The organism is Nonomuraea sp. NPDC050540 (assembly GCF_044457485.1).
Classification (GTDB): Bacteria; Actinomycetota; Actinomycetes; order Streptosporangiales; family Streptosporangiaceae; genus Nonomuraea.
The window spans coordinates 1-43,805 of the sequence record NZ_JBITHA010000036.1 but is presented as its reverse complement, the minus strand read 5'-3'; the positions used below and the strand labels follow the sequence as shown (position 1 = coordinate 43,805).

Genomic DNA, 43,805 nt, shown 5'->3' with positions numbered 1-43,805 from the left:
CTACCCGCTACGACAAACTCGCCGTCCGCTTCGAGGCCACCGTCACCATCGCCGCCATCAACCAATGGCTCCGCGACTTATGAAACACGCCTTAGCCCACCCCCGCGGTGGGTGCCCGCCCAAGCATGGTGGCGAGTTCGCCCTGGCCGATCCGGCCACCTGGCCCAAACCCGCGGTGAGCACGCTCACCGACACCACCCACTACGGCAAGGCCGAAACCCGCGCCTGGGACCGGATCCACCCCCGGCTCCACCGCGCCTGGCTCGACCACGAGGGTGCGCTGCCGCTCATCGAGGGCACCCTGACCCGCCTGAAAGTCGAGCACCTGCCCGGCGACCGTGACGCTCCGCCAGTCTGGCTCTGGTCCTCCAAGACCGGAGTCACCAGCACGGGCGTGGATCGATGCTGGCAGGCGTTTCCTGCGCAGATTCGACCTGGAACACACCTATCGCTTTTGGAAGCAAACCCTCGGCTGGATTCGGCCCAAGCTTCGCGCCACCCAGGCAGCCGACCGCTGGACCTGGCTGCTCGTCATTGCCCACACTCAGCTACGCCTCGGCCGCCACCTGATCGAGGACCTGCGCCACCCCTGGGAGAGACCCGTCCCGCGCGGCCAGCTCACACCCGCCCGCGTCCGGCGCGGGTTTCGGAACCTCCGCCCGCTCCTCGCCCAACCGGCCAGCGCACCCAAACCCTCCAGACCCGGCCCGGGGCGCCCACCCGGCGTCCCCAACCGCCGCCCCGCGCCCCGCTACGGCGTCGGCAAGACCGTCAAACGCGGCCGTACTCTCGCAGCACTACAACAATCCGGACAATGAAGAAGAAGTTAGGCGTGTGAACATCCCGGCGCAGCCGAGTCGATTTCGTGCTCGGCCGCGCCGACGTGCCTGTGAGGTAGCGATCAGTCGGCCCGGTTGTCGGGGTCGGACCTCGTTCCCGTGTCGAACCTCGCCGTCACGGGCATGGTGCTCCAGTCGCTCACCTCATCGCCCCTGTCGACGCGCAGCAGCTGTGCCTGCATGGCTTCCATCAGCTGGTCGGCGCCGGGCAGGAACTCCGGGCCGTTGACGAAGTGCATGACGGCTCCGACGACGTCCTGTCTGTCGTCCTCGTCGAGGTCCTCGGCGTCGAACGGCCTCCAGCCCGTCGCGGTGGCCGCCGCGAGAAGGCGAGCGGGGTCGTGGACGTGCACCTCCAGCAGGCTGATCGTGCGTACGACCGGCCCTGGGAAGGCGTCGAGGCGGGCGTCGTGCGGCGTGCGGCTCTCAAGGTCGCCACCGAGGCCGGCCGAGTCGCGGCGGCCGCGCCGCAGGGACTCCCACGTGGCGGCGAGTTCGGGGGTGTCGGCCCAGGTCCCGTTCACGACATCGGCCAGCGTGCGTCGGAAGGAGGCGGCGGGCGCGTCGGGCAGAGCCGCTGCGATCCGCTCCGACTCAGCGCGGGCGGCGGGGCCCAGGCCGTTCTCCAGCACCGAGGAGAGAAGGTAGGCGGCGTGCTGAGCGAGGGCGGGGTCGGTGCAGGTCAGTACGGCATGCAGGGTCGCGGGCTGGCGAGAGCGCTCGACGAGGGCGTACACCCTGCTCTTGGCGCGGGTGTGCTCGCAGTGGAAGGCGCGAGGGACGGCAGAGGTCATGACGGGTTCTCCATCAACGTGAGGTACGTGGAAAACCGCTGGTGGGCGCGGTACGGCCACGCCCCCTGACGGAGAAGTCCTGCCCGCTGGTGCTGCTGGTACGGCCGGCTGCCCGGTTCGGTGTTCGCATCGTACCGCTTGGGTGTTGTTTCGGGTGACTACGCGTCGACTGGACCACCCGGGGCTGAATCGGTCGCAGGGGTGGGCTCGTGCGGGTGAGCGCGTCGCTCAAACGAATCGAACCACAAGACCTCGCAACAGCGAGCTGAGCAGGTCGACCACCCAAAGGCGTTGTTCGTTGTCCAAACGAGCGCAACGGTTTGGTGGATAAAGAACAAGCTAAGCTTGTTCTTTATCGTCCGGATTGTTGTAGGGCTGCGAGGGTGCGGCCGCGTTTGACGGTCCTGCCCACGTCGTAGCGGGGTGCGGGTCGGCGGCTGGGGATCCCGGGTGGACGTCCGGGGCCGGGCCGAGAGCGTTTGGGTGCGCCGGCCGGCTGGGCGAGTGCGGGACGCAGGTTCCGAAACCCGCGCCGGACTCGGGCGGGGTGAGCTGGCCTCGCGCGGCCGGTTTCTCCCACGGATGGCGCAGGTCCTCGGTCAGCCGGCGAGCCAGGCGCAGCTGGGTGTGAACGATGAGCAGTAGCCAGGTCCAGCGGTCGGCGGCTTGGGTGGCGCGCAGCTTGGGCTGGGTCCAGCCGAGGGTCTGCTTCCAGAAGCGACAGGTGCGCTCCAGATCGAATCTGCGCAGGAATGCCTGCCGGCAGCGATCCACGTCCGCGCTGGTGGCGCCGGTCTTGGAGGACCAGAGCCAGACCGGTGGGGCGTCACGGTCGCCGGGCAGGTGCTCAACTTTCAACCGGATCAGGGTGCCCTCGATGAGCGGCAGCGCACCCTGGTGATCGAGCCAGGCAGCGCGGTGCGTCAACCGGGGGTGGAGTCGGTCCCAGACGCTGGTCTCGGCCTTGCCGTAGTGGGTAGTGTCGGTGACCGTGCTCACCGCGGGTTCGGGCCAGGTGGCCGGATCGGCCAGGGCGAACTCGCCGCCGTGCTTGGGCGGGCGGCCACCACCTGGATGGGCTCGCAGGAACTCCTCGCGCGAGGGTGCCGGACGACGCAGCACCCGGTCGGAGCGGATGCGGCCCAGCAGTTCGACGGGCAGATCTTGCAGGACGTAGGCCGGACGGGTGATGTCCTAGTACTACAGTCTTATTTCGTGATGTTTAAGCCAGCGGCGCCAGTAGTGGCTGCTGCGGGCGCGGGCCTGGTGCTGGCGGCGGTGAGTGGACCAGGCGAGGGCAGAGTCGAGGGTGGTGGCGCGGGTCACGTGTGCCAGGAGACGACGGATCTCTGCTGGTGTGAGGCGGACCAGGCCGTGCGGGCTTTTGGGGCCTGGGCTGCGGTGATGGCGAGGTAGGCGTGGGCGAGCATGGCCAGGGTGATGTGCCGGTGCCAGGCGTCGAATCGCCGGACCTGATACTGGTCGAGACCGACCTCGTTCTTCGCGGACTGGAAACATTCCTCGATCGCCCAGCGGGCGTCGGCCACTCGAATGAGTTCGGCGATCGTGGTGCCGGCGGGGCCATGACACAGGTAGTAGGCGATCTCCAGTTCTCCCTTGGCGTTGGGCGTCAGGGAGCGGCGCGCCAGCAGCCATCGCCGGTAGCCGGGCTCGGTCTCGAAGTGCACCGTGGCCAGAGCCCAGTCATACAGCCGTGGGCCTTTGGCGCCGTTCCCGCACGACAGGCGTTTCCACGCCTCGGCCGGAGCGGCGGCGACCTGGGTGTCGGCGCGAAGGTCTCCCGGCAGACCGCACGCGACGAACTGGTTCTTGGGGACGGCCACGACGTAGCCGATGCGGCGCTGTTCCAGGAACCTGCGGAACTTGCTGTCCAGGCCGTACGCCTCGTCCGCCGTCGCCCATGACACCGGTATTCCCGCCTGCAGGGCGCGGGCCATCATCTGCCGGGCCAGGACCGGTTTGGTGGCGAACTCGACCTCGTCGGGAACACCCGCCTCACGGCAACGCGGCCGGTCCTCGGTCCAGGACTTGGGCAGGTACAACTCGGCATCGATCAACGCCCGGCCCAGCGGGCAGGCATAAGCGAGGAACACCCCGAGCTGGCAGTTCTCCGTGCGGCCTGCGGTCCCGGAGTACTGCCTCTGCACTCCAGCCGACTTGGCACCCTTCTTGATGAACCCGGTCTCGTCCACGATCAGCACCGCATCTCGGTGACCGAGATTCTCCACCACATACTTCCGCAGGTCATCCCGCATCCCACGAACGTCCCAGCGGGCACTGCCCAGCAACCTTTGCATCCGATCCGGCTGTCGATCCCCGGCCGCCTCAGCCAACTGCCAGCCGTTCTTCCGCTCCACCGGAGCCAGCAGCCCCGTCACATAGGCCCGCGCCTGACGGCGCGGCTCGACCCGACCGAACCGCCCCGCCACTCGCCCGAACAGCGCGTCCAACCCCGAAACCCACACCTGCAGATCATCAGCAGTCGTCACAGGAGCACACACTACATCCAAACAATCACAAAGTCTGGTTGTAGTACTAGCCGGCGTCGGCCACGATGAGTCGACCTGGAGCCGGATAACGGGGCCCTCGATGAGGGGCAGGTCGCCGGGGAAGTCCTGCCAGGCGGCCCGGTGGGTCAGGATGGGGTGCAGCCGGTCCCAGGCCATCGCGGTCGCGCTGCCGTATCGGGTGGTGTCGGTGACGGTTTGTGCGTGAGGGTCGCCCCAGGTGGCGGGGTGGCCGAAGACGAACTCGGCGCCGTGCTTGGGGTAGCGTCCGCCATCGGGGTGGGCCCGGTCGAACTCTTCGCGGGAGGGAGCCGGGCGGCGCATCACCCGATCGGCGCGCATCCGACCGAGGATCTCCACGGGCAGGTCGGCCAGCAGGAACGCCAGGCGGGAACGTCGTAGCCGGCGTCCAGGACGATGAGGATGGCGGGGTCGCCGTCGGTGTACTGGTCCGCTTCGATCAGGCGCTCGACGACCTGGCGCAGTTGGTCGGCGCTGACCTGCGCCAGGTCGGCGCCGGGCTCCAGACGGATCGCATCCAGCAGCGCGGTCCAGGAGGTGCGACCGGTCTCCAAAGCGGCGACGATGGAATACGGCCAGCCGGGGATCATCTGGTGCTTGGTCTTCTCGCTGCGGCCGTAGGTGTGGCAGAACGACCGGTCCGGGCTGGTCGCGGCGTCTGGTCGCAGCCAGGGGCTGACGTCGGCGGCCAGCACGATCCGCCCGTCGGCAGCGCGTGGTAACGGCCGCGCGGCCAGCGACCGGCGCAAGCGGCCGATCTCGATGCGGCCGTGGTTGACCCCGTCATGCAGGGCACCGTGGCCACGCCGGTGCTCCGGCGCCAATGCCGGGTCCACCAGCGTCTTGACTGGCCCGTCGGTGCACAGCACAGCCTCGGCCAGCTCGAACAGCTCATCGGCGCGCGCGGTCAGGCATTGGTAGAACTCCTGGCGGAAGCCCGACAGCGTGGTCAGGCCGCCCTGGTCGGAGCCGGAAGCGGGGTTATCCGCTCGTCTTGCCGTCACGCGTGCCAGAGTGGACATCGCGGTCACCGCCTCGCCTCGGAGACTTTGCACGAGCCCGAAGATGAGACGGTGACCCTCCCACGTCACGGCGACACACCGTATCGCGATAGCCACAATCCGCTATGCGCGATACGTTACCTGAGCTGCCGGATGCGGCAAACGCGAAGATCGGGCGAGACGCTCAGGGAGTGGTGAACCCCTCTGGATCGCCCGTCCTGGTCACGTGTCATCGCTATCGGGCTGACAAGCCTCAGCGATGGCCTGGGGATCCCAGTAGAACGGACGACACTCCAGCATGCGTCCATCCCGCACGGTGATCAGTTGCACGATCAAGGTGTCGACTTGTTTGCCGGTGGATCGGGCCCGAAACCGCACCCGATTCCGCACGACGACGGTGTTCGCATCCCCCCAATGCTCCTGCTCCAGGAACTCCATCGACTCCCAGACCTCACTGAAGACGGCCAGAAATCGCTCCATCTCCTCATGTCCACGCCAGATCCCGGTCCCGGTGAACGGCAGTCCTGGAGCCTGGTGAAGCACCACCTCCGGGTCCAGCAGAGCAGCTACGGGTTCATAGCCGGCCTTACCGAAACCACCCGCAGCCACGTACGCGGCCTCGGCCGCGTAAAACCTCTCCATCACCGTCCACGCGTCCGCAGCTCGCGGCGACCTTGACTGATCCTCGCCGACCTGGACCTCTGACGTCCTTATCGTGCTCATGATCCGAGTGTTTCGGGCATCCCGGATCCCTGCTGGCGTGAATCGGACCTCTCGCTCCCCCTGGGTCTTAGGACTCCGCGCACCACGAAGGATGATGACGATCACAGCTGGCCGACGAGAGGTTAACCGACAAGCTAAGCGACACGGCGAGACGCCAGGCCGTGTCCGTCTCAGTCCTTGCGCCCTCGTCGACCAGGCGCTGCACTCGGGCCAGCGCTTCGCGCACGGCTTCGAGGGTGGGCCGGCCGGGCAAGTCGCCCATGGCCTGCCGGCTCACGTCATTCACGCCTTCGGCCGCCACGCGCACGGGGTGAAGCGCGGCGATGACGTCGAGGCGGGTGGGTGCCCTCCATGCAGGTCACCGTACACACATATCGAATGTGCGTTCGATAGGTTTCGATGATGTGGGCGGGCACTCGCTAGCCAGGCCCAGTTACGGTACGCCTCATCCCGCCGGGACCACCAGAACCACAGTGATGGGCATTACCAGTTGATCCACATCCACAGCTGCCATTGGGGGACACTCCCAGCGACGAACCTGCACTCGTAGGGGTGGACGGATCGGCGACCGTCCCTGTGGCATGCGCGCTCACCGAAGATGTCGGGGTAATACCACCCGTTGTAGCTCCAGTGCCCTGCGGCGCTGCTCGACGGGGCGGTGGCCGGCGCCGCGGCGGCCGGTGCCGAGCCCAGCAGGGCGGGGCCGGCGGCGATGGTGAAGGCCGTCCCCGCGAGGGCGAGACCGCGTTTCCAGATGGACATGAGTTCTCCGATCGTCTTTCCCGGTCACACCGTCTTGTGTCACCAGGTCCATGGCCGTGAGGCTCGCAGGCCGCGCTCACCGCGGCCTCACTGGCTCAGGGGGTGCCCTATGGACCCCTCCAGGGCCCCGGAGGGCGTGATCGAAGTCGGACTGGACCGACGTCAAAAGAGCCCGTCCCCACTGGGGGCGGGCTCTTCCTCACGGCTGCGTGAACGGCCGGCGTACCCCTCACTCGGAGCGCTCATCCTCACGGCCTGAGGTCCGCCCAGAAGGCATCGTGATCGCTCCATGGGCCCATCGAGACCGTCCCGGTGGCACCGGTGGCGAGGAAGCCCCAGCCGCCGTTGCGGGTGAACACGTGCTGCCGGTTGCCGTCGCTCTTGCGAGTGAAGCCGGGTACGTTACGCATGCAGTTTTTGAGTTTCCGCTGCTCATCGTCGTTGTCCCACCTGAGGTTCATGTCGCCTGAGATGATCAGCGGCCCCCGGGAGGCCCAGGTGTTGGCCGTCTGCAGCAGTTGCGTGCACTGCTTCTCGCTCGTGACGAACCCGAGGTGGGTACCGCACACCGTGAAACTCCGCATCTTGCGGCAGCCCATGATGCGCAGGCGAGGGCCATGTCCGGTCGCCGGGCGCAGAGCCGTCGGCCGGACACCCACAACACACCCTGCCGAGACGAACGGCAGAACTGCAATGACGCGGGTCTTTCAAGCACGCTTGAAAGACGTCGAGCCGGCCAGGTGACGTTTCCTAGCGTGGACCGTGAACGCTTCATTGATCAGCGCTTGATCGATCAGCTCCACAACACCGACCCCCGTGTTCGTGGCCGAGCGGCGCACCATCTACGTGATTCATCGAGCCCGAGGAGAAGATCATGCAACCGCACCTGGTGAAGTACTTGGCCGCGCTCCTGACCGGCCTCAGCCTGACCCTGGCCCCCGCGCTTCCCGCCTCGGCGCAGGGCAACGACACGAGCTCCGCACAAGCCGTGATCTCCGAGGAGTACGTGGGATGGTTCTCCACCCGGCAGAACTGCTCGGCGGTGGGCCAGGACTACGTCCGCCATAACGGGGCGAGCGGGTATTCCTGCAGGCCGCGCGCCAACGGATACGACCTGTGGGTGTCCTACAACTGACCCTGCATCCGCAAGCTGCACGCGCACACTGACCGACCGCCTATCAAAGGCGGTGCGAGTTGGAGCCAGAATTCGCTGACCATCCACCATGCCATGGTCGGGGCGAACGGCCAGTAGACGTACTTCCCGGCGCGCGAGCTGTTCGCCAACTCGACCGTCGTATATCCCGTGCACCGATCCTTCCCTGGATCAATGATCCGTGGTCAATGACCGCATCCAGGTCAAGGATTTCGGCACCACGTACTGCGGCGGCACGAACGGGAATCTGCACGCGTTCGCCAGACCCTGATTTCCCAAGAGCTCCTGCGAGGAATTCAGCGGCCCCCAGGTGTCGGGCGGAGGCGTTCCTGGGGGGAGTCTAAGGGCGTCATGTTGGGTCTGGCCGGTCATGCTAATGGTCCGGATAACCGTGGTACTGGAAGCGTAGCCGTACAACGCGAAGACGCCCCGCCTTTCCCCGCCGAAGCGGGAGAAGGACAGGGCACCGTGTTTCGACACAACGGCAGCAATTGCTGGACGGCCGGCGACCCGGCCACCCAGGGCAGCGCTTCTGGGGTGCCATCCAGGTCGACAAGCTCAGACGAGATAGACGTTCTTCATCTTGGTGAACCCGGCGAAGGGGCCTTCGCCGGGTTCGAAGAGTTTTACGCGGAGGTCGGCCGCGGTCGGGTCCTCCTTGAGGGATTCGGCGAAGTCGCGGGAGACGTGGCTCAGGTGGGCGACGACGCCCTTGCGGCAGAGGTCGGTCAGCGCCTCGTGGTCGGTGGTGGCGTCCTCGCGGAGTTCGATGTTGATGACGGGGCGGTATTCCAGGCCGGGTAGTTCTTCCAGTGACAGGCAGAAGCGGGCGATCGAGGCCGCGTAGGGGTTGCCTTGGTAGAGGCCGTATTCGACGTCCTGCGGGTACAGGTTGGCGCCCATGTAGGAGATGGTCGAATCCTTGCGGCCGAACAGGAACAGCAGCGGCAGGTTCATGCGCTCGTCGGTCCACATGCCCGCGTAGTCGGCGCCGAGGGCGCGCTTGACCTCGGGGAGCGTTCTCAGCAGGGCCTCGTCGCCCACGTTGTAGCGGAGTTTGGGCTGCAGGCAGCTCTTGGTGTTGATCGTGCACAGGAGTTCGCCGGAGTCGTTGACCTCCAGGAACGTCTCCAGCGGGTTGTAATGGAAGATCATGGGGAGGCGTTGCTCGTCCGGGCCCAGCAGGGTCTCGCGCAGGTGGCGGTCGGTGGCCAGACGTTTGCGGAGCCGTACCGTGAAGCCGGTCTCCGCGCCCATCCCGATCGTGAGGTCGCTGGCGCCGTAACCCGAGCGGACCTCTTCGAAGCGCTCCTCCAGGTAGTCGCGCAGCGCCTCGGTCATGCCCTCGCCGCCGACCATGCCGCGGATGCGGTAGTCCGTCCAGGGGAAGCCGTCCGCGTCCAGGCGGTCGCGCAGGTGCTTCAGGAACGGCGGGTACGCCGCCACCACGTAGTCGTAGCCGGGGCCGAAGTGTTCGAGGGTGTCGGCGATCTTCTCCAGGTCGGGGCCGGTGTTCTTCACCATGGCGATGCGGGCCATCGCGGTGCCCGTGGTGGTGCCGGTGGCCCAGGCGCCCATCGAGTACGCGTTGATCACGAACAGGCGGCGGCCGGGGAAGACCAGCTCGATGTAGCCGGCGGCGTTGCGGTAGATGCCCTTCAGCTCGCGCGGGCCGCGCACCCAGTTGTACGGCTTGCCGCTCGAACCCGATGACTCGTCCACGATCACGCCCGGCCGGTGCAGGCGGCCCTCCTGGCAGCGGCTGCGCTCGTCGTAGGCGCCGGCGTAGTTCTGCTTGGTGGTCTCGGGGAAGTCGGCCAGGCGCCTGGCCTGCCCGGCCCCGCGTTCGCGCAGGAAGTCGCGGTAGGCGGGCACGTCCACGGCGGCGAACTGGCAGGCCACGCGGGCGTGCCGGGCGGCCAGCCGGTCGAGCGCGGGATGGTAGGAGCGGGCCACGAACTTCCACACCGCCGGGTGCATGGCGCCGAGCCGGTAGGCGCCGGTCAGCAGCCACGAGTAGGCCTGGAGCCGGGCTCTGCGCCAGTGCTGGCGGGGGGTGAGCGGTCCCAGACGCGGACTCAGTCGGGTCATGGCCGGTTAACCTAGCGAATCGCGATTGATGATCGCTTGATACGCACTGTCACGAAACAGCGGAGAACGCCCGGCGGCCGCGGCAGCCGGGCGTTCTTGTCGCCGTCGAGAACGGGGTCGGGGTCAGAGATCAGGGGTCAGAGATCAGGGGTCAGAGGCCGGGATCGGGGTCGGGGTCAGAGGTCGAGATCAGGTCAGGGGTCAGGCGGCGGCTCTGGCGGCCAGGGCGACCGTGGCCTCGCGCTTGACGCCGTTGACCGTCACGGCCACCACGATCGAGCCTTCCCGCAGCGCGGTCAGGGTGCCGGTCGCGGGGTCGAGCACGGCCTTGTGCCACGGCCGGACGCCGGAGCGGGCGCCGACGTGCAGCGCGGGCGAGCCGCTCCACGACGCCGAGACCGGGTAGGCCACGGGCACCTGGCGCGCGCCCTGCTTGACGGCCGCGGTGACCGCCGCCGGTCGGCCCACGGCCACGGTGGCGGGCGCGGTCAGCGTGAGCTCGTCGACGTGCGGGCGTACCTGGGTCCCGATCCACGCGGGCGCGTCCACGAACCAGTTGCGCCGCACGTGCTCGGCCTCGCGCGGGGTGACGGGGTCGACGCCCCACAGCGACCAGCCGGTGAAGCCGCCGTCGTCGGGCGCGGTGGCCGGGTTCTTGCCGGAGTTTCCGTTGATGAAGTACGGCACCGCGTCCACCCGGGAGGCGTGGAAGGTCCCGACGTGGGCCCCGATGTAGGCGGCGCCCTTGCCGGTCTCGCGCTGGAAGTCGGCCAGCCACTGTTCCACGAGCGCCGCTTCCTTGCGGTCGCCGAGCTGGCTGCCCTTGCCCGGCGTGGGGTCGCGCGGCGGCACGTGGAACAGCACCGCCACCGACCCGATCGCCGGGTCCTTCGCGGCGGCGTCGAGCCGCTCGCGCAGCAGGGCGACCTGGTCGAACCCGCCGCCGCGCACGTTCAGCCGCGAGGTGTCGAGGGTGACGAACCGGGTGCCCTTGTGGTCGAAGCTGCGGTAGGTGTCGCCGAAGACCGCCCGGAAGTTGTCGATCTTGCCGCCCATCACCTCATGGTTGCCCGGGATGTACTGATATTTCAGCTCCCCGCCCAACTCCTCATCGAGGATCTTCTTGGCCAGCGCGAAGTCCGCCGGCGACGCCTCGTCCACGAGGTCGCCGTTGATCAGCAGGAAGTCCGGCTTCGCCGCCTTGATCTCCCGCAGCGTACGGCGGGCGTTGCGCACGATGTCGCTGTCCGGGTCGCGCGCCACGAACTGGGCATCCGACATGACCGCGAACCGCCAAGGCATCGCCTCGACCGACGCCTTCACCACCGGATCGGCGATCTTCTCCGCCGGCGGCGCCTGCACCGGCGGCGGCACCTTGGCCACGAGCCCGTCGATGAGGATCTCGTTGGTGTACGAGGCGTCCGCCTTCGTCTCGGCCACGTAGAACCGGCGCAGCTTGAGCGGGTAGGACACCCCGGGCGGCACCTGGAACTCCACGTACTTCCACCCGGTCCAGGTCAGGTACGGCCCGCGCAGGATCTGCGACTGCCCCTGGGCGTCGTAGAACTCCAGTGAGGGCCACTCCCCCTTGCCGGTGGAGTTGATCCAGAGCCCGAACGCCTGCGGCTGGCCGGGCACCACGATCTGCTGCGGCGGGCTGGCGTACGCCGCCCGGGTGGCCGTCGACTGGGTGAAGTCGTAGGCCAGCTTGAGCCCGCCGCCGCTCTGGCCGGGCGCGGCCGACAGCGAGCCGGTGGCCCGTGCGGCGGCGAAGGCCCAGGAGCCGGCGTCGTCGAAGGTCGCGACGCTCTGCTCCTCGGTGCCCACAGTCACGGGCACGGCGGTGGTGATGCGGCCGACCTTGGCGGTGATGAGCCCGGCGCCCTTGTCCTGCTTGGCCGTCACGGTGAAGAAGCCGTTGGGGCTGGGCGTGACCTCGAACAGCGCGCGATCGTAGCCGAGCGACAGGTCGCCCGGCTCGATGGGCGCGGAGTTGCCGTTGCGGTCGTAGCCGACGAGGCCGAACGTGCCGGTGGCCTGCGCGGCTGCCAGGCCGACCCGGTCGGTGGTGGCGCCGAGGCGGGCCAGCGGCTGGAGCACGGTCAGCTCCAGCGTGCCCTTGGCGTCGCCGCGGGCCGCGGTGACGGTGGTCTGGCCGGGGACGAGGGCGCGGAAGACGCCCTTGTGGTCGACGACTCCGTGCACGGCCGGCTTGGAGCGCCAGCTCGGGGTGCCGGTGGCGGGGCCGTACGTCTCATCGAAACCGGCGGCGCTCAGCCGCCGCGAGAGCCCGGGGAAGACGCGGTCGGGGCGGCCACCGGCGACGGGGCCGACTCCGGGCGCCTTGGCGGGGTCGCTCACGGTCTCCAGCCAGAAACCCTTGAGCCTGCCGCTGCCCTCGGGGGCGTAGAGGGCCAGGCCGTTGGGGACGGGGCGCTCGCCGCCGTCGGAGGGGCTGTTCTCGACCTGGGGCTCGGCGGCGCCGGGCTCGCGGGCGAGCATCGTGGAGGAGCCGCCGCCGTCGAGGTTGAGCGCGTTGTGGGCGCCGAGCTCGATCATCATGGCGGCCAGCTCGTTCAGCGTGACGCCGCGGCTGTCGGCCTGGCGGCCGTCGACGGTGAGCAGGTACATCTTCCTGCCGTCGGCGGAGAAGCCGACCGCGGTGCGGGGGTGCGCCGCCTGGTCGGTGGAGTTCTGGACGGCCCCGTCCTTGACCAGGACGTAGTTGCCGCCGATGGCGGTCTCGACCTGGCCGCCGTCGGAGGGCTTGGGCTGGTACCGAACGTCGATCTTGTCGCCGGGCTTGAGCACGGCGAGGGCGTCGGCCCCGGCGTCCCTGCCGAGCAGGATCGTGGTGCCGGCCGGGATCGGGCCGCCGCCTGCGGTGGTGCGGACCTCGGTGACGGCGCCGCCGGTGAGGACGACCTCGGTGACCTTGGCCGCGCCCTCGACCGCGCGGGCCCGCGGGTGGCTGCCCCACAGCGGGGTGAACAGGCCCACGCCGTCGTTCTGGATGAGCTGGTTGAACTGGGTGAGGGCGATCGGGCTGCCGGAGCTCGCGCCCTGCGGGGTGGCGCTGCCCTCGAAGTACATCTTGAGCACGCGGCCGACGCCCTCGCCGGTCAGGGCGACCGCGTTGTTCCAGCCGCTGGTGGGCGACTGGACGAGCGTGCCCTTCTGGACGCCGATGCCGAGCGCGGCGCCCGAGCGGTTGATGTCGAAGAAGTCGCCGTTGACCGCCGCGACCGCGCGGGCGCGCTTGGCGGGGCCGGACAGCGGCTCGGTCTTGGAGACCTCGCCCGAGTTCAGGTAGCCGGCCTTGACGCCGCCGGACAGGTCCGCCGACAGCGCGTCGGCGCGCAGCCAGCCGGCCGCGTCGTAGCGGTCGAAGGCGGTGAAGGTGATGCCGGGCGCCACCGGCCGGGTCTTCTTGGCCGTCTCCAGGTGCTTCGGGGCGGGGGCCGCGAGGAGGGTGGAGGCGGGCGGGTAGGACGACGCGGGGGGCGCGTCCTCGATGGGGGCTTGGGGATCGAGCGCCGCTGTTAACACCAAGGCCGCGGCGGCCACGACATTGAGGGTGATCACGCCCCGAACTCAATCGCTCGCGGATATAACTTTCAAGACCCAGGGGTGAACTAAAAGAAAATTTCATCGTCCGAGATGGGGAGGTCTGGGCGAAGATGGGGCCTGTGGATCTCCAGGCCTTGTACCGCGACCCGTTCCCCACCTACGAAGCCGCCCGGCGCGAACCGGGTCTCACCTTCGTCCCCGAGCTGCAGGCATGGCTGGTCTCCCGGTACGAGGACGTGCGCGAGGTACTCGGCCGCCCCGAGGACTTCTCCTCCGAGGGCGCGCTCCGGCCCGACCACCTGCCGCGCCGCGCCGCGCTGAGCGAGCTGGTCAAGGGCTTCGGCGGGCGGCCCGCGGTGCTGAGCAGGGACGGCGAGGAGCACCGCCGCCTGCGCAAGCCGCTGGTGCGCGGCCTGTCGCCCGCGCGCGTCGCCACCGCCGCGCCGTTCATCGCCCGCCGCGCCGCCGAGCTCGTCGGCGCCTTCGCCGCCGACGGCCGCGTGGAGTGGATGTCGGCGTACGCGCGGCCGCTCGCCGCCGACGTCATCGGCCACCTCATGGGCCTCGACCCCGCCGACGTACGCCCGGCCGTCGAAGCCGGGAACCGGGCCGAGGACCTGCTGTTCCAGCCCATGACCGACGACGAGCAGGCCGCGGCGGCCCGCGACATCGTCCGGCTCCAGCACCTGCTCGACGACTACGCCCGCGCCCGCAGGAAGGAGCCGCGCGACGATCTGACGACCGAGATGGTGCGGGCGCTGGCCCCCGGCACCGCCCTGCTGACCACCGAGGAACGCAACGAGATCGTCTCCAACCTGCAGAACCTCCTGCTGGCCGGGCACCTGACCACGACCGCGCTGATCGGCTCCGCCGTACACCATCTGCTGCGGGACCGCGCGCAGTGGGAGACGTTGTGCGCGCGCCCGGAGCTCATCCCGGCCGCGATCGAGGAGACCGCCCGCTTCGAGGCGCCCGTGCAGGGCTTCCGTCGTACGGTCACCCGCCCGCTCACCTTCGCCGGCACCGAGCTGACGGCCGGAGACGCGGTCTTCGTCTCCTACGGCTCCGCGGGCCGCGACGGCGCCGGAGAGTTCGACATCACCCGGCCGCCCGCCCGCCACCTCGGCTTCGGCCACGGCGTGCACGGCTGCCCAGGCTCGCAGCTGGCCCGCGAGCAGCTGCGGATCACGCTGGAGGAGCTGATCCGCAGGCTGCCGGGGATCCGGCTGGAGAGCCCCGAGGTCACGATGGCGCCGACGTTGATCCACCGCGCCCCGGAGGCGCTCCATCTGGTCTGGTGATCAGCGGGTGCCGGTCACCTTCCAGATCTTGCCGTTGGCCTTGGACAGCACGAACAGGTCTCCCGCGCGGTCCATGCCGAAGCGCAGGTCCACGCGGGAGGTGCCGGCCAGGGTCTGCATGGTGACCTGGTTGCCGGCGGCGTTGTAGATCTTGAGCTGGTGCAGCGGCGCGAGGTCGGTGCCGCCGCGGGTCATCTCGGTCTCGCTGGTCGCGAAGATCCAGCCCTGCACGAGGTCGCCGAACAGGTACCTGCCCTGAAGGGCGGGCAGCGCGGCGCCGCGGTAGACGAAGCCGCCGGCGATGGCCCGGCCGAGGTCGCCGGTGCAGCCGGGCGGGCCGTTGTGGTCGTAGGCGGCGACCGGGTAGGTGTAGCCGAACCGGCTGTCGTCGGCGGGCAGCGGGTAGAGGTAGCACGGCTCGTTCCGGTCGAAGCGGAAGGCGCCCTCACGCTCGCTCCAGCCGAAGTTGTCGCCGGCCCGCACGTCGTAGACGGCCTCGATGTCGTGCTCGCCGATGTGCCCGAGGAACATCCGGCCGCTGCCGCCGCGGTCCCAGCTGAAGCGGTGCGGGTCGCGCATGCCCAGGGCGTAGATCTCGCCGAGTGTGCCCGGCCGGCCGGCGAACGGGTTGCCGGGCGGGATGCCGTACCGGCCGTTGGCGCTGTCGTTCCCGCGCGGGTCGATGCGAAGGATCTTGCCGAACGGCTGGTTGCGGGCCTGCGGCACGGTGCCGCTCGTGCCCCTGCCGCCGTCGCCGGCGGCCACGTAGAGCAGGCCGTGGTCGGGGCTGCCCGGCGCGGCGTTGGGGTTGAAGTCGATCTGCTGGATCCCGTGGATGTAGGTGCCGAAGCCGAGGCGGAGCAGTTGCCTGCGGGTGCCGCTGAAGACGGGCGCCGCGGGGTCGCTCGCGGTCCACTCCGTGACCACGCTCTGCACGACCGCGCCGGACTGCGTCCAGTCGGCGCGCTGGGTGCTCAGCGCCTGGAACGCCTCGCTGTGCGCGGTGTAGAAGCGGCCGTTGGCCGCGAAGTCCGGATGGAAGGCGACGAAGCCGAACCCGCTGCCCAGTCCGCGGCCGGAGAAGAAGTCACCGCCCACCGCGGCCCTGAGGTCGAGGTACACGCCGGGTGCGCCGCCGCCCGCGGGCAGGGTGTAGAGCCTGCCGTTGAGGTCGGGGACGTACCTGCGGCCGTCGGCGAGCTGGCCCAGGTGGTTGATCCGGGCATGGCGGCGCAGTCGGGAGTCGGTGGGCGAGGGCACGGGGTCGGTCTTGGGGAACTGGGCGTACTCGGTGAGGACCAGGCCGAGGCCGGACTGGATGGGGTTCTGCGGGATCGGGTCGGCGATGGGGCCGGTGCCGCCCCCGTCCTGCGCGCCCTCGGTCAGGGCGTCGACATTGGGCAGGCCCGCCGCGGTGGTGGCGGTGAGGCGGACGCTGTTGGCGCCCTGGGCGAGGCCGGCGGCGACGGTCTCGTTGTTCCACGTCGTCCACGCGCCGGTGCCCTCGAACCGCATGGTCTCGATGGCGGATCCGTTGATCGTGAGCGTGGCCGGACGGGCGGCAGTCGTTCCGTTGGCGTACCTGAAGGCCAGGTTGGTGTCACCGGTGCCGTTCACCGTGAACTCCACGTACGCGCCCGCCGCGTTGGCGCTGTTGACGAAACCGGTGCCGGAGAAACCCGCGTGGTTGCTCTCCACCACGCCGTTGCCGATGGCCGCGCTCTCGGCCTCGTAGACGACCGAGGCCGCGGATGCTGTCTGGCCAGGCCAGACGAGCATGCCGGCCACTAAGATCATGACCAGCGTCGTTCTGTGCATGGGGACCCTTTCCCGCGAAAGATGGGATCTCTTATGTGAGATCGCTTCCCACTCCTCCGATGTTTCGAGGGGCCGGAGGCGAGTGCCTCCGGCCCCTCCTTGTCGCTCAGGTCAGCGGGTGGACGCGTTCGAGTTGCCCGCCAGCTTGGTCGAAGCCAGGTCACGGGCCAGGATCGCGGTCTCCACCGCCGCCACCGACGAGCCGGAGGTCACGCCCGGCAGCGTCGCGGTGTCCAGCGCGTAGAGCGTGAACTCGTACGTGTGGGTCGAGCCGCCGGGACAGGGCCCGAAGTACTGCAGCGACTTGTTGCCGCTGCTCATCGCCTTCTGCTTGGCCGGAGCCTGGTTCGGCACCTCGAACCCGAGCCCGAGTCCCTCCGGCAGCGACGACTTGGCGGCGGGGATGTCCCAGATCGCCCAGTGCTTGCCGCCGTTGGCCGTGTCGATGAAGGTGATCGCGTAGCTCTGCGTGCCGGCCGGCGAACCGGACCAGGCCAGCTGCGGCGAGATGTCGTTGCCCGACACCCCGTCCTGCGCGCAGGTGAACCGCGCCGGGATGGTGCCGTTGTTCGCGAAGGCCGTACTGGTCAGCGCGAACGGCGGGCCGGCGAACTTCAGCCTGACGATGTCGTTGTCGATGGTGCTGGGGGTGCCCCCGTTCTTGTCGTTGTTGGTCGAGGTCAGCCAGAGGCCGCCGTCGGGGGTCTTGACCACGGTGCGCAGCCGGCCCCAGTTGCCGTTGAAGAAGGCGCGCGGGGTGTCGGTCGTGTTGCCGGTGATCTTCATGACCCACAGGCGCGAGCCGCGCACGGCCGCCATGTAGATCCAGTCGTTGACGATCTCCAATCCGCTCGGGGAGGCGCTGGAGACGCTCCACGTCCTGACCGGGTTGACGTACCGGCTGTCGCCGCAGGTGCCCTCACAGGTCGGCCAGCCGTAGTTCTTGCCCGCCTGGATGATGTTGAGCTCGTCCCAGGTGCCGTCGCCGAACTCCGACTCCCACAGCCTGCCCTGGGAGTCCCAGGCGATGCCCTGCGGGTTGCGGTGGCCGAGGCTGTAGACGCGCGGGGCGTTCGGGAACGGGTTGCCGGGAGCGCCGGCGCCGGTCGGCGTGACCCTGAGGATCTTGCCGTTGAGCGAGTTGAGGTCCTGCGCCCTGCTGCTCGTCTGGGCGTCGCCGGTGGTGATGTAGAGCATCCCGTCCGGGCCGAACTTGATCCGGCCGCCGTTGTGGAACTTGGCTTTGCTGATGCCGGTCACGACCGGCTCGCGGGCGCCGATGGCGTTGTTCTCGTACGTGAAGCGCACGACCCGGTTGTCTCCGGACGCGGTGTGGTAGGCGTAGACGTAGTGGTCGGTGGCGAAGTTCGGCGACAGCGCGAGCCCGAGCAGGCCGCCCTCGCCGACGGTGCCGACCGCCTCGGTGATCTTGCCGACCACGGTCTTCTGGCCGGTGGCCGTGACCCGCACGATCTCGAACCGGTCGCGCTCGGCGACCAGCGCGCTGCCGTCGGGCAGGAAGGCGATGCCCCACGGCAGGTCGAGCCGGGTGACGTCACGGTCGAAGACCGGGTCGCCGCCGGTCGCCTGCGTCGAGGTCCTGACGTTCAGCGCGGGGCTCTTGGCCGAGATGTTGCCGTTGGCGTCGAAGGCCTCGACCTGGAAGGAGTACTGCGTGTTCTGCGTGAGCCCGTCCGCGGTGGCGGTCAGGTCGGGCACGGTCGCGAACTTCGTGCCGTCGCGGTAGACGTGGTAGCCGGTGACCTCGACGTTGTCGGTCGAGGCGGCCCAGGCCAGCGTGATGCTGGTGGCGGCCACGTTGGTGGCGCGCAGGTTGCCCGGCACCGTCGGCGCCTGGTGGTCGTCGCTCGGCGGGGTGGTGAAGGGGACGTTGTTGCTGGCGGGCGAGCCGTTCCCGGCCGCGTCGTAGGCCAGCACGCTCAGCACGTAGCCGGTGTTCGGCGTCAGGCCGGTGACCGTGGCCGTGGTCTGGTTGCCGCCCACGGTCTTGATCACGTTGCCGCCGTTGTAGATGACGTAGCTGGAGACGCCCACGTTGTCGGTGGAGGCGTCCCAGGCCAGGTCCACGGCGCTCGGGCGGACCTCGCCGACGACGCGCAGGTTGCCCGGCGCGGTCGGCGGTTCCGGGTCGGGCGGCACGGTGGTGCTGATCCGGTCGAGGTTCGGCCCGCCGTTCACGGTGGTGGCGGTGGCCCTGATCTTGTTGGCGCCCGCGATGAGCGAGGCGGTCACGGACTTCTCCACCCACGTGGTCCAGGCCCCGGTGCCGGGGAAGCTCACGTTCTGGGCGGCGCCGCCGTTGGCGGTGATGGCCATGGCCCGGTCGGCGGTGGTGCCGTTGGCGAAGCGGAACTTCACCTCGTAGTTGCCCGCGGTGGGCGCGTTGACCGTGAACTCCACGTGGGAGCCGACGACGTTGTCGTAGTTGACGAAGCCCGTGCCGGTGAACCCGGCGTGGTTCGACTCCACCACGCCCTGGACGATCGTGGCGTCCTCGGCCTGCAGGTCGGAGCTGGGCGCGGCCACCTCGACGTCGACGTAGTCCAGGTTGGGGTTGCCGTTGGCCGTGGTGGAGGTGATCCGGATCTTGTTGGCGCCCGCGCTCACGGGTGCGGTGAGCGTGGAGGTCGCCCACGTGGACCACGCGCCGGTGCCGTTGAACGCGCGGGCCGCGGAGACCACGGTGCCGTTCACGGCGACGTCGGCGGCCCGGTTGACGGCGGTGCCGTTGGCGTAGCGGATGGCGATCTCGGCCTGGCCCGCGGCCGCGGCGGTGACGGTGAACTCGGTGTAGCTTCCGGCCACGTTGTCGCCGTTGACGAACCCGGCACCGGAGTAGCCCGCGTGGTTGGATTCCACGAGGCCCTGAGAGATGGTGGCGTTCTCCGCTTCGTGGCGGGTCGGCGCGGCCGAGGCAGGCACGGCCGCCACCACGCTCATCAGTAACGCCACCACAAGCGCGCCGGCTAACACGCGCATGGATCCTCCTCGATGGGGGGTGATAGTTAGGAAAACTTCCTAACTCGTATTGATGGGATCACTCCCCACCATCACTGTCAAGCGAGTTGACTCCGTTGCCAAGACCTCCCACCACTGGCATCTCGCGCGACAGGAGCGCAGACTGGAAAGACAGGCGAACGTGGAGTAGTGGAGCATCCGTGGACAACCACCTCGACCACATGCCGGTTCTGTCGCGAGGCAGGCACCGCAATCCGAAACGCGGCGCGTGCTTCATGGAACTGGCTTCCTACCTGGCAGGAGAGCGCTGGAGCGACCATCCGGCCTGCACGCACCCGCTGCTGGCCGCGCTCGCCCGGCTCGTCAACGACAACACCGGCGACGAGAACCGCAACGGCCTCGCCGAACTCGTCCCGTCCATCATCGGGCTGTCCAGCGACGACCTGCGGGTCGACGCCACGATCGCCCTGCGCTGCGCGACCACCGCCCTGCCCGTGGCCGCCGCGGAACGCCAGCTCGCGCTGGCCGTCTCCGTACTGGCCGCCGAGGAGATGCTCGCCCGGCTCGACGGGCGGCCGGCCGGTCAGCTGTCGGCCGCGAGCCGGCGGGCCATGGACCAGGTCCCGCAGACGGCGCGCGAGGCACGCAGGTTCAGCCGGGCAGCGCGGATCACCGAAAAGGGCTTCCGCCGGTACGCGGCGCCGAACGCGGTGCAGTTGTCGGTGGTGGGGATCGTGCAGGCGTGCATCCCCCATCCCGACCAGGTGCTGCGAACGTTGCTGGAGTCGGCCATAGCGGACTGCCGCCGCCTCATCCCCACCCCCACCCCCGGCCCCCACCTCCACGCCATCCCCGCCCCGGCCTGACCCACCCCCACGCCCCCGGGCCCGCCCCTCGGCGGCCCCGGGCCCGCTCGACGCGCCTTCGCCCTCATCGCCGTATCGCGCGATGGGGGCGAGCTCGCTTCCGGGCCAGGCAGCCCCGTGACCGCCTCTCCGCGCCCCGAAAGTCCTGCGGGTTGCACCCGGCGTCGCGGGCTCGCGGTCTTCCCCTTCCGTGCGCCGCGTGTGCCGGTTTTCGGGAAGATGTTCGCGTCATGGTGTCACCATCAGGTCTTCCCGCAGGTCAGGCTAGCCTCCCCTTCGTTGCGGATCTTCCTGAAATATGCCTAGATTTGGCGACAAGGTGTCATCATGTGGAGGAAATCATGACTGTCGAGCTGGCCGCGCCGTACTCACCAGAGAGACATCGTCACCACCGCGATGTCACCGGCGGGTGGTTGCGACCGGCGGTGTTCGGGGCGATGGACGGGCTGGTGTCCAACTTCGCGCTGATCGCCGGAGTGGTCGGCGCGGCGGGGGCCGGGCGTGGGGCGGTGCTGGCCGGGTTCGCGGGCCTGGTCGCGGGGGCGTGCTCGATGGCGGCGGGCGAGTACACGTCGGTGAAGTCCCAGACCGAGCTGATGCGTGCCGAGATCGCCGTGGAGCGCCGTGAGCTGGCCCGCGACCCGGAAGGCGAGCAGGCCGAGCTCGCCGCCCTCTACCGTGCCCGCGGCCTCGCACCCGATCTGGCCGCCAAGGTGGCCGCCGGGCTGTCGGTCAACCCGGAGCAGGCCCTGCGCGTCCATGTTCGTGAGGAACTCGGCGTGGATCCTGACGATCTTCCCTCGCCGTACCTGGCCGCGGCCTCGTCGTTCGGCGCGTTCGCGGTGGGGGCGCTGGTGCCGTTGGCGCCGTTCCTGTTCGGGGCTTCCGGAATGGTGGTGGCGGTGGTGCTGAGCCTGCTGGGGTTGTTCGGGTTCGGGGCGGTGGTGGCGCGGATGACGGCCCGGCCGTGGTGGCTGGGCGGCCTGCGCCAGCTCGCCCTGGGCGTCGCGGCCGCATCGGTCACGTTCGGCCTCGGACATCTGCTCGGCGTCACGGTCTCCTAGCCGGTACGGCTCCCGCCCAGCTCCCCCGGGGCATGGTGACCCCCATGCACCGTGTCCCGGGGATCACCACCACGGGCTCCGGGCGCCCGTGCCGCCCCTGGGCACGTGGGCGGCGCGGTCATGGCCGGGGCGGTGAGGCCGGGGGCCGCGCCGCGGGGTGGTCACTCGGTCATGGCCGGGGTGCGGCGGAGAGTCGGGGAGAGGGTGGCCACGGCGCAGCAGACGGCGAGGTAGCCGCAGATCACGAGGATGGCCGTGACGGGCCCGGCGTACTGCGTGAGGACTCCCCCGAGCAGCGGGGCCAGCGGCGTGACGCCCATGGTGGCGACGTTGAGCAGCGACTGGACGCGGCCCTGCATGTGGTCGGGGACGGATCTGGCGACCTCGACCACCAGCGCGATGTTCAGCGCCGGCGCGACCAGGCCGGTGACGAACAGGACGCTCGCGGGCCAGTACCAGCCGAGCGGCAGCACCATCAACGGCAGGGCGACCGTGAGGAACCAGCACCCGGCCAGCATGAGCGCGCCGGTGGGCAGCGACCTGATGAGGCGGCCGGAGATCGCGGCGCCGATCAGGCCGCCGACGCCCAGGGCTGCCATGACGACGCCGACCTGTTCCGGGGCGCCGACCAGGACGATCAGCGGGATCGTGGTCGCGTTGAACGCCAGGTTGACCGCCAGGACGAGGCCGCAGACGGCGCGCAGCAGGCGGCGCTCCCACATCCAGCGGACGGCTTCGGCGATCCCCTGGTACATGCTCTGGCGCGGGGCCTGCTCCTCCGGCCGCCGGGGTACGCGCACGAGCGCCACGCAGACGAAGGAGACCACGTAGGTGAGCGCGTCGACGACGAAGGGCAACGCCCGCCCGACGGCGAACAGGAGGCCGCCGAGCGGGGGCCCGGCCAGTTCGGCGGCGTGCTGGCGGGTCTGTTCCTGGGCGTAGGCGCCGGGCAGCTGCTCCTTGTGCACCAGGGTCCGCAGGGAGGCGGCGTGGGCGGGTTCGAAGATCGCGCCGGCGGCGCCGTTCACGATGGCCACCGCCACCAGGTGCGGCAGGACCAGGCTGTCGCTCACGGCGGCCAGCGCGACGCTCGCCATCGTGGCGGCGCGGACGAGGTCGGCGCCCAGCAGGACGCGGCGCCGGTCCCAGCGGTCCACGAGCACGCCGGCGGGCAGCGCGAAGAGCATCCCGCTCGCCAGGCTGACCGCGCTGATCAGCCCGGCCTGGCCCGGTGAGCCGGTCAGCGCCAGGACCAGCAGGGGGTAGGCCAGCAGGGTGAGGGTCGAGCCCAGTCCCGAGGCGGCCGAGCCCAGCCAGAACAGCTGGAAGCGGAGGTTCTTTCTCAACGGCTGCACAGTCGACGACAATAGTTGTACAAGAATCCTTGTACAACCTTTCCAGTAGGGTGACGGCATGGAACAGGCTCGCCGCCACCTAGGTCCCAAGGACGCCGGCACGCTCAAGGCGCTCAGCCACCCCCTGCGGATGCGGCTGCTCCTGCTGGTGCACGAGGCGGGCCCGGCCACGGTCGGCATGCTCGCCGAGCGGCTCACCCAGCCCGTGGGCGTCGTCAGCTACCACATGCGCCAGCTCGCGCTGCACGGGCTGGTGACGGAGGTGCCCGAGCTGGCGCGCGATCGGCGCGAGCGCTGGTGGCGCCTGGTGCCGACCGAGAGCGTGTCGATGACGCCCTCGGAGTTCGCCGACGACCCGGTCGGCCGCGTCGCCTCGCGGGCCACGATGCTCCAGCTCATCGACGCCACGGCCGAGCGGATGCGGGAGTGGGTGAACGGCATGCACACCTGGCCCCCCGAGTGGCAGGACGCCTCGACCCTCGCCCGCAAGGGCCCGATGCGGCTGACCGCGCGGGAGCTGAGCCGCTTCGACGAAGAACTCGACGACCTGGTGATGCGCTACCAGTCGCTGGGCGAGAACGCCGGGGACGATCCGGCCGAGCGCCGTCCGATCGTCTTCTTCTGCTACACCGAGCCGATCGGCCCGCCGATCAGCGAGTGACCCGTACGGCCAGCGGCGTGCAGACGTAGTCGTTGGTCGGCCAGTTGTCCACCGAGCACGAGGTGAGCACGAACCACAGGTCCCGCAGCGCGCGGAAGGTGACGCTGTCACCCGCCTTCGAGGCCGCCGTGCCGACGGGCAGGGAGCCGTCGGGCCGCGGCGGGGAGTTCTGGAAGAGGTTGACCGGATCGGGCACGACCGGCAGCGACAGGCCCGCCGCCGACACCGCGCCCAGGAAGTTGTCGTGGCAGTTGGGGTGCCCGAACAGCCCCTCGGCCTCGTACAACGGGGCGTTGCACGGCGGGTAGAGCATGTCGTGCGGGCCCGGCGAGGTGTCGGCGACCAGTTCGAGCATGGGCTCGCCGGCCTGGTCTCTGAACGCCTCGCCGGTCTTCGGGAACAGGCGCTCCAGCCGGTCGCGGGTGTGGGCCGTGGACAGCCAGCGGTGCGGAGCGGCGCCGTCGACGGCCCACATGTCACCGACCTGACGGCCTTCCAGGTCGACGACCTCGATCAGGCTGCCGCGCGCCACCTCAAGCGCCCGGCCGGTCTGGGGTTCAATGATCACGTTTTCCATGGGGACCAGCCTACGGTAACTTGTTGTACGCACGTTCAATTAACACGGGAGGACGGCATTGAACGAGGCCGTGGCCGGCACGGACGGGCGCAAGGCCAGAGGAGAGCGGCGCCGGCGGGAGATCATCGAGGCCACGCTCCGGGTGATCGAGCGCGAGGGCGTCGCCGGGGTGACGCATCGCTCGGTCGCGGCCGAGGCGGGCGCGCCGCCGAGCCTGGCGCTCTACTACTTCGCCACGCTCGACGACCTGCTGGTCGCGGCGCTGACCGCGGCCTCCGGCGAGTACGCCCGCCAGCTGCGCGCCATCATCGACGACGGCCGCGACGGCGTGGACGGCCTGGCCCAGCTCATCTCCGACGCGGCGGGCCCCGGCCGCGCCCGCGCGCTGGCCGAACGCGAGCTGACCCTGCTGGCGACCCGCCGCCCGGCGCTGCGCCCCGTCGCCGGGCACTGGCGGGCCACGGTCGCCGAGGTGGCCCGCCAGTACACCGACGACCCGATCCTCATCCGCTCCCTGGTCGCGGCGTCGGACGGCGTCTGCGCCGGGGTCCTGCTCGAAGAGAACCCGATCCCCTACTCCGAGATCCGCGCCCTCCTCCGCCACGCGCTGGGGCTCCACGGCTCAGGCGCGGACCAGCACCCGTCCCTCGGGCATGAAAGCTGACAGCTGCCACGTCCACGTGCCCACCGTGACGATCTCCGCGCTCCCCTGCAGCGGCACCGGGGAGTCCCGCAGCCACGACAGCGGCGAGAGCGCCAGCCCGCCCGGCGGGATGACCACGCTCTCCAGCGGCGTGCGCACCGTGGGACCGTCGGCCTCGTCCAGAAGGCTCGGCACCCACGTGGGCGGGCCGGCGAAGCGCGCCAGCGCCACCGCGCCTTCCGGGGCGGCGGAGTCGTGGCGGAGCGTGCCGGCGGGCAGCCAGGCGTGGTGGCCGGGCGCGTAGGTGACGCCGGAGACGTGAAGGGCGCCCGCCAGGATGACGAACTCCTCCCCCGCCAGATAGTGGCCGCGCGGGCGGCGTTCCCACCCGGCCGGGAAGCGGACCACGGACGTGGCGCCGTGCAGACGGGCCAGGCGGACCGGCAGTGTGGAGCCGGGAATGTGGAACTCGGGCCCCGGCGCGGCCGTCAGCAGGTCGATCATCATCCCAGTCTCCCGTACGCGGGGACGGCCGCCTCCATCTCCGCCACTCCCCCGAGGCCCAGGCGGCCGGCCCAGCAGGGCACCCGCACGACCAGCCGGAGCGCGGCGCCGCCCTCGGAGCCGGCGTGAGGCACGGGGTGCGGGCGGACGAGGTCGAGGAGGGGTTCCGTCACGGCGGTCAAGGTATCTCAGCCCTCCCGGGGTACGGCGGGCCGGGCCCGCAGGGCGGCGGGCAGGAACGCCGCGCAGGCGATCAGCAGCACGACCCCCGAGGCGACCAGCGACCCGGCCACCCCGAACGCGCTCGCCGCGGGCCCGCCCAGCGCCACCCCGCCCAGCATGAAGTTGACCATGACCGTGTTGAGCAGCCCCACGCCTCTGCCCCGCAGTTCCTCGGGCAGGTCGCTGAGCATGGTGTTGGCCAGCGGCACCTGGAAGAGGCTGGCGAAGAGGCCGACGACCAGGCACCAGCCGGCGATCGCGGCAAGCCCGGGGCTGCCGCCGAGGAGTGCGGGGGTGAGCAGGGCCAGGCCGAACAGGGTGACGGTGGCCACCAGCGTCCGGGGCGTCGAGCCGTAGCGACGGATCAGGGCGGGCCCGAGGAGCGCTCCGGCGATCGAGCCGCCGGCGAACAGGGCCTGGGCGGTGCCGTACTCCATGGCCTGAAGGTCGAAGACGGTGAGGAGCTGGGCGTTGAAGCCGGTGGTGAACAGGCCGGTCACGAGCGTGACGGGGACGAGGAAGGCGAGCAGGAAGCGCAGGGACGGGATGGCGAGCACGCCGCTGACCCCGGCCCGCAGCGCCTGCCAGTACGGCTCCGCCGCGGCCCGCGCGACCGGCCCTTCGCACAGCACGCCGAGGCTGCCCAGCAGCACGGCCGAGACCACGAAGGTCGCGGCGTTGAGCCCCAGCACGACCGGCACGCTGCCCAGGGCGACGAGCAGGCCGCCGAGCGCGGGCCCGATCATGTGGACCGTCTGGTTGGTGCTCTGGAACAACGCCACCGCCGAGGCGATGTCGTGTCCGCCGACGACCCTCGGGATGGCGGTGATCCTGGCGGTCTCGAAGAACGCCTTGCCGACGCCTTCGAGCAGGATGAGCGCGAGCAGCAGCCCCATCGAGTCGAGCGCGGGGATCATGGCGAGCACGACGGGGACCCGGGCCAGGTCGGCGCCGATGAGCAGCGTCCGGGTGGGCAGCCGGTCGGCCAGCGGGCCGACGAAGGCGCCGAGCACCCCGGAGGGCAGCAGCTGTGACAGCACGACCAGCGAGATGACGACCGGGCTGTCGGTCAGCCGGCCGGCCAGGAAGATCAGCGTGACGCGGGTCATCGCGTCACCGAGGAAGGAGATGACCACCGCCAGCCAGTAGCGCAGGTAGGTGCCGTCCTTGAGGAGCTCGATCATGATGCGCCCGACGCTACTGGCGGGGCGGACGGCCGGGACAGGCGTTACGCCGGGCGCGGATCCGCCGTCAGCGTAGTGACGACGGCCGGCGTGAACAGGTCGAGCGCCAGGTCCTCGGCGGTCTGGGCGAGCACGGCCGGTCCGGACGGCCGCTCGGAGTTCCGGCCCGTTCCGGCGGGGGTCAGCGGGCGCCGGACGCGCCCCATCCGGGCGCCCTGAAGTCCGCCGTCAGCGAGCCCGGCGCCACGCTCTCCCCGCAGCCCCGGCAGGTCACGACCGGGTCGAGCTCCTGCCCGCAGGTGTGCGAGAAGACGACCGGCGGGCTGCCGGGCAGGTGCCGGTCGCCCCACTGGCGCAGCAGGTGCAGCACGCCCTGCAGCTCCACCCCGGCCGCCGTCGGCCGGTACTCGTAGCGCGGCGGGCGCTCGCTGTAGGCGACCTTCTCCAGCAGCCCGGCCTCGACCAGGCGCTTGAGCCGCGCGGTCAGGATGTCGCGGGGCGCGCCGATGTTGCGCGCCATCGCGTCGAAGCGGCGCACGCCGAAGAAGACCTCGCGCAGGATGAGCAGGGAGTACTTCTCGCCGACCACCGCGAGGGCGTCGGCGATCGTGCAGGGCCGTGCCGTCGTCATCATCCCAGGGTACGGCAGTGCGTTGGAAAACCAGACGAACCCGGTCTACAGTAAGTCCAGTTTTCCAACTAACAGCGGGAGGGCTCCATGCGTGACGCCGTCATCGTGCAGGCCGTGCGCACCCCCATTGGCAAGGGCAAGCCGGACGGCGCCCTGGCCGGGGTCCATCCGGTCGAGTTGCTCGCCCACACGCTGCGTACCCTGGTGGAGCGCTCGGGAGTGGACCCCGCGCTGGTCGACGACGTGATCGGCGGGACCGTCGACCAGGTCGGCGAGCAGGCCATGAACACCACCCGCCACGCCTGGCTGTCGGCGGGTTTCCCCGACTCGGTTCCCGCCGTGACGGTGGACCGCCAGTGCGGCTCGTCCCAGCAGGCCGTGCACTTCGCCGCCCAGGGCGTCATCGCCGGCGCCTACGACCTGGTGGTGGCCTGCGGCGTGGAGTCGATGAGCCGGGTGCCGATGTGGTCGAACGTGCCGCCGGGCAAGGACCCGTTCGGCCCCGGCGTGGCCGGGCGGTTCCCCGGCGGCCTGGTGCCCCAGGGCGTCAGCGCCGAGCTGATCGCCGCCAAGTGGTCGCTCGGCCGCGAGCAGATGGACGCCTTCTCCGCCGTCTCCCACGCCAAGGCCGCCGCCGCCGACTTCACCGCCGAGCTCGCCCCGATCGCCGGCCTCGCCCACGACGAGTCGGTACGGCCCGCCACCACGACCGAGATCCTGGCCGGACTGAAGCCCGCCTTCGCCGACCCCGGCCACGCCGAGCGCTTCCCGCAGATCGACTGGTCGGTCACCGCGGGCAACTCCAGCCCGATCAACGACGGCGCCGCCGCCCTGCTCATCACCACGAGCGAGAACGCCGCCCGCCTGGGCCTGCGCCCACTGGCCAGGCTGCACTCCTTCGCCGTGACCGGCTCCGATCCGCTGCTCATGCTCACGGGCGTCATCCCGGCCACCGGCAAGGTGCTGCGCAGGGCCGGGCTGCGCCTGGACGACATCGACCTGTTCGAGGTCAACGAGGCGTTCGCGAGCGTGGTGCTGGCCTGGCAGCAGGAGACCGGCGCCGACCCGGCCAAGGTCAACGTGAAGGGCGGCGCGATCGCGCTGGGCCACCCCCTCGGGGCCGGCGGCGCCCGCATCATGACGACCCTGGTCGGGGCCATGCGCGAGCGCGGCGCCCGCTACGGCCTGCAGACGATGTGCGAGGCGGGCGGGCTGGCCAACGCGACGGTCCTGGAGGCGCTCTAGTAGTCGTAGTCGACCGGCTCCAGGTACGGGCCGTAGGCCCAGCCTTCGGAGTCGCCGGTCCACACGCGCATCCAGGCGCGGCCGCCTCCGCAGGAGCCCTCGACGGTCTCGCCGTAACGCACCGCGCCCACGCGCTCGTACTGCGTGCCAGGACCCGACCTGATCCACAGGTTGGCCGGGTACGGCGGCGCCACCTCGTACACGCACGACGAGGCGGCGGACGCGGGCGCCAGGGCGAACAACGACAGCGGTGCGGCGGCGGCCAGCGAAGCCACGAACAGGATGAACCGGCGCATCACATACCTCCCCTTAAGGGGGGATATGTCTTATATATCCCGATCATGTGGGCGCTAAGCTGCCGGGATGCCTCTCCGCAGTGCTCGGTGGTACGCAGGCGACGACAGAAACTCCTACATCCATCGCGCCTGGATGCGGCGCGGCACCCCGGCCGACGCCTTCGAACGCCCCCAGATCGCCATCGCCAACACCGCCTCCGACCTCACCCCCTGCAACGCCCACTTCGACGAGGTGGCCAAGAGCGTCGCCGCCGGCATCTGGGCGGCCGGAGGCGTACCGCTGAACCTGCCCGTCGTCTCGCTCGGCGAGACCAACGTCCGCCCCACGGCCATGCTCTGGCGCAACCTCGCCGCCATGGCCACCGAGGAGATGCTGCGCGCCAACCCCGTGGACGGCGTCGTGCTGCTCGGCGGTTGTGACAAGACGATCCCCTCGCTGCTCATGGCCGCCGCCTCCGTGGACCTGCCCGCGCTGGTCGTGCCCGGCGGGCCGATGCTGACCGGCCACTTCCAGGGCGTGCCGCTGGGCTGCGGCACCGACGTGTGGCGGCTCAGCGAGGAGGTGCGGGCCGGCACGCTGACCCGCGCGTCGTTCCTGGAGTCCGAGTCCTCCATGATCCGCAGCCGCGGGCACTGCAACACCATGGGCACCGCCTCGACGATGGCCTGCGTGGCCGAGGCGCTCGGCATGACCATCCCGGGCACCGCGGGCACCCCCGCCGCCGACAGCCGCCTGCTCGAACGCGCGCACGCGAGCGGCGCGCTGGCGGCCGAGCTGGTCCGGGAGGACCGGCGGCCCAGTACGGTCATGACCCGCCCCTCCTTCCTCAACGCGATCGTCACCCTGGCCGCGATCGGCGGCTCCACCAACGCGGTCGTGCACCTGCTGGCCATCGCCGGGCGGCTCGGCGTGGAGCTGAGCCTCGACGACTTCGACCGGACCGGCGCCGGGGTGCCGCTGCTGGCCGACCTGCGGCCGGCCGGGCGGCACCTCATGGACGACCTGTTCAGGGCGGGTGGGCTGCGGGCCGTACTCCATCAGGTGGAGGACCTTCTCGACCCAGCGGCCCGCACCGTCACCGGACGCCCGCTCACCGACCACCTCGGCGACGCGCCGATCTGGGACGCGGGCGTGATCCGGCCGCGCACCGACCCGCTGCTGCCCGACGCGGGCATCGCCGTGCTGCGCGGCAACCTGGCCCCGGACGGCGCGGTGATCAAGCCCGCGGCCGCCTCGCCGGAACTGCTGCGCCACCGCGGCCGGGCGATCGTCTTCGACAGCGTCGAGGACCTGCACACGCGCCTGGACACCGTGGACGCCGACGAGGACTCCGTGCTGGTGCTGCGCGGCTGCGGCCCCAAGGGTTACCCGGGCATGCCGGAGGTCGGCAACCTGCCGCTGCCCGCCAGACTGCTGGCCAAGGGCGTGCGCGACATGGTGCGCGTCAGCGACGCGCGGATGAGCGGCACCGCCTACGGCACCGTCGTGCTGCACGTCGCGCCCGAGGCCGCCGCGGACGGGCCGCTGGCCAGGGTCAGGACCGGCAACCCGATCGTGCTCGACGTGCCGGGCAGGACGCTGCGGGTGGACGTGCCCGACGCCGACCTGGCCGCCCGCGAGCCGGTCACGACCGGTTTCGCCCGCCCGGCCAGAGGCTGGGAGAAGCTCTACGTGGAGCACGTCCTGCAGGCCGACCGGGGCTGCGACCTGGACTTCCTCACCGGTTCGAGTGGCTCGTCCGTGGCCAGGGAGTCGCACTGAGCACGGCAAAGAGTCTTCTGCGCCATGCGCGGAAATGGTCAGGCTGGGTACGGCGTTACGGGACGATGTGATCGGTTTGACGGCCCGAGGAGGACACATGAACAGCGGCGACATCACCCAGAGCCAGGAGTGGACGGCACTGGCCAAGCACCACGAGGAGATCGCGGGCACCACCCTGCGCGAGCTGTTCGCGGCCGACCCGGGCCGGGCGGAGAGGCTGAGCGTGAGCGCCGGCGACCTCTACCTCGACTACTCCAAGCACCGCGCCACCGACGAGACCTTCGACCTCCTGCTACGGCTGGCCGAGCGCGCCGGGCTGAGCGAGCGCGTCGAGGCGATGTTCCGCGGCGAGCACATCAACGTGAGCGAGGACCGGGCGGTGCTGCACACGGCGCTGCGCCTGCCCGCGGACGCGGAGCTGGTGGTCGACGGCCAGGACGTGGTGGCCGACGTGCACGCCGTCCTGGACAAGATGAGCGCCTTCGCCGGCCGGGTGCGCGCGAAGGAGTGGCGCGGCGCGAGCGGCGAGCCCATCGCCACCGTGGTCAACATCGGCATCGGCGGTTCCGACCTGGGCCCGGCGATGGCCTACGAGGCGCTGAAGGACTACGCCGACGCCGGGATCACGGCCCGGTTCGTCTCCAACATCGACCCGGCCGACATCCACGGCAACCTGCGCGGCCTGGACCCGGCCACGACGCTGTTCGTGATCAGCTCGAAGACGTTCACGACGCTGGAGACGCTGACCAACGCCCGCGTGGCGCGCGACTGGCTGGTCTCGGCACTGGGCGAGGACGCGGTCGGCAAGCACTTCGTGGCCGTCTCCACCAACGCGGAGAAGGTGGCCGAGTTCGGCATCGACACCGCCAACATGTTCGGCTTCTGGGACTGGGTCGGCGGCCGCTACTCCTACGACGGCGCCATCGGCCTGTCACTGATGATCGCGGTCGGGCCCGAGCGCTTCCGCGAGATGCTGGCCGGCTTCCACGCGATCGACGAGCACTTCCGCACCGCGCCGTTCGAGCGGAACATGCCGGTGCTGATGGGGCTGCTCGGCATCTGGTACAACGACTTCTTCGACGCCCAGACCCGGGCCGTGCTGCCCTACAGCCAGCGGCTGCACCGCTTCCCCGCCTACCTGCAGCAGCTGACGATGGAGTCCAACGGCAAGTCCGTGCGCGCCGACGGCACGCCGGTCACCACCGACACCGGCGAGATCTTCTGGGGCGAGCCGGGCACCAACGGCCAGCACGCCTTCTACCAGCTCCTGCACCAGGGAACCCGGCTCGTGCCCGCCGACTTCATCGGCTTCGCCGAGCCGTTCGAGGACGCCGCGGGCATGCACGACATCCTCACGGCCAACCTCCTGGCCCAGACCACCGCGCTGGCCTTCGGCAAGACCGCCGAGGAGATCGCCGCGGAGGGCACCGCGGCCGAGGTCGTCCCGCACAAGGTGATGCCGGGCAACCGCCCCACCTCGACGATCCTGGCGCCGAAGCTCACCCCGTACACCCTCGGTCAGCTCGTCGCCCTCTACGAGCACGTCGTCTTCGTCGAGGGCGTCATCTGGGGCGTCGACTCCTTCGACCAGTGGGGCGTCGAGCTGGGCAAGAAGATGGCGCTCGGCCTGGAGCCCCTTCTGACCTCGGAGGAGCCGCCTGTGGCGTTCCCCGACGCTTCCACCGCCCAGCTGGTAAAGAAGTACCGGGAACTTAGAGGAAGGCGCATTTGACATGACGCGTGCGGGCGCGATGGTCCTGTTCGGGATCACCGGTGATCTGGCCTACAAGATGTTGCTGCCCGCGCTCTACCGGCTGACCGCCGACGGGGTGCTCGACCTGCCCATCGTCGGCGTCGCCAAGACCGACCTCGACCTGGCGGGCCTGCGCGAGCGGGCCCGCCGGGCCTGCGGCGGGGCGAGCGACGCGGCCTTCGAGAAGTTCGCCGGCAACCTGCGGCTGGTGGCGGGCGACTACCGCGAGGAGTCCACGTTCGCGGCCATCCGCGACGAGGTGGACGGCGCGGGCTTCCTCGTGCACTACCTGGCGGTGCCGCCGGCGCTGTTCGGCGCCGTCGCGCAGGGCCTGGCCGGCGTCGGGCTCCACCGCGACGCGCGGCTCGTGGTGGAGAAGCCGTTCGGCCACGACCAGGCCTCGGCCCGTGAGCTCAACGCCGAGCTGCTCAAGTACTTCGACGAGGACCACCTGCGCCGCGTCGACCACTTCCTCGGCAAGGAGCCGGTGGAGGACCTGCTCGTCTTCCGGCTCGGCAACATGCTGCTCGAGCCCATCTGGAACCGCAACTACGTGCGCAACGTCCAGATCACCATGGCCGAGAGCTTCGACGTGTCCGACCGCGGCGCCTTCTACGACGCCAACGGCACCATCCGCGACGTCGTCCAGAACCACCTGATGCAACTGCTGGCCATCCTCGCGATGGACGCGCCGCCCTCGAAGGACGCCCGCGCGCTCATCGACGAGAAGTGGCGCGTGCTGCGCGCCGTGCAGGACATCCAGCCCGCCGACGTCGTACGCGGCCAGTACACCGGCTACCTCGCCACCGAAGGCGTGCGCCCCGGCTCCACCACCGAGACGTTCGTGGCCATGCGCGCCGCCATCGACAACTGGCGCTGGGCCGGCGTGCCCTTCTACATCCGCTCCGGCAAGGCGCTGCCCACCACCGACCTGGAGATCGTCGCCGAGCTGCGCATGCCGCCGGTCACGCTGTTCCACGGCGAGGTCAAGCCCAACCTGATCAGGTTCCGGCTGCAGCCCGACGCGGGAGTCACCTTCGACCTGCTGGCCAAGGAGCCGGGCCGCGACGCCACCCGGCAGGTGCCGGTGAGCGTCGACTTCACCAAGGTGCTCGGGCCCATGGAGGCCGCCTACCAGCGCATCCTCACCGACGCGGTGTCGGGTGACCCCCGGCGCTTCGTCCGCTTCGACCTGGCCGAGGAGTCGTGGCGGATCGTGCAGCCGGTGCTCGACCTGCCGCAGGCGCCGCTGCCGTACGAGAAGGGCACGTGGGGTCCCGCGGCGGCGGCCGGCATGGTGCGCTGGCACGAGATCTCCACCACCTTCGATTGACCTTCCGCGACCGGGTGAGAGTCTGGGCGGATGGACATCATGGAACTGGTGGAGAGGACGAAGGACGCGGCGACCGTCAAGCGGGTCTTCGGCGAGCCGGTCCGGCACGGCGACGTCACCGTCATCCCCGTCGCCAAGGTCGGCCAGGGCGGGGGCGGCGGATCCGGCACCTCCGAGGGCGGCGAGCACCCCGGCCAGGGCTCCGGCGGGGGCTTCGGCTTCGGGGCCGCCCCGGCGGGCGTCTTCGTGATCAAGGACGGCGAGGTGCGCTGGCAGCCGGTCGTCGACGTCAACCGCATCGTGCTCGGCGGCCAGATCGTGGCCGTCGTGCTGCTGCTGACCATCCGGGCGCTCGTGAAGCGCCGCCGTAAGCGCTGAAAACTCTCCGGTGCCCTCCCCGGGCGGGCCCGGGGAGGGCACCGGGGTCAGTGGCGGCCCCAGGCGCCGCGGTGCACCACCTCGCCGGTGGGCTTGCGACCGCGCTTCAGGGACGGCGAGGCCTTGTCCTGTGCCCGGTAGCCGACGCTGATCACACCGATCGGGGTGTACGCGTCGGGCACGCCGAACGACTCCTTCAGCAGCGCCGTCCGCTCACCCGGCGGGACCCCGAAGAAGCAGGCGCCGAGTCCCTCGTCCACGGCGGTGAGAAGCATGAGCAGAGAGGCCATGCCGGTGTCGATGTCCCAGTACGGCACCGGCCAGCGGTTCTCGTCCTTGTCCGTCCAGCCCTTGTCGGGGGCGGCGTAGCGGTCGAGGTAGGCCTGCTTGTGCGAGAGCGGGATGATCAGGAGCGGGGCGCGGCGCAGCCCCTTGCCCCATTCGTCGGCCTCGTCGCTGGACAGCTTCCAGAACCGCTCGATGTCCTGCGGCTCCTCCAGCACCAGGAACGCCCAGCCCTGGCTGAACCCGGCGGAGGGCGCGTGCAGCGCGTTGCCGAGGATGCGCTCGCGGATCTCGGCCGGAACGGGGCGGCCGGGGTCGTAGTTGCGGACCATGCGCCGTCGCCGTACCACTTCCTGAAATTCCGTCATGCGCCCAGCTTCCCAGACGCCACCCCGCGGCACCCGTGGTGTGGGTGGCTGCGACGATGACGGGGTGAAGGTCTTGATGATCGCGCCCGCCGCCTGGTCGCCCGACGGGCACGACAACTTCGACGCCGCGGACGAGCTGCTGGAGGAGAGCGACCTGGTGGTGCTGCCGGAACTGGCCGGGTCGCGGTTACCGAGGGCGGAGTATCTGGAGCGGGTGTCCGGGCTGGCGCGGCGGGCGGGGGCGTACGTGGTGGGCGGGTCGCACTACGACGCCGTCGAGGGCGGGAGCGTCAACCGGGGTGTGGTGGCCGATCCGGCCGGGCGGGTCGTGGCCGAGTACGAGAAGGCGCATCCCTACGGGGTCGAGCATCGGGCGGGGGTGCTGCCGGGGCGGCCGTCGCAGACGTTCGAGCTGGCGGGGCGGCGGGTGCGGGTGCTGGTGTGCGCGGACCTGTGGTACTCGGCCCGGCTGGCCGCGCCGGTGGACGCGGTGCTGGTGCCGGCCTTCTCGGTGACGCAGTGGGACTCGCCGGACCCCTCGCGGGCGCTGTGGCAGCACATGAGCGTGGCCAGGGCGTATGAGTTCATGACGTACGTGGCGGTGAGCGACTGGCAGCACGGCGCCAGCTACCACGGGGCGCCGTGCGCGGGGGTGACGGGGTTCGCCGATCCGTATCCGGCGCGGCCGGCGGAGTACTACGCCCGGGGCGCCGGTGTGCGGGTCATGGACTTCGAGCGGCTGGACGCGCTGCGGGCCGACCGTGCCGGGCGCGGGTTCGTGTCTTGACCGGACGACTCGGGGAAGTAAAGCTTACTAACAATTAACCGGGAGCATCCGCGGAGGACCGTCATGGGCCGTTCCAGGATCGGCACGCTGGCCACGCGCACCCTGCTGGCGGGGGTGCTGCTGGCCGCGCTGGGGACGTTGCCGACCGGTTCCGCCGGAGCGGGCGGCCTGGTCGCCTCGGTGAGCGCGGCCCAGGCGCTCGGGGACGTGATCCCGGCGCCGGTGTCGGTCCAGGCCGCGGCCACGCCGTACACGCTGGCCGCGGACGCGACGATCGCCAGCGACGACGCGGGCGTGGGCGGCTACCTCGCGGGGCTGCTACGGCCTTCCACGGGGTACGCGCTGCCGCTGCGCAGCGGCGGCCAGGGCAGCGTGTCGCTGCTGCTGTCCGGCGCGGACCCGAGCGTCGGCGAGCAGGGCTACCAGCTCGACGTCGCCACGAGCGGCGTCACGATCCGGGCGCGGACGGCGGCGGGGCTGTTCAACGGCGTGCAGACGCTGCGGCAACTCCTGCCGCCCCAGGTGGAGAGCGCGAGCGTGCGGCCGGGGCCGTGGACGGTGCCGGGCGGGCGCATCGTGGACCATCCCCGCTTCGCCTACCGGGGCACCATGCTCGACGTCGCCCGGCACTTCCACCCGGTCGCCACCGTCAAGCGGCACATCGACAGGATCGCGCTCTACAAGATCAACTATCTGCATCTGCACCTGTCCGACGACCAGGGCTGGCGCATCGTCGTCGACTCCTGGCCGCGCCTGGCGACGTACGGCGGCAGCACCCAGGTCGGCGGCGGGCCCGGCGGCTACTACACCAAGGCCCAGTACCGGGAGATCGTCGCCTACGCCGCCCAGCGGCACATCACGGTCGTGCCGGAGATCGACGTCCCCGGCCACACCAACGCCGCGCTGGCCTCCTACGCCGAGCTCAACTGCGATGGCGTCGCGCCGCCGCTGTACACCGGGACGGGCGTGGGCTTCAGCTCGCTGTGCGCCACGAAGGAGGTCACCTACACCTTCGTGGCCGACCTCGTCAGGGAGCTGGCCGAGCTGACGCCGGGGCCGTACCTGCACATCGGGGGCGACGAGGCGGACGCGACGCCGGACGCGCAGTACGCGACGTTCATGAACCGGGTGCAGCCGATGGTGGCCGGGCGCGGCAAGGCGGTCGTGGGCTGGCACCAGATCGGCGCGCCGGCGGTGCAGCACTCTCCCGGCCGGGTGGCCCAGTACTGGGGGACGACGACGTCGGACTCCCTGATCACGAACGCCGTGGCCAAGGGCGCCAAGGTGATCATGTCTCCGGCCAACAAGGCGTACCTGGACATGAAGTACACCGCCTCGACGCCGCTCGGGCAGGACTGGGCGGCGCTCATCGAGGTGAAGACCGCCTATGAGTGGAACCCCGGCAGCCACCTCAGCGGCGTGCCCGCCTCCGCCGTGCTCGGCGTCGAGGCGCCGCTGTGGACCGAGACGCTGGTCACCGAGGAGCACATCGAGTACATGGCCTTCCCGCGCCTGCCCGCCATCGCCGAGCTGGGCTGGTCGCCCTGGTCGACGCACAGCTGGACCGCCTTCCGCGCCCGCCTGGGCGCGCAGGCGCCGCGCTGGGCGGTCATGGGCGTCGGCTTCTACCGCTCGCCCCAGGTCTCGTGGGCGAGCACCCCGCCGCAGGGCCGCCACGAGGCCGAGAACGCGGTGATCTCGCGTGGCGTGGTCGAGTCCAACCACGCCGGATACTCGGGCACCGGGTTCGTCAACTACGACAACGCCACCGGTGGCTATGTCGAGTTCACCGTCACCGCCGCCACGACGGGCCCGGCCACGGTCCGCCTGCGCTACGCCAACGGCACCACCGCCAACCGCCGCATGAACGTGGCCGGCACGGTGCACGACTTCCCCGGCACCGGCGCGTGGACCACCTGGCAGACGAAGACGCTCACGCTGCCCCTGAACGCGGGTTCCAACGTCATCCGAGCCACCGCCACCACACCCAACGGCGGCCCCAACCTCGACTACCTGGACCTAATCGTCGCTTACTCGAACTCGGCGCCGCAGGTGACAGCACTTCGTGACAAGATTGAACTCCGGGACAGGGCCAACCGCCGTTAGACCGGTTGGCTCGACTGACCTCTTCATTGCGAGTGAACGGAATACCCCTCCTCGCGGGCTTGCCTTCCTGGTCAAGCATGCGATAGGGGCCCGTTTCGAGTGCTGTGGCTCGCGTTCGCTGCTGTAGTCCTGCGTTGTATGGCGGACGCGAGAACCCCGGCCTCCTCGATGGCAAGCGGACCCGTACCGCAGGGCAGCCAAGGCCCGAGAAGCAGAAGCCAAGCGGCAGTAACGACAGCCGTTTAGATCTAAAGGATTCCAGACGGTGGTATACATCGATGATCTCGTGCGCATCGTCTCGATGGAATGACTGAGAGACAATACCCCTTCAGTAACCGCCGGAGAGTGAGCGAGTAGTGGTTCATGAGTACCCTCCGCATAAGTGTCGCAGCAGTGCCATCCATTGCCCTCCTCGGCCTGAGCTCCATGTCGGAGAGGGACATGATCAGATACTTCATATGTGGCGACTCCGTCCGTCACAATGCCCGTGTTGTCCTGAAGTCGCCGACCGGACGGTTTGGCAACCGGGCGCTCATTTCTGTGGGTTCCGTACAGCCTGCCGGTCGCTCATGATGGCTGTGTGGTCTGGAGAGTTGCAGGCGCGGATTGGTCGTGGGCGCAGACGGCGGTGCTGATCGCGGCGACCATAGCGATTCTGGGTACGACGATGACGGCTGCGCTGACGTACGCGTTGAGCCAGCGGGCCGCGCGCCGGGAGCGGCAGGCCAAGGTCTTTGCGGACGCGCTGTCGGTGATTGAGGAGTATGCGGAGTTGCCGTACAGGGTTCGTAGGCGGAGGTCTTTGGAGGAGGCTCGGCACGCGTTGACCGAGGAGATCAGTCGGGTTCAATCGCGAATGGCGTTCCATCAGGGATGGCTACAGATTGAAGCTCCGAGTGTCGCGTCCTTCTATGACCAGCTCATACGTGCCGCTAAGAAACAGGCTGGCCTGCAGATGAAGGAAGCCTGGCTGCTCCCGCCGATCACTGAAGATTCGGGTGTGAATCTTGGCGCTGCTTACAACAGAACTGAAATCGATAATGCGCGGGAGATGTGTGTTGCCGCGATGAGGCTAGCATTGGCCTCGATACCACGCGAGCGCGCAGCCGTTGACCGGGCTTCGCCTGGCCAAGACCTATTGTGATCTTGTTGGGTGTCGCACGTCCAAAAGTCAGGCCGCTGAGGCCTCTGCCCCAGATGAAGGGATCTCGTTCTGTTCGTGGAGCGCTTCGAGGCCGGGCCATTCTCCCGTCTGGCGCCACCATTCTTCTCGGAGTAGATGCGCCACGACGTGGCCCAGGAGTGCTACGGGTCCGTCGCGGCGGGTCCATCGCTGTTCTGGTGGGTCGCCGGGGAACCACATGCATAGCGAGCCATCCCGGTAACGGTGCGGTGACGGAGCTGAATTGCTGGCGTAGACATGGGGCACCTCCGGACTGGTCCGGCTGAATGCGATGGTGATCGTCTGTTCAAGTAGGTCTTCTACGCATAGGCGAACCTTGAGGGCGTATCCGCCGCGCTGTTGACGAGGTGGAGAAATGGCCCATGTCCGCTGGCCACAGCTGGTGAGTCGGTACTGGAAGAGGAGACGGGGGGCCGGCTTGGTGTACCAGGCCGGCCTCCGCCGTCGGGGGCTCCTGGTCATACAGACTTCAGTTCGCCGAAAGCGCGGGTCGGGGCCACCGTGGAGGCAATTCCGCCAAGACCCAACGTGGCGGTACTGATGGACTGTGGCCGACGGAGGATGGCGGCCTTGCTGACCAGGCTGCTCGGGGAAGGATCGGTGAGGTAGTTCCAGTAGACACCGGACAGGGCAGAGAGGACGACGTCGATGTCGTCGTCGCGTTCCAGAGCTGCGCTGAGGCCGTTCGCGGCTTTGCGAAGCCGCCGGGCGGCGGTTTCGCGGGGGATCAGCAGACGCACATTCTTGGACACCTTCGCAGGGTCGATAGTGGTTGCCCCGTGTTCGACCCGTGAGGCGGCCTCAGAAAAGACAGCGCTGAGCGCCACGGCCATACCCATGCTGGGCTCGACGAACTCCCAGGCCCACACCGACAGGTTGTGGGACGAGAATCCCGGCTGGTTGTACTGCTTGTTCCATGCCTTGAGGAGCCTGATCACACGACGGCGGGTCCGGCGCAGGGACTCTGCGCCCGACGTGAACAGCTCGACATGAAGCTCGGGGTGGGAGGCCTCCCACTTGTTGGTGTGCAGATTGGGGATCCACAATCCCTCGCCATCCTTCCGGGTCAGCGCAACGACCATGTCCACCGTCGGGTCCTGGCCGTCTACGGGCTCTCCGAAGCAGAGCTTCGGCCCCCGCTTGGACGTCGAACACCGAGCCTTCGGATAGACCTCGCGCACGGCGGGACCGAGAAGCGCGCACATCTCGTCAGCCACCTTCTGTGGAGCTTCACCGCTGCCGTCTGGGCCGAGGTTGAGGTAGAACCTGCGGTCGAGGACGACACCGCCGTCGCCGTCGCTGACAGGGTGGATGAATGTGTGCTGGGGGAGCGAACCGCTAGCGTAGGTGCGCAGCGCACCACGGAAGGCGATCGCTTCGGCGCGGACCAGCGCCAGCCGGTCACGGGCTTCGGCCAGCGGCTCGGAATGTGCATCGATCTGGCTTCGGACGTCGTTGAGGGTTTCCTCGGTGTGGCCCATGAGTCGCTCCTTTGTTGCTTGGTTCGGTGGAAAACGCGCCCGATCGGCACTTACCGGCCGGGCTGCGGTGCGGATGCGCTGTTGACAATCGCGGGAAGGGTGGTCCGTCGTCAGATCTCCGATGATGGAGGCCACGCATCTACGAACCTTCGAGCGGCGGTATGCGCGCTGGAGTGTCTGCGGCCGAGTTCTCCGTGCAGATGGCGGAACTCGCAGTCGCGGCGTGGCCTGCCGAGGATGCGGTCGCGTCCGCCGGCGCGAGGGCGGTGAAGGATCCAGGCGGCTGGCCGGTGGATTCGTCGACGTGGACGAAGTGGCTGCCTCGCCGGACAGACAGCACGAAATTCGGCAGGATGAGCACCCCCTGCCCAATCGCCTCGAGCTTGCACCCATGCCCGTCGTCGCGCGATCCGGCAGGATGACGGACTGGTGGTTCATCTGATCCGCACGGGCTCCGGCCGCCGAGCGGCCACCTTCTTGACCATCTCGGTCATGTCTTCCCCTCCAACCAGTGATGCCGTCGACGTCCCTTCCGACCCCAACGACGGTGTCCGAGTGAACCCAGGTAACACTCTAGCATCATGCCCATCACCCTATGGGTGATGTCATGTCGGCGAGCTATTCGCGCGGCGTGTCTACGACCTTGGCCACGGGAGGCTTGTAACATCCACTCGAAGTGGATGGGTGCATCATCAGCCGATGGGTGATGGAGAGCAGATACGTGGACCGGGAGTTTATGGATGAGGAGCTGCGTCACCTGGCCACGGATCTCGCGTTTCGGCCCAGAGGCTGGAGCGCCCAAGAGGTCTCGGATTTTCGAGTCCTCGTTCAGTGTGCGCGGGCAGCTCGACTCGACACCGACCTGCGGAACTTCCGTACGCTGCGCATCCAACCCGATGACACCGGCGACCCACACAGGGCGCGGGCGACGTTGAGTTCCGGGCGCGTTATCAACCTGACGTTCAAGAACGCTGAGAGCCACGGCGCCGTGGTCTTCGACCTTTTGACTCCAGAGATGGAAACCTCGCGATGAGTAACCGTCCACACGACCCGCTACCGATCGCCCAGGTGCCGGTCGGTGAGCTCCTCGGGAGGGAGTTGGAGGCCAGAGGCTGGTCTCAAGCCGACTTCGCTGCGGTTCTAGATCGTCCTACCCAGTTCGTCTCCGAGATCGTCACTGGCAAGAAGGAGATCACTAGGGAGTCAGCGGCGCAGATCGGCGCCGCCCTGGACAGCACGGCCGAGTTTTGGCTTAACCTTCAGGACCAGTACCTGCTCGCCGAGCAGTTTAAGAACGAGAACGCCAAGGTCAAGCTAGACGAGGTGCGCCGACGCGCCCGCCTAAACGATAAAGGCCCGATTCTGCTGCTGAAGAAACGCGGCCTCCTCACCAGCACAACCCTGGATTCCCTCGAAACCGAGGTGAAGGAACTGTTCGAGTTGAACTCGCTTGATGACGAGCCTGGATTCGCAGCGGCAGCGAGGCGCGCTAACAGCTGCGAAGACATCAGCTTGCTACAGCGGGCCTGGGTTGCGTGCATCAGAAGAGAAGCCCGCAAGCTTCCCCCGAAAGAGAGCTACTCTGCGAACCGCCTAAGGGAGCTCGCTAGGACTCTTTCGAGCACACTCAAGTCGGCCGTCGACTTCCAAGACCTGCCTGACCGCTTCAGCACGGTCGGTGTGCGGCTGATATATGTCGAATCGTTTCCGGGCGCCAAGATGGATGGATGCGCGATGCTAGTCGACGGGTATCCAGTCATTGGCTTGTCCGGCCGCGGCAAAAGGCTCGACAAAGTCCTGTTCACCCTGCTTCACGAAATCGCGCACATTCTACTTGAGCATGTCGACGCCGAGAACCTCATCGTGGAAGGGCTCGATGACACTAGGGACAACGAGACAGAGCGGGAAACGAACGCGGACAGTGAGGCCACGAGATTGGCGTTCCCGCACGGCGTCCCCGATCTCCCAGCCCGTATCAGTGCGCCTTGGGTCAATCAGACGGCTGCCGAACTTGGGGTGGCGCGGATCGTCTTCATCGGCCACCTTCAGCACCGCCGTCGCCTTGACTGGCGGACGACACTGGCGAAGAACGCCCCTTCAGTAAGCGACGCTCTGGAGACGTGGAAGTAGCCTTGCTGGCGAGGTGCCCGACAAAGTATGTTGGCCCCGCCTCCAACTTGAGGCGTCTCCTCGAGCGCTAAGACCGTGCGCCTGACGCGTACTCGCAGCTACCGGACGGCGACCAGACGCTCCTACCTGCTGCCACTCACCTCCGAGTCGTCGCGTACGGCGCGGCACTGCATATCGGATCTTTACCTCCTATGGCGCCTTCCAGATCTCGTTGAACCTGCGGCATTGATCACTGCCGAACTGGTCGGCACCGCGATCCGCCATGCCATCTGATGGAGCAACGAAGCCTTACCGGTACGGCTCCTGGCTATCTATGCCACGTGTACTCCTGCGCATCGAGCTGCGCGATCCCGACGCGCAACCTTCCGGTCTGGCGCGTGCCCGAGGATCTGGCCACGTTCGGGTACGGCATGCAGCTCGTGCACAGCCATGCCGACCGCTACGGCGCGCGTTACCGATGCAGGCAAGGCCGTGTGGTGCGAGATCGACCGCCTACGTCCGCGAGTGGGCGCGAGTGCAGCATTCTGTAGCAGGCGTCAAGGACGCTCTCACGGCCATCGCTCCTTCCGACGCCATGCCGTACCTACGAGCGGACGTCAACGAGCTCGGCGCCGGGTTCGTCGAGCGCGGGCGAATGATGCCCCAGACTGCGCGTTGTTCGTTCAGGCCCTGCCCGAGATGGCTGCGCGTCGGTCGGTTGACGGCGAGTGTGCGGCCTGAGCAGGGGCGTTGACGTAACCGGCCGTGTAGAAGACGCTTCTGAACTTTGTTGCCATGAGGGCGCTCGGGCAAGCCTTGAAACGCGAGGGGATCACCGCCGAAGTGTACGCCGGCTATGAGCTGGCATGTGCCTTCATCGACACCAACCTGATCGTGCGGTGCGACGGCCATCGCTCCTGGTGGCGCACCATGTGGAATGACAGAAACCACCGCGCCATCTATGCCTGGCATCCGGCCATCGACCCGCTGAGAGCCGCTCGACGGGTCGCACGTCAGTACGCCCTTGCCCGCATCAGGCCGCGAGGCAGGGTCAGGTGAGCACGGCGAGCCGTCGGGACGTCAGAGAACCGCCCAGCGAGTTGCCGACCAGATAGAAGCACTCGCGTGGGCGCACACCCGCGAATCTGCGTCCATGCCCAGAGTCGAGTTCCTGGACTACTTCGACCTGGACGTATCCGAGACGCACCCTACACGACATGTACCTCAGGGCATGTGCCTACACGCCTGAAGCATTGCGAAGATCAGGCTACTCCACCGCTGATCCAGAGTCGCGTCATCGACTCCGCGGTTTCGACGCGGCGATGGTGTGGACGGCCTCTAAGGCGTGTTTCAAAAGGCCTTGAGGCTGGTCGCATGGAAGTGATCGACATACGACGAGGTCTCCGGTAAATGGTCCAACGACCAAGAAGCA

At 69.5% G+C, this 43,805-nt stretch carries 38 protein-coding genes and 1 pseudogene; 17 read left to right on the top strand and 22 right to left on the bottom strand.

Annotated elements, in window-relative coordinates:
* Positions 1-901 precede the first annotated feature (901 nt).
* The 8 genes and pseudogenes from ACIBI5_RS53290 to ACIBI5_RS53255 form a co-directional block, all read right to left on the bottom strand.
* Entirely contained in the window at positions 902-1,633 is a 732-nt protein-coding gene (locus ACIBI5_RS53290; RefSeq protein WP_397259367.1) for a hypothetical protein, read from the bottom strand.
* A 339-nt stretch (positions 1,634-1,972) separates the two neighbouring features.
* Positions 1,973-2,755 (bottom strand): hypothetical protein, encoded by a 783-nt coding sequence (locus tag ACIBI5_RS53285; protein ID WP_397259365.1) that lies wholly within the window; start codon positions 2,753-2,755, stop codon positions 1,973-1,975.
* A 200-nt stretch (positions 2,756-2,955) separates the two neighbouring features.
* Positions 2,956-4,125 (bottom strand): IS701 family transposase, encoded by a 1,170-nt coding sequence (locus ACIBI5_RS53280; RefSeq protein ID WP_397259371.1) that lies wholly within the window; start codon positions 4,123-4,125, stop codon positions 2,956-2,958.
* A 234-nt stretch (positions 4,126-4,359) separates the two neighbouring features.
* A pseudogene (locus ACIBI5_RS53275) lies at positions 4,360-4,503 on the bottom strand (hypothetical protein); the annotation flags it as partial.
* A complete protein-coding gene (locus tag ACIBI5_RS53270) occupies positions 4,485-5,186 on the bottom strand; it encodes a transposase (RefSeq protein WP_397259363.1) in 702 nt (233 codons plus the stop codon). The pseudogene ACIBI5_RS53275 and the gene ACIBI5_RS53270, both read right to left, overlap by 19 nt.
* A gap of 219 nt (positions 5,187-5,405) precedes the next feature.
* On the bottom strand, positions 5,406-5,906 hold the full coding sequence (locus ACIBI5_RS53265) for a nuclear transport factor 2 family protein (protein ID WP_397259361.1): 501 nt from the start codon (positions 5,904-5,906) through the stop codon (positions 5,406-5,408).
* Positions 5,907-6,389: 483 nt separating this feature from the next.
* Positions 6,390-6,668: a hypothetical protein gene (locus ACIBI5_RS53260; RefSeq protein WP_397259359.1), complete on the bottom strand. Its 279-nt coding sequence runs from the start codon at positions 6,666-6,668 to the stop codon at positions 6,390-6,392.
* A gap of 248 nt (positions 6,669-6,916) precedes the next feature.
* Positions 6,917-7,267, bottom strand: coding sequence for an endonuclease/exonuclease/phosphatase family protein (locus ACIBI5_RS53255; RefSeq protein WP_397259357.1), 351 nt, complete (start codon positions 7,265-7,267; stop codon positions 6,917-6,919).
* A 275-nt stretch (positions 7,268-7,542) separates the two neighbouring features.
* Here ACIBI5_RS53255 and ACIBI5_RS53250 point away from each other — a divergent pair, with 275 nt between their 5' ends.
* On the top strand, positions 7,543-7,803 hold the full coding sequence (locus ACIBI5_RS53250; RefSeq protein WP_397259355.1) for a hypothetical protein: 261 nt from the start codon (positions 7,543-7,545) through the stop codon (positions 7,801-7,803).
* A 576-nt stretch (positions 7,804-8,379) separates the two neighbouring features.
* Here ACIBI5_RS53250 and ACIBI5_RS53245 read toward each other — a convergent pair.
* Positions 8,380-9,912 (bottom strand): phenylacetate--CoA ligase family protein, encoded by a 1,533-nt coding sequence (locus ACIBI5_RS53245; RefSeq protein ID WP_397259353.1) that lies wholly within the window; start codon positions 9,910-9,912, stop codon positions 8,380-8,382.
* A gap of 201 nt (positions 9,913-10,113) precedes the next feature.
* Positions 10,114-13,497, bottom strand: a complete 3,384-nt coding sequence (locus ACIBI5_RS53240) for a phosphodiester glycosidase family protein (protein ID WP_397259351.1) — start codon at positions 13,495-13,497, stop codon at positions 10,114-10,116.
* Positions 13,498-13,601: 104 nt separating this feature from the next.
* On the opposite strand from ACIBI5_RS53240, the gene ACIBI5_RS53235 reads away from it, so the two are divergent.
* Entirely contained in the window at positions 13,602-14,783 is a 1,182-nt protein-coding gene (locus tag ACIBI5_RS53235; RefSeq protein WP_397259349.1) for a cytochrome P450, read from the top strand.
* On the opposite strand, the gene ACIBI5_RS53230 is transcribed toward ACIBI5_RS53235, so the two are convergent.
* Positions 14,784-16,601 (bottom strand): PQQ-dependent sugar dehydrogenase, encoded by a 1,818-nt coding sequence (locus ACIBI5_RS53230; RefSeq protein ID WP_397259347.1) that lies wholly within the window; start codon positions 16,599-16,601, stop codon positions 14,784-14,786. It abuts the gene before it with no gap.
* Between the two features lie 111 nt (positions 16,602-16,712).
* A complete protein-coding gene (locus ACIBI5_RS53225) occupies positions 16,713-19,601 on the bottom strand; it encodes a YbhB/YbcL family Raf kinase inhibitor-like protein (protein ID WP_397259345.1) in 2,889 nt (962 codons plus the stop codon).
* Between the two features lie 179 nt (positions 19,602-19,780).
* Here ACIBI5_RS53225 and ACIBI5_RS53220 point away from each other — a divergent pair, with 179 nt between their 5' ends.
* Both ACIBI5_RS53220 and ACIBI5_RS53215 read left to right on the top strand, forming a co-directional pair.
* Entirely contained in the window at positions 19,781-20,446 is a 666-nt protein-coding gene (locus ACIBI5_RS53220) for a hypothetical protein (RefSeq protein WP_397259343.1), read from the top strand.
* Between the two features lie 341 nt (positions 20,447-20,787).
* Complete coding sequence (locus ACIBI5_RS53215; RefSeq protein WP_397259341.1) at positions 20,788-21,510, top strand: VIT1/CCC1 transporter family protein; 723 nt, start codon at positions 20,788-20,790, stop codon at positions 21,508-21,510.
* A 161-nt stretch (positions 21,511-21,671) separates the two neighbouring features.
* Here ACIBI5_RS53215 and ACIBI5_RS53210 read toward each other — a convergent pair whose 3' ends face one another.
* A complete protein-coding gene (locus ACIBI5_RS53210) occupies positions 21,672-22,925 on the bottom strand; it encodes an MFS transporter (protein WP_397259339.1) in 1,254 nt (417 codons plus the stop codon).
* On the opposite strand from ACIBI5_RS53210, the gene ACIBI5_RS53205 reads away from it, so the two are divergent.
* The gene (locus ACIBI5_RS53205) at positions 22,924-23,526 is read left to right on the top strand and encodes an ArsR/SmtB family transcription factor (RefSeq protein WP_397259337.1); all 603 of its coding nucleotides are present in this window, start codon (positions 22,924-22,926) and stop codon (positions 23,524-23,526) included. The two genes, ACIBI5_RS53210 and ACIBI5_RS53205, sit on opposite strands and share 2 nt — an antisense overlap.
* Here the strand turns inward: ACIBI5_RS53205 and ACIBI5_RS53200 are convergent.
* A complete protein-coding gene (locus ACIBI5_RS53200; protein ID WP_397259335.1) occupies positions 23,516-24,103 on the bottom strand; it encodes a DUF1989 domain-containing protein in 588 nt (195 codons plus the stop codon). The genes ACIBI5_RS53205 and ACIBI5_RS53200 overlap by 11 nt on opposite strands.
* 58 nt (positions 24,104-24,161) lie before the next feature.
* Here ACIBI5_RS53200 and ACIBI5_RS53195 point away from each other — a divergent pair, with 58 nt between their 5' ends.
* Positions 24,162-24,767, top strand: coding sequence for a TetR/AcrR family transcriptional regulator (locus ACIBI5_RS53195; RefSeq protein ID WP_397259333.1), 606 nt, complete (start codon positions 24,162-24,164; stop codon positions 24,765-24,767).
* Here ACIBI5_RS53195 and ACIBI5_RS53190 read toward each other — a convergent pair.
* The 5 genes from ACIBI5_RS53190 to ACIBI5_RS53170 are packed head-to-tail and all read right to left on the bottom strand — an operon-like array spanning position 24,726 to position 27,287.
* Positions 24,726-25,253: a hypothetical protein gene (locus ACIBI5_RS53190; protein ID WP_397259331.1), complete on the bottom strand. Its 528-nt coding sequence runs from the start codon at positions 25,251-25,253 to the stop codon at positions 24,726-24,728. The genes ACIBI5_RS53195 and ACIBI5_RS53190 overlap by 42 nt on opposite strands.
* Positions 25,250-25,423: a hypothetical protein gene (locus ACIBI5_RS53185; protein WP_397259329.1), complete on the bottom strand. Its 174-nt coding sequence runs from the start codon at positions 25,421-25,423 to the stop codon at positions 25,250-25,252. Before ACIBI5_RS53185 ends, ACIBI5_RS53190 begins: the two co-directional genes overlap by 4 nt.
* A gap of 15 nt (positions 25,424-25,438) precedes the next feature.
* The gene (locus ACIBI5_RS53180) at positions 25,439-26,656 is read right to left on the bottom strand and encodes an MFS transporter (protein WP_397259327.1); all 1,218 of its coding nucleotides are present in this window, start codon (positions 26,654-26,656) and stop codon (positions 25,439-25,441) included.
* 44 nt (positions 26,657-26,700) lie between these two features.
* Complete coding sequence (locus tag ACIBI5_RS53175) at positions 26,701-26,862, bottom strand: hypothetical protein (RefSeq protein ID WP_397259325.1); 162 nt, start codon at positions 26,860-26,862, stop codon at positions 26,701-26,703.
* The gene (locus tag ACIBI5_RS53170) at positions 26,838-27,287 is read right to left on the bottom strand and encodes a winged helix-turn-helix transcriptional regulator (RefSeq protein WP_397259323.1); all 450 of its coding nucleotides are present in this window, start codon (positions 27,285-27,287) and stop codon (positions 26,838-26,840) included. The genes ACIBI5_RS53175 and ACIBI5_RS53170 overlap by 25 nt, the downstream gene beginning before the upstream one ends.
* An 87-nt stretch (positions 27,288-27,374) precedes the next feature.
* Here ACIBI5_RS53170 and ACIBI5_RS53165 point away from each other — a divergent pair, with 87 nt between their 5' ends.
* Positions 27,375-28,532, top strand: coding sequence for a thiolase family protein (locus ACIBI5_RS53165; protein ID WP_397259321.1), 1,158 nt, complete (start codon positions 27,375-27,377; stop codon positions 28,530-28,532).
* On the opposite strand, the gene ACIBI5_RS53160 is transcribed toward ACIBI5_RS53165, so the two are convergent.
* Complete coding sequence (locus ACIBI5_RS53160; RefSeq protein ID WP_397259319.1) at positions 28,529-28,828, bottom strand: SH3 domain-containing protein; 300 nt, start codon at positions 28,826-28,828, stop codon at positions 28,529-28,531. The genes ACIBI5_RS53165 and ACIBI5_RS53160 overlap by 4 nt on opposite strands.
* Before the next feature lie 67 nt (positions 28,829-28,895).
* Here ACIBI5_RS53160 and ACIBI5_RS53155 point away from each other — a divergent pair, with 67 nt between their 5' ends.
* The 4 genes from ACIBI5_RS53155 to ACIBI5_RS53140 all read left to right on the top strand — a co-directional run bounded on the left by ACIBI5_RS53155 (position 28,896) and on the right by ACIBI5_RS53140 (position 34,054).
* Entirely contained in the window at positions 28,896-30,590 is a 1,695-nt protein-coding gene (locus ACIBI5_RS53155; protein ID WP_397259317.1) for an IlvD/Edd family dehydratase, read from the top strand.
* 97 nt (positions 30,591-30,687) lie between these two features.
* Entirely contained in the window at positions 30,688-32,322 is a 1,635-nt protein-coding gene (gene pgi / locus ACIBI5_RS53150; RefSeq protein ID WP_397259315.1) for a glucose-6-phosphate isomerase, read from the top strand.
* A 1-nt stretch (position 32,323) separates the two neighbouring features.
* On the top strand, positions 32,324-33,676 hold the full coding sequence (gene zwf, locus ACIBI5_RS53145; protein ID WP_397259313.1) for a glucose-6-phosphate dehydrogenase: 1,353 nt from the start codon (positions 32,324-32,326) through the stop codon (positions 33,674-33,676).
* Between the two features lie 39 nt (positions 33,677-33,715).
* On the top strand, positions 33,716-34,054 hold the full coding sequence (locus ACIBI5_RS53140; RefSeq protein ID WP_397259369.1) for a spore germination protein GerW family protein: 339 nt from the start codon (positions 33,716-33,718) through the stop codon (positions 34,052-34,054).
* A gap of 47 nt (positions 34,055-34,101) precedes the next feature.
* On the opposite strand, the gene ACIBI5_RS53135 is transcribed toward ACIBI5_RS53140, so the two are convergent.
* Entirely contained in the window at positions 34,102-34,707 is a 606-nt protein-coding gene (locus ACIBI5_RS53135; protein WP_397259311.1) for a nitroreductase family protein, read from the bottom strand.
* Positions 34,708-34,771: 64 nt separating this feature from the next.
* Here ACIBI5_RS53135 and ACIBI5_RS53130 point away from each other — a divergent pair, with 64 nt between their 5' ends.
* The 3 genes from ACIBI5_RS53130 (at position 34,772) to ACIBI5_RS53120 (ending at position 38,744) form a co-directional block, all read left to right on the top strand.
* Entirely contained in the window at positions 34,772-35,494 is a 723-nt protein-coding gene (locus ACIBI5_RS53130; protein ID WP_397259309.1) for a carbon-nitrogen hydrolase family protein, read from the top strand.
* 63 nt (positions 35,495-35,557) lie between these two features.
* Positions 35,558-37,600: a family 20 glycosylhydrolase gene (locus ACIBI5_RS53125; RefSeq protein ID WP_397259306.1), complete on the top strand. Its 2,043-nt coding sequence runs from the start codon at positions 35,558-35,560 to the stop codon at positions 37,598-37,600.
* Between the two features lie 580 nt (positions 37,601-38,180).
* A complete protein-coding gene (locus ACIBI5_RS53120; protein WP_397259304.1) occupies positions 38,181-38,744 on the top strand; it encodes a hypothetical protein in 564 nt (187 codons plus the stop codon).
* A gap of 497 nt (positions 38,745-39,241) precedes the next feature.
* Here the strand turns inward: ACIBI5_RS53120 and ACIBI5_RS53115 are convergent, their stop codons facing one another.
* Positions 39,242-40,264 (bottom strand): hypothetical protein, encoded by a 1,023-nt coding sequence (locus tag ACIBI5_RS53115; RefSeq protein ID WP_397259302.1) that lies wholly within the window; start codon positions 40,262-40,264, stop codon positions 39,242-39,244.
* Between the two features lie 721 nt (positions 40,265-40,985).
* Between ACIBI5_RS53115 and ACIBI5_RS53110 the strand changes: the two genes are divergently transcribed.
* The 3 genes from ACIBI5_RS53110 to ACIBI5_RS53100 all read left to right on the top strand — a co-directional run bounded on the left by ACIBI5_RS53110 (position 40,986) and on the right by ACIBI5_RS53100 (position 43,432).
* Positions 40,986-41,297 (top strand): hypothetical protein, encoded by a 312-nt coding sequence (locus ACIBI5_RS53110; RefSeq protein WP_397259300.1) that lies wholly within the window; start codon positions 40,986-40,988, stop codon positions 41,295-41,297.
* Positions 41,294-42,394, top strand: a complete 1,101-nt coding sequence (locus tag ACIBI5_RS53105; RefSeq protein WP_397259298.1) for a hypothetical protein — start codon at positions 41,294-41,296, stop codon at positions 42,392-42,394. Before ACIBI5_RS53110 ends, ACIBI5_RS53105 begins: the two co-directional genes overlap by 4 nt.
* Positions 42,395-43,168: 774 nt before the next feature.
* On the top strand, positions 43,169-43,432 hold the full coding sequence (locus ACIBI5_RS53100) for a hypothetical protein (RefSeq protein WP_397259296.1): 264 nt from the start codon (positions 43,169-43,171) through the stop codon (positions 43,430-43,432).
* Positions 43,433-43,805: the final 373 nt, after the last annotated feature.

What these genes read in the sequence shown, in the direction of transcription:
- ACIBI5_RS53210 (WP_397259339.1), bottom strand. Translation starts at nt 22,925, where the DNA reads ATGCCGTCACCCTACTGGAAAGGTTGTACAAGGATTCTTGTACAACTA.
- zwf (WP_397259313.1), top strand. Translation starts at nt 32,324, where the DNA reads ATGACGCGTGCGGGCGCGATGGTCCTGTTCGGGATCACCGGTGATCTG.
- ACIBI5_RS53105 (WP_397259298.1), top strand. Translation starts at nt 41,294, where the DNA reads ATGAGTAACCGTCCACACGACCCGCTACCGATCGCCCAGGTGCCGGTC.
- ACIBI5_RS53140 (WP_397259369.1), top strand. Translation starts at nt 33,716, where the DNA reads ATGGAACTGGTGGAGAGGACGAAGGACGCGGCGACCGTCAAGCGGGTC.
- ACIBI5_RS53255 (WP_397259357.1), bottom strand. Translation starts at nt 7,267, where the DNA reads ATGGGCTGCCGCAAGATGCGGAGTTTCACGGTGTGCGGTACCCACCTC.
- ACIBI5_RS53225 (WP_397259345.1), bottom strand. Translation starts at nt 19,601, where the DNA reads ATGCGCGTGTTAGCCGGCGCGCTTGTGGTGGCGTTACTGATGAGCGTG.
- ACIBI5_RS53250 (WP_397259355.1), top strand. Translation starts at nt 7,543, where the DNA reads ATGCAACCGCACCTGGTGAAGTACTTGGCCGCGCTCCTGACCGGCCTC.
- ACIBI5_RS53125 (WP_397259306.1), top strand. Translation starts at nt 35,558, where the DNA reads ATGGGCCGTTCCAGGATCGGCACGCTGGCCACGCGCACCCTGCTGGCG.
- ACIBI5_RS53260 (WP_397259359.1), bottom strand. Translation starts at nt 6,668, where the DNA reads ATGTCCATCTGGAAACGCGGTCTCGCCCTCGCGGGGACGGCCTTCACC.
- ACIBI5_RS53165 (WP_397259321.1), top strand. Translation starts at nt 27,375, where the DNA reads ATGCGTGACGCCGTCATCGTGCAGGCCGTGCGCACCCCCATTGGCAAG.
- ACIBI5_RS53115 (WP_397259302.1), bottom strand. Translation starts at nt 40,264, where the DNA reads ATGGGCCACACCGAGGAAACCCTCAACGACGTCCGAAGCCAGATCGAT.
- ACIBI5_RS53215 (WP_397259341.1), top strand. Translation starts at nt 20,788, where the DNA reads ATGACTGTCGAGCTGGCCGCGCCGTACTCACCAGAGAGACATCGTCAC.
- pgi (WP_397259315.1), top strand. Translation starts at nt 30,688, where the DNA reads ATGAACAGCGGCGACATCACCCAGAGCCAGGAGTGGACGGCACTGGCC.
- ACIBI5_RS53160 (WP_397259319.1), bottom strand. Translation starts at nt 28,828, where the DNA reads ATGCGCCGGTTCATCCTGTTCGTGGCTTCGCTGGCCGCCGCCGCACCG.
- ACIBI5_RS53290 (WP_397259367.1), bottom strand. Translation starts at nt 1,633, where the DNA reads ATGACCTCTGCCGTCCCTCGCGCCTTCCACTGCGAGCACACCCGCGCC.
- ACIBI5_RS53205 (WP_397259337.1), top strand. Translation starts at nt 22,924, where the DNA reads ATGGAACAGGCTCGCCGCCACCTAGGTCCCAAGGACGCCGGCACGCTC.
- ACIBI5_RS53155 (WP_397259317.1), top strand. Translation starts at nt 28,896, where the DNA reads ATGCCTCTCCGCAGTGCTCGGTGGTACGCAGGCGACGACAGAAACTCC.
- ACIBI5_RS53245 (WP_397259353.1), bottom strand. Translation starts at nt 9,912, where the DNA reads ATGACCCGACTGAGTCCGCGTCTGGGACCGCTCACCCCCCGCCAGCAC.
- ACIBI5_RS53135 (WP_397259311.1), bottom strand. Translation starts at nt 34,707, where the DNA reads ATGACGGAATTTCAGGAAGTGGTACGGCGACGGCGCATGGTCCGCAAC.
- ACIBI5_RS53100 (WP_397259296.1), top strand. Translation starts at nt 43,169, where the DNA reads ATGAGGGCGCTCGGGCAAGCCTTGAAACGCGAGGGGATCACCGCCGAA.
- ACIBI5_RS53180 (WP_397259327.1), bottom strand. Translation starts at nt 26,656, where the DNA reads ATGATCGAGCTCCTCAAGGACGGCACCTACCTGCGCTACTGGCTGGCG.
- ACIBI5_RS53190 (WP_397259331.1), bottom strand. Translation starts at nt 25,253, where the DNA reads ATGATGATCGACCTGCTGACGGCCGCGCCGGGGCCCGAGTTCCACATT.
- ACIBI5_RS53265 (WP_397259361.1), bottom strand. Translation starts at nt 5,906, where the DNA reads ATGAGCACGATAAGGACGTCAGAGGTCCAGGTCGGCGAGGATCAGTCA.
- ACIBI5_RS53200 (WP_397259335.1), bottom strand. Translation starts at nt 24,103, where the DNA reads ATGGAAAACGTGATCATTGAACCCCAGACCGGCCGGGCGCTTGAGGTG.
- ACIBI5_RS53230 (WP_397259347.1), bottom strand. Translation starts at nt 16,601, where the DNA reads ATGCACAGAACGACGCTGGTCATGATCTTAGTGGCCGGCATGCTCGTC.
- ACIBI5_RS53175 (WP_397259325.1), bottom strand. Translation starts at nt 26,862, where the DNA reads ATGGGGCGCGTCCGGCGCCCGCTGACCCCCGCCGGAACGGGCCGGAAC.
- ACIBI5_RS53170 (WP_397259323.1), bottom strand. Translation starts at nt 27,287, where the DNA reads ATGACGACGGCACGGCCCTGCACGATCGCCGACGCCCTCGCGGTGGTC.